Here is a 57,671-nt window from a genome sequence, read left to right as displayed (position 1 = left end):
ATCTTCGGCCGGCGAGTCCAGAAGACGGTCTACTCGAAGGCCGACGGCCAGCCCGGCGCGGCGGCGTGGGCGCTCGAGAACCTCCGCGGCAAGTGGAAGGTGACGCCGACCGTCGCCGCGACGACCCAGCTCGACGCCGTGCACCGGGTGCTCGGCGGCCCGGGTGTGGTGCTCGTCGCCGAGGGCGCGCAGCACCGCGTGAAGACGCTGCTCGCTCAGGAGAAGAAGCGCGTCTCCCGGCTGATCGGCGACACCCCGATCTACGACGTCACGATCGGCCACGAAGAGGGCCAGATCCCGCTCAAGAAGCTCCAGGGCTTCCTGATGAAGCTGCCCCGCAACCTCAAGCCGGCCCAGGTCGACGCCCTCGAGGCGAAGCTGGCCGCACTCGGCAACCGCGGCGCGGCGATGCCCAAGGGCCCGATGCCCGCCGGCGCGAAGATGCGCAACGTCCAGCGCACGATCCGCCGCCGCTGACCCGAGCCCGCGCAGACGACGAAGGCCCCGTCCGGTGGACGGGGCCTTTCTCGTACGGGGGTGCCGGGGCAGCAGGTTTCGGCGGCGGGTTTCGGATGGGACACCCCTGGGGCCGCCGATGGTGCAGTGCCGACGCCGACCGATACCGGGGGACGCCCTCCGGGAGCGCCGCTCGGGCCAAGCGGGCCGATGCCGGACGCAGCCGAGACCACCCAGTCGGCCGATGTCGGGCCGACCGGGCCGGGGCCGCCGGCAGGGCCGGTCGACCAGCCGGCGTCCGCTGCGGCTGTCGGGCGGCTGTGTGGTCGGCGCAGCTGGATCCAGTAGGCCGTCCGATGCGACTGTCCGGCGGCCGCGTGGTCAGCGCAGCTGCCGCTGCGGCTTTCCGGCGCGCGGTCAGCGCAGCCGGATGACGACGGTGCCCGTCAGCCGGTCCAGCCAGCTGCGGCCGTCGGCGTTGCGGACGGCCGCCGGGATGATCACGAACGTGAGGACCGCGCGGACCAGCGCCCGCAGCGGGCCGACCAGGGCGGCGCCGTCGAGACGGGCCACCCGGATGCCCACCACGCCCATCCCGGGGGTGAACCCGAAGAAGCCGGCGGACACGACGGAGATGACCGCCCAGACGCCGCCGGACCACAGGTTGAAGTTCTGCATGGCGACCGGGTCCTGCAGGTCGGGGTGCACGAAGATGGCCGTGACCAGGGCCGCGACCACGAGGTCGGCGAGCAGCCCGAGCAGCCGGGTCCCGCCGCTCGCCGCCGAGCCGACGCCGGATTCGGGCAGACCGAACTTCTCGCCCGGCCAGCGCGCGCCGTCCTGATCAGTACTCTGGCCACCGTCACCCGTGCCGGGCAGCCATTCTCCGGTCCATCTCGCCACCCGTCCAGGGTATGCCGGTGGCGCGGACCACATCCGACCTGGTCGGATACCCGGTATCCACCCACCCGTTAACACCGGCGAAACATACGGGTGACGGTCGGGCAACACCGCGCTTTTAGCGTGAGCCGAAGAGAGCACTGCCGCACGAGCTCGAACGAGAAGGAGTCACCGAGGGTGCCCACTACTCCAGACGACATTCAGCGCCTCATCACGGACGAGGACGTCGAAGTCATCGACGTCCGGTTCTGTGACCTGCCCGGCGTGATGCAGCACTTCACGGTCCCGGCGAAGGCCTTCACCGAAGAGGCTTACGAAGAGGGACTCGCGTTCGACGGCTCCTCGGTGCGCGGTTTCCAGTCGATCCACGAATCGGACATGCTGCTGCTGCCGGACCCCGAGACGGCGCGCATCGACCCGTTCCGCAAGGCGAAGACGCTCTCGCTGAACTTCTTCGTGCACGACCCGTTCACCCGTGAGGCGTACAGCCGCGACCCGCGCAACATCGCGCGCAAGGCCGAGCAGTACATCGCGGAGTACGGCGTCGCCGACAACGTGTACTTCGGCCCCGAAGCCGAGTTCTACATCTTCGACTCGGTCCGCTTCGACTCCGCCGAGCACGCCTCGTTCCACGAGATCGACTCCGTCGAGGGCTGGTGGAACACCGGTACCGAAGAGGTCGGTGGCAACCAGGGCTACAAGACGAAGTTCAAGGGCGGCTACTTCCCCGTCCCGCCGGTCGACCACTTCGCCGACCTGCGCGACGACATCGTCCGCGCGCTGCAGGGCTCCGGTTTCGAGATCGAGCGCGCGCACCACGAGGTGGGCACCGCCGGCCAGACCGAGATCAACTACAAGTACAACACGCTGCTGCACGCGGCGGACGACTTGCAGCTGTTCAAGTACATCGTGAAGAACACCGTGTTCGCCGCGGGCAAGACCGCGACGTTCATGCCGAAGCCGCTCGCCGGCGACAACGGCTCGGGCATGCACTGCCACCAGTCGCTGTGGAAGGACGGCACGCCGCTGTTCCACGACGAGTCCGGTTACGCGGGCCTGTCCGACACGGCGCGCCACTACATCGGCGGCCTGCTCAAGCACGCCCCGAGCCTGCTGGCCTTCACGAACCCGACGGTGAACTCCTACCACCGCCTGGTCCCGGGCTTCGAGGCCCCGGTTTCGCTGGTCTACTCGCAGCGCAACCGCTCGGCCTGCGTCCGCATCCCGATCACGGGCAACAACCCGAAGGCCAAGCGCGCCGAGTTCCGCTGCCCGGACTCCTCGGGCAACCCGTACCTGGCGTTCTCGGCGATGATGATGGCCGGGCTCGACGGCATCAAGAACAAGATCGAGCCGGCGGACCCGATCGACAAGGACCTCTACGAGCTCCCGCCGGAAGAGGCCAAGAACGTCAAGCTGGTCCCGGGCGACCTGGGCACGGTCCTCGACACGCTGGAAGCCGACCACGACTACCTGCTCGAGGGCGGCGTGTTCACGCCGGACGTGATCGAGACGTGGGTCTCGTACAAGCGCGAAAACGAGATCGACCCGCTGCGCCTGCGCCCGCACCCGTACGAGTTCGCCCTGTACTACGACGTGTGATCCGCTGACGCGTCCCTTGGGCACGCCGGCGGCGAGGAGCGGAAACGCCCTCGCCGCCGGCGTTTCTCGTCTACGGGGTCAGTCGCCTTCGGCCGTCGACAGCAGCTTCAGGTCCGCGCCCGCCTCGGCGAAACGGCCTCGGGGGTCCGTCGCCAGCTTGCGGCGCTCCAGGTCCATCAGGCCCAGCGTGCACGTGATCTCCGCGGCCAGCGTGCCGTCGGCCTTGTAGATGGTCGAGTCCATCGAGAACGTCTTGCCGCTGCCGAACTTCGCGTCGCACGTCACGTCGACCACGTCGCCCGCGCGGATCTCCCTGCGGAACACGATGTGGGACTCCAGGAGCACCGCCGCGAAGCCCTCGACGCCGTTGAGTGCGCCCGCCTGCTCCAGCAGCTCGAGCCGTGAAACCTCGCCGTACGAGTGGTAGACGGCGTGGTTGAGGTGGCCCAGGGTGTCCAGCTCGTAGTGGCGGACCTTGATCCGGGTCCGGAACGGCTCTCGATCGGTCACGCGCCCCACCTTAATCAGCCTCGTAGAACAGGTGCTCCACCACCGTGTGCGCGCGGCGCGTGATCCGGCGGTACGTGTCGAGGAACTCACCGGGGTCGTCCGCCGCGGTCTGGCCGAGCACCCGCGCCACCGCGACCAGGTCGCGGCCCGAGCTGGGGACCTCGTCGACGGCCTTGCCGCGCACCAGCATCCCGGCGTTGCGCACCCGCGTCGCCAGCAGCCACGCCTCGGTCAGCTCGGCCGCTTCGGACTGCTCGGCCAGGCCCGCGCCGGGGAGCAGCGCCAGTGCGTCCAGCGTCGACGTCGTCCGCAGCTCGGGAACGGCGTGGGCGTGCTGCAGCTGCAGGAGCTGCACCGTCCACTCGACGTCGGCGAGGCCGCCGCGGCCGAGCTTCGTGTGCCGCGTCGGGTCCGCGCCCTTCGGCATCCGCTCGGTCTCGACGCGCGCCTTGATCCGGCGGATCTCGCGGGCCTTCGTCGCGTCCAGGCCGCCCTCGGGGTAGCGGATCGGGTCGATCATCGCGATGAACCGCTGCCCGAGGTCGTCGTCGCCGGCGATGAAACGGGCCCGCAGCAACGCTTGCGCCTCCCACACCTCGCCCCAGCGCGCGTAGTAGGCGCGGTAGGACTCCAGCGTCCGCACCAGCGGGCCGCTGCGCCCCTCCGGCCGCAGGTCGGCGTCGACGACCAGCGCCGGGTCCGGGCTCGGCGCGCCCAGCATCTTCCGGACCGTCTCCGCGACCGACGACGCGAACTTCACGGCGTCGGAGTCCGAGACGCCTTCATTCGCTTCGCACACGAAGAGCACGTCGGCGTCGGAGCCGTAGCCGAGTTCGGCGCCGCCGAGCCGGCCCATGCCGATGACGGCGATCCGCGCCGGCGTCCGGCCCAGCTCGGCCTGGCGCTGCCGGAACGCGGCGGCCAGCGCGCCCTGCAGCACCGCGACCCAGACACTGGACAGCGCCGCGCACACGGCCCGGACGTCGAGCAGGCCCAGCAGATCCGCGCACGCCACGCGCAGCAGTTCGTGCCGCCGCAGCGAACGCGCCGCCGTGACCGCGGGGTTCAACCCGGGCTGACGCCGGACGGCCGCCCGCAGCGACGTCGCCACGTCGGCCGGCGTGCGGCCCAGCAGCCGCGCCGGGTCGCCGAGCAGCTGCAGCACCTCGGGCGCGCGGACCAGCAGGTCGGGCACCAGCCTCGACGTGCCGAGCAGGATGGCCAGCCGTTCGACGACCGTGCCTTCGTCGCGCAGCACCCGCAGGTACCAGGGCGTGTCTTCCAGCGCCTCGGAAACCTTGCGGTACGACAGCAGCCCGCCGTCCGGGTCGGGGGTGTCGGCGAGCAGGTCGAGCAGCACGGGCAGTAGCGCCTGCTGGATCGCGGCGCGCCGGGAAACGCCCGAAGTGAGCGCCTTGATGTGCTGGAGCGCGCCGTCGGGCGCGGTGTAGCCGAGCGCGGCCAGGCGGCTGGCGGCCTGCTTGGTCGTCAGCCGCAGCGCCTCGGTCGGCACGTTCGCGACCGACTGCAGCAGCGGCCGGTAGAAGATCTTTTCGTGCAGCCGCCGGATGCCCTTGCCGTGCTTGCGGAACTCCGCCAGCAGCGCTTCGCCCTCGCTCTTGCCACCGGTCGGTTTCACGCCGCTCGCGCGAGCGAGGATCCGCAGCTCGTCGGTGTCGGACGTCGCGGGGAACAGGTGCGTCCGGCGCATCCGCCGCAGCTGCAGCCGGTGCTCCAGCATCCGCAGGAACTCATACGACGCGCCCAGCTCGGCCGCGTCCTTCCGGCCCACGTAACCGCCTTCGCCGAGCGCCGCGAGCGCGTCCATCGTGGACGGCGACCGCAGCTCGTCGTCGACCCGGCCGTGCACGAGCTGCAGCAGCTGCACCGCGAACTCGACGTCACGCAGGCCGCCGCGGCCCAGCTTGAGCTCGCGCTCGGCGTGCTCGGACGGCACGTGCCCCTCGACCCGGCGGCGCATCTGCTGCACCTCGGCGACGAAGTTGTCCCGGTCGGCCGCCGACCACACCAGCGGCGCCACCATCTCGGCGTACTGCCGCCCGAGCTCGGCGTCGCCGGCGACCGGGCGGGCCTTGAGCAGCGCCTGGAACTCCCAGGTCTTGGCCCACTTGAGGTAGTAGCTCTGGTGGCCTTCGAGGGTGCGGACGAGCGCGCCGGCCTTGCCTTCCGGGCGCAGCGCCGCGTCGACCTCGAAGCACGCGTTCCCGGTGACGCGCATCGTCGTGCTCGCCAGCCGCGTCGCGACGCCGAGGTCGCCCGCGCCGACGAAGATGACGTCGACATCGCTGACGTAGTTGAGTTCCCGGCCGCCGCACTTGCCCATCGCGATGATCGCGAACGTGTCGTCGGCTGAGGCGCCGACCTCGGCCTCGGCGACCACGAGCCCGGCGGCGAGCGCGGCCTCGGCCAGCTCGGTCAGCTGCGCGGCGACCTCGGCGTAGCGTGGCTGCTCGAGCCCGCTCTCGACGAGGTGCCCCAGGTCCGCGGCGGCGATGCCGAGCAGCAGGCTGCGGTAGGCGACCTTGAGCGTCTGCTCCGCCTCGAGCTTGGTGATCACGGTGCCGTCTTCACGCACGAGCGCCGTGCGCAGGGCTTCGCGGTAGCCGGCGGGGTTCGTGCTCTTCTTGCCGGTGAGCGAGTGCCACTGCGCGGGGTTCGCGCACAGGAAGTCGGCCAGTGCGGTCGACGTCCCCAGCACACCGAGGAGCCGGCCGCGGAACGTCCGGTTCTCACGGAGCTGCTCTTCGAGCTGTGCCCACTCTTCGCCGTCGGCCTCGCGGATGCGGTCAAGTCCCCGCAGCGCGAGATCGGGATCGGCGGCGCGGGACAACGCCGAGAGGACGTCGGACGCCGCGGCGACCGGGCCGGCGTCGTCCCACCAGCCGGCCGCGCGCAACTGACCCTCGGCACGGGCGTCGGTGAAGCCGTACCTCGCCGCCGAAGCGGTCGTTCGCGCGCGGTCTGCCATCACGAACCACCGTAGCCGCAACGGCCTCGTGATTCCGGCTCAGGCGGCCAGGCGTCCCGGCTCGGTGTCGGCCGGCGTCGGCTCGGGGACCTGGAAGCTGTGCGCGGTGACGGGGTGGCGGCGCGAGAGCAGCCAGATCCCGGCACCCACACTGATTCCGACCACGCCGACGGCGATGGTGCCCGCGCTGCCGAGCGAAGCGATCTTGCCCGAGACCGCGCCGACGATCGCGGCCGCGGGCAGGGTGAACAGCCAGGCGACGACCATCCGGCCCGCCATCCGCCAGCGGACCGGCGCCTCGCGGCGGCCGACGCCGGAGCCGACGATGCCGCCGGAGCACACGTGCGTCGTCGACAGCGGGAAACCCAGCCGCGACGAGACCAGGATGACGAGCGCGGAGCTCGTCTGGGCGGCGAAGCCCTGCGGGCCCTCGATGTCGGTCAGGCCCTTGCCGAGGGTGTGCGTGATGCGCCAGCCGCCGAGGTAGGTGCCCGCGGCCAGCGCGCAGGCGGCGCTGATGATCACCCACACGGGCGGAGCGGCACCGGGCGGGAGGCTACCGGCGGTGACCAGCGTGAGCGTGATCACGCCCATCGTCTTCTGCGCGTCGTTCGTACCGTGGGCCAGCGAAACCAGCGACGCCGAGACGATCTGGCCGACCTTGAACCCGCGCGTGGCCGGCCGGTTCCGGACCAGGAAGCGGTAGACCAGGTACGTCCCGACCAGGGCCACGAGGCCGGCGATGACCGGCGACGCGGCCGCCGGCAGCAGGACCTTCTCGACGATCTTTCCGAAGTGGACCGAGTCCGCGCCCGCCGAAACCCAGGTGGCGCCGACCAAGCCGCCGAACAGCGCGTGCGACGAGCTCGACGGGAGCCCGACGAACCACGTCACGAGGTTCCAGACGATCGCGCCGATCAGCCCGCCGAACACGATCGACGGGCCGATCTTCGTGTCGTCCACCAGGCCGCTGGAGATCGTCTTGGCGACCTCGACCGACAGGAACGCGCCGACCAGGTTCAGCACCGCGGAGATCGCGACGGCCACCCGGGGCTTGAGGGCCCCGGTGGCGATCGACGTCGCCATCGAGTTCGCGGTGTCGTGGAACCCGTTCGTGAAGTCGAAGACCAATGCGGTGACGACCACGATGACGACCAGCAACGAGGGGTCCACCCCGACCTCCGAACCCTTGTGGGGACTTAACCGCAAGGTACCTGACGAGGGACGCGGGTTGTTAACAGCCCGTTGCCGATTGTGACGCTGTCCGTTAAGCCAGCGGTAACGAGCGTTGACTGTCGGCGGCGGGCTGGAGCTCCCCGGACGCCAATCGGACGAACCGCTGCGCGAACGGCCGCCACGTCTCGGCGATGTCGTTGTGCACGGTGATCAACTTGTCGTGGTCGAGCGCTCCCGGGCGGGCCAGCTCCGCCATTTCGGGCTCATCCACGGCCCAGCTCTCGACGACCTCGGGCGTCGTCTCGATGTGGAACTGGACACCGTAGACACACCGGTTGAACCGGAAAGCCTGGAACTGGTAGCGCGGAGCGGATGCGAGCAGTTCGGCGCCGGGCGGGAGCCGGGTGATCGAGTCGTTGTGGAACTGCAGGACGTCCTGCATGAGCGGCAGCTCGGCGAAGAGCGGGTCGGTCCACGCCGCGTCCTTCTTCGAGACGAGGTGCGGGCCGATCTCCGGCCCGTCGCGCCCGACCTCGACGCGGCCCCCGGTCGCGACGGTCAGCAGCTGGGCGCCGAGGCAGATCCCCAGCGTCGGGAGCTGCCTCGACGCCGCCTTCGCCAGCAGGCGTCGCACGTCGGCGAGCCACGGGTGCTTCGCGTCGTCCTCCGCACCCATGTTGCCGCCGAGGCAGACGACGCCGGCGTAGCCGTCGAGATCGGCAGGCAGGTCCTGCCCGGGCGGGAGCCGGACGTCGAGGTCCGCGCCGGCCTCGGTCAGCCAGTCACCGAGGGGACCGAGCGGGTCCGAGACGTCCGGCTGGATGATCAGCAGTCGTGTCACGCCTTCCAGGGTAGGTGCGTCAGCAGGCGCAGCGAATCCCGGCCGCTGCCTGTGCTGCTTCGCCGGGCTGGTGGTCCGTCTTATCGACCGGGTAGCCGGCGGCGATCCAGCTGGTGATGCCGCCGGAGAGCCGTTTCACCTGGAAGCCGAGCTCGGCGAGCTTGAGCGCTCCCTTGGTGGCGGCGTTGCAGTTGATGCTTTCGCAGTAGCAGACGTAGACGAGGTCGCGATCGAGGTGCGCGGTGTTCTCGGGCGTCATGTCGCGGTAGGGCAGGTTGATCGCGCCGGGGATGTGCGCCTGAGCGAAGGCTTCGGGAGCACGGGTCTCGACGACGACGTAACCCTCGACGCGGCCGGCGTCGAGATCCCGGGCGAGGTCGTCCGGATCGACTTCGAAGCCGAGCTCGGCACTGAAGTAGGCAACGGCCTCGGCGGGCGCGGCGGCGGGGAAGGCAAGTGTGCGTGTCATGGGGACAATCCTGCTGATCACGGCGTCGCGGACACAGGGCAGAATCGGGGTGAAGGCCGTCGCCGGCCTGGGATTTCCCTGTTTCCGCCCCTGCTGACTTGGGAGATGTGCGGTGGACCTCGACGACGTCGACTGGCACCTGATCGAGCTCCTCCAGGACGACGGCAGGCTGAGCTTCACGGAGCTGGGCCGCCGGGTGTCGCTGTCGGGGTCCGCGGTGACGGAACGGGTCCGCCGTCTCGAGGAGCGCGGAGTGATCACGGGCTACGCGGCGACCGTGGACACGACGAAGCTGGGACTGCCGATCGAGGCGTTGGTCCGGGCTAGGGTCCGCAGCCTGGACACACCCCGCTTCCGGACGGCGGTGCTGCCACTGCCGGAGGTCATCGCCGCGGACCACATCACGGGTGACGAGTGCTGGATCCTGCGGGTGCTGTGCCGGAACACGGCGGAGCTGGAGGAGTTGGTGGAGAAGGTGCAGCGCTACGGCGAGACGACGACGTCACTGGTGCTGTCATCACCATTGCGCCGCCGCCCCCTGGCCCGGCGGGGCCGGCCGGATTGAAGCATCTCGCGTGACGGGGGAGGCATCGCGCGTGATCCGCGGGGCATCTCGCGTGACCGGGCGGGCATCACCGGTGATCCGGCGGGCATCACCCGGATCGCGAGGTCGGAGCAGGGGTGGTCGGAGCCGCAACTCGCGTGATCTCGTACGGATCCCGCGTGATTGTGGCCGGATCTCGCGTGATCCCGGGCGGGACTCGTGTGATCCGGCCGGGATCCACGTGTTTCCAGGCAGATCTCGCGTGATTGAGGCCGGAACTCGCGCACCGCGCGAGGGCAGCTCGCGCGCCCGAAGAGTCGGCTCGTGTCCCCAGCCAGTCGACTCACGCACTCAGCCGGTCGGTTCGCGTTCCCAGACAGTCGGCTTACATACCCGACCGGTCGGTTCGCGTACCCAGACAGTCGGCTCGCGTACCTCGACGGTCGGCTCCCGCGACCGAAGCGCCGGCCACCTGCGATCCAGAGGTTGGCACCCGTGATCAGGCAGTCGACACCCGTGATTCACGGGTCACCACGCGACCAGACCGCCGACCCGCGTGTGTGAAGGGTCAACTCGCGTGACTGGAGAGCCGACTCGCGTGATCAGCGGGTCAACACGTGATTGGAAGGTCAACTCGTGTGATGGGAGGGTTGACACGGGGCGGTCGTGGTGCCGGCGGCACCTGGTTTTGGGCATGAGAAAAGGGCCTGGCTCGGGAGAACTAGTGTTCTCGACCGGGCCAGGCCCTTCTCAACGAAATGTTCGGCGGTGTCCTACTCTCCCACAACCCTTCGGTTGCAGTACCATCGGCGCTGTCAAGCTTAGCTTCCGGGTTCGGAATGGGACCGGGCGTTTCCCTGACGCTAAAACCACCGAAACACTATCAAACACCCACACCCCCCAAAAACAGAGGGCCGTGTGGTGTTTCAGAACCGTAGAGTGGATGCGTAACACCTTCGTAGACAAGTCCTCGGCCTATTAGTACCAGTCAACTCGACAACACATTACTGTGCTTCCATATCTGGCCTATCAACCCAATGGTCTATTGGGGGCCTTAACCCACAAAGGGTGGGATACCTCATCTTGGAACAGGCTTCCCGCTTAGATGCCTTCAGCGGTTATCCCTTCCGAACGTGGCCAACCAGCCATGCCCCTGGCGGGACAACTGGCACACCAGAGGTTCGTCCGTCCCGGTCCTCTCGTACTAGGGACAGCCTTCCTCAAGTATCCTACGCGCGCGGCGGATAGGGACCGAACTGTCTCACGACGTTCTAAACCCAGCTCGCGTGCCGCTTTAATGGGCGAACAGCCCAACCCTTGGGACCTACTCCGGCCCCAGGATGCGACGAGCCGACATCGAGGTGCCAAACCATGCCGTCGATATGGACTCTTGGGCAAGATCAGCCTGTTATCCCCGGGGTACCTTTTATCCGTTGAGCGACACCCCTTCCACCAGGTGGTGCCGGATCACTAGTCCCGACTTTCGTCCCTGCTCGACATGTCTGTCTCACAGTCAAGCTCCCTTGTGCACTTGCACTCAACACCTGATTGCCAACCAGGCTGAGGGAACCTTTGGGCGCCTCCGTTACTCTTTAGGAGGCAACCGCCCCAGTTAAACTACCCATCAGGCACTGTCCCTGAACCAGATCATGGCCCGAGGTTCAGATTCCCAATTCGACCAGAGTGGTATTTCAACAATGACTCCACAGTAACTAGCGTCACCGCTTCACAGTCTCCCACCTATCCTACACAAGCCGAACCGAAAACCAATACCAAACTATAGTAAAGGTCCCGGGGTCTTTCCGTCCTGCCGCGCGTAACGAGCATCTTTACTCGTAGTGCAATTTCGCCGGGCCTGTGGTTGAGACAGCCGGAAAGTCGTTACGCCATTCGTGCAGGTCGGAACTTACCCGACAAGGAATTTCGCTACCTTAGGATGGTTATAGTTACCACCGCCGTTTACTGGCGCTTAAATTCTCAGCTTCACCCCCGAAGGGATTAACCGGTCCTCTTAACGTTCCAGCACCGGGCAGGCGTCAGTCCATATACATCGTCTTGCGACTTCGCATGGACCTGTGTTTTTAGTAAACAGTCGCTTTCCGCTGGTCTCTGCGGCCACCCACCCCTAGTCCGTAAAGGACTTCAGGATGTTTGGCCCCCCTTCTCCCGAAGTTACGGGGGCATTTTGCCGAGTTCCTTAACCACAGTTCACCCGATCGCCTTAGTATTCTCTACCTGACCACCTGTGTTGGTTTGGGGTACGGGCCGTGCATGCACTCACTAGAGGCTTTTCTCGGCAGCATAGGATCACTCTACTTCACCTCAAACGGCTACGCATCACGTCTCAGAGTATATAAAGCACGGATTTGCCTATGCTTTCTCCTACACGCTTACACCAGGACAACCATCGCCTGGCGGAGCTACCTTCCTGCGTCACCCCATCGCTTGACTACTACGAAATCAGGTCCCACGCTCCACACACACCCCTCCATCCGAAGACTTTGGGACATGGCTTTGGGTGGTTAGTATCAAACGCCTCGTCATGGGCGCACATGCTCGGGTACGGGAATATCAACCCGTTGTCCATCGACTACGCCTGTCGGCCTCGCCTTAGGTCCCGACTTACCCTGGGCGGATTAGCCTGGCCCAGGAACCCTTGGTCATCCGGCGGCAGAGTTTCTCACTCTGCATTCGCTACTCATGCCTGCATTCTCACTCCCACACCCTCCACCGCTAGCTTCCGCCACGGCTTCCCTGGGTGCAGGACGCTCCCCTACCCATCAACACGACTACACAAGGACTTCAAGAGCCCAAGTGGATCTATTGTGTCAATGACACAGCTTCGGCGGTGTGCTTAAGCCCCGCTACATTGTCGGCGCAGGACCACTTGACCAGTGAGCTATTACGCACTCTTTCAAGGGTGGCTGCTTCTAAGCCAACCTCCTGGTTGTCTGGGCAATCCCACATCCTTTCCCACTGAGCACACACTTAGGGGCCTTAGCTGGTGTTCTGGGCTGTTTCCCTCTCGACGACGAAGCTTATCCCCCGCCGTCTCACTGCCGCACTCTCACACCACGGTATTCGGAGTTTGGTTGATTTCGGTAACCCGGTAAGGCCCCTAGACCATCCAGTAGCTCTACCCCCGTGGTGAAACATGCGACGCTGCACCTAAATGCATTTCGGGGAGAACCAGCTATCACGGAGTTTGATTGGCCTTTCACCCCTACCCACAGCTCATCCCCTCAGTTTTCAACCTAAGTGGGTTCGGGCCTCCACGACGTCTTACCGTCGCTTCACCCTGGCCATGGGTAGATCACTCCGCTTCGGGTCTAGACCACGCGACTCATTCGCCCTATTCAGACTCGCTTTCGCTACGGCTACCCCACACGGGTTAACCTCGCCACGCAGCACTAACTCGCAGGCTCATTCTTCAAAAGGCACGCCATCACCATTACAGCTCTGACGGCTTGTAGGCACACGGTTTCAGGTACTCTTTCACTCCCCTCCCGGGGTACTTTTCATCTTTCCCTCACGGTACTAGTCCGCTATCGGTCTTCAGGAAGTATTTAGGCTTACCGGGTGGTCCCGGCAGATTCACAGCAAATTCCACGAGCTCGCTGCTACTCGGGAACACCACCAAGAACAACAACACAAGTTTTCGCGTACGGGGCTCTCACCCACTCCGGCCGCCCATCCCAAGGCGTTCCACTAACCCATGCGTCAATTCCGAAGAAATGTCAGTTCCTTCAAGGCGGGTCCCACAACACCGACTACACAACCCCTGACAGGTATCACATGCAATCGGTTTAGCCTCTTCCGCTTTCGCTCGCCACTACTCACGGAATCACGGTTGTTTTCTCTTCCTACGGGTACTGAGATGTTTCACTTCCCCGCGTTCCCTCCACACACCCTATATATTCAGGTGCGGGTAACACCACATCACTGGTGCTGGGTTTCCCCATTCGGAAATCCTCGGATCACAGCTCGGTTGACAGCTCCCCGAGGCTTATCGCAGCCTCCTACGTCCTTCATCGGCTCCTGAAGCCAAGACATCCACCATGTGCCCTTAACAACTTGACCACAAAGATGCTCGCATCCACTCTACAGTTCTCAAACACCACACCAGAAACAAACCACATTCCCAGGCTGTGTAAGCCCTAAGGCGTGTTGCCTCAGGACCCAACAGTGTGCATAGCAAACAATCACCCTCCGAGGCGCCGGCTACCCGTTCCACGATCCTTGCGGACCAGTACTAGAGGAGGCATTGCCAACCAAGAGTGACCATAACCAGTAGTTCCACAATTCCTTGAGCAAGCCCGGCAACACTGCATTCGAGTGTTAAACCGTGCCCACCCCACGCTCTTGGTCCGGGTATCCCGGGAACGTGGATGTGTTGTGCTCCTTAGAAAGGAGGTGATCCAGCCGCACCTTCCGGTACGGCTACCTTGTTACGACTTCGTCCCAATCGCCAGTCCCACCTTCGACCACTCCCTCCCCGAGGGGTTGGGCCATGGGCTTCGGGTGTTACCGACTTTCATGACGTGACGGGCGGTGTGTACAAGGCCCGGGAACGTATTCACCGCAGCGTTGCTGATCTGCGATTACTAGCGACTCCGACTTCACGCAGTCGAGTTGCAGACTGCGATCCGAACTGAGACCGGCTTTAAGGGATTCGCTCCACCTCGCGGTATCGCAGCCCTCTGTACCAGCCATTGTAGCATGTGTGAAGCCCTGGACATAAGGGGCATGATGACTTGACGTCATCCCCACCTTCCTCCGAGTTGACCCCGGCAGTCTCCCACGAGTCCCCGCCATAACGCGCTGGCAACGTAGGATAAGGGTTGCGCTCGTTGCGGGACTTAACCCAACATCTCACGACACGAGCTGACGACAGCCATGCACCACCTGTACACCAACCACAAGGGAAGCCCCATCTCTGGGGATGTCTGGCGCATGTCAAGCCCAGGTAAGGTTCTTCGCGTTGCATCGAATTAATCCACATGCTCCGCCGCTTGTGCGGGCCCCCGTCAATTCCTTTGAGTTTTAGCCTTGCGGCCGTACTCCCCAGGCGGGGTGCTTAATGCGTTAGCTACGGCACGGACAACGTGGAATGTCGCCCACACCTAGCACCCACCGTTTACAGCGTGGACTACCAGGGTATCTAATCCTGTTCGCTCCCCACGCTTTCGCTCCTCAGCGTCAGTATCGGCCCAGAGACCCGCCTTCGCCACCGGTGTTCCTCCTGATATCTGCGCATTTCACCGCTACACCAGGAATTCCAGTCTCCCCTACCGAACTCAAGTCTGCCCGTATCGACTGCACGCTGAAGGTTAAGCCTCCAGATTTCACAGCCGACGCGACAAACCGCCTACGAGCTCTTTACGCCCAATAAATCCGGACAACGCTTGCACCCTACGTATTACCGCGGCTGCTGGCACGTAGTTAGCCGGTGCTTCTTATCCAGGTACCGTCACTTGCGCTTCGTCCCTGGCGAAAGAGGTTTACAACCCGAAGGCCGTCATCCCTCACGCGGCGTCGCTGCATCAGGCTTTCGCCCATTGTGCAATATTCCCCACTGCTGCCTCCCGTAGGAGTCTGGGCCGTGTCTCAGTCCCAGTGTGGCCGGTCACCCTCTCAGGCCGGCTACCCGTCGTCGCCTTGGTAGGCCACTACCCCACCAACAAGCTGATAGGCCGCGGGTTCATCCTGCACCGCCAGAACTTTCAACAACACTCCATGCGAAGCGTTGTGATATCCGGTATTAGACCTCGTTTCCAAGGCTTATCCCAGAGTGCAGGGCAGATTACCCACGTGTTACTCACCCGTTCGCCACTAATCCACCCGAAGGCTTCATCGTTCGACTTGCATGTGTTAAGCACGCCGCCAGCGTTCGTCCTGAGCCAGGATCAAACTCTCCAACAATGAATAGTTTGATCGAGACTATGTACTCAATCATTCTCAAAGGAACCTCATACGAGGTTATATATAAGCTCTACTGGCTTAGTTCACTAGCACACTGTTGAGTTCTCAAGCAACACACTCCGGAATCCGCCACCTTATCAGTGGCTTCACCCTCGGCGATTGTTCCAAGCGATATTCACAAACTTTTGGTCGAGCATGCCTCAGTCTACGAGGTTAGTCGTAGTGATTCGGCGGCCGCTCGTGGGCCGACGCTGAACATTACCCGGTCCGATTCGCGGTGTCAACCCGCTCGTCCCGTCCTGATCTCCGGGGCTTGCGGCCCCGGTGTGACCCGGTGTTCCTGGCGACTTGGAGAACTTTACATGCCCCGAAACCGGTCCCGACAGGGGGGTCACTTAACGGTGTCATCGCAGGTCAGAACGTGTACGCAGGGCTACTGCGGCAACGTCGGCAGATACCGCGGCGGGACACGGGTCGGCGCGACCCGCTCGAAGTCCGCCGCGAGGGCCAGCATCCGGCCGTCGGACCACCGCGCACCCATGAACGAGATACCCACGGGCAGGGGTCCGGCAAACCCGGCCGGCACGGTGACGTCCGGATAGCCCGCGACCGCCGCCGGTGTCGAGGACGGGATCACGTCGTCGTCGCCCGTCGCGCAGTCGGTCTTCCACGCCGGCGGGTTGGTCGGCGACGCGATCGCGTCGAGGTGGTACTTCGCCAGCGTCTCGTCGAGCGACCGGCGAGCGAGGTCCGAGAGTTCGGCGCGCCCCGCCAGGTAGCCGGGGTCGGTCGGCGGCGGCGCGGCCAGTGCCTGCTCGAACAGCTCCTGGCCGGCGAAGCAGGTCTGCTCCAGCGGGTCGGCGCGGTTGTAGGCGATCAGCTCGGCCAGGTTCCGCGGCCCCCGCGGGCGGGTCGCCAGGTAGGCGTCGATGTCGCGGTGGAACTCCGTGAGCAGCGCCGGGAACTCCAGCTCGCCGAGCCGGTCCTGGTACGGCGGGGTCACTTCGACGACCGTCGCACCGGCCTTGACCAGGGAGTTCCGGGCGGACGTCATGACCGCGTCGGTCTGCGGACCGAGCACCGGCAACCGCCAGAGGCCGATCCGGGCGCCGCGCAGGACCCCCGGCCGGAGCAGCTTCGCGTAGTCCGCCGGCTGGGTGCGCGGGTACTGCGCGGTGGCCGGGTCCGCCGGGTCGCGCCCCTGGAGGGCGGACAGCGTGAGCGCGACGTCGACGACGTTGCGGGCGATCGGGCCGGCGGTGTCCTGCTCGGCGGAGATCGGCACCACGCCGGTGCGGCTGACCAGGCCGAGGCTCGGTTTGTGGCCGACCGTCGCCGTCATCCCCGCCGGGCAGACGATCGAGCCGTCGGTCTCGCTGCCGATCGCGACCTGGGCCAGCGACGCGGCGACGCCGGCCGCGGAGCCGGCGGACGACCCGCACGGGTTGTGGTCCAGCACGTACGGGTTGCTGGTCTGGCCCCCGACGCCCGACCAGCCCGACGTCGGCTTCGCGGCGCGGAAGTTCGCCCACTCGGACAGGTTCGCCTTGCCGAGGATCACCGCGCCCGCGTTGCGCAGCCGGGTGATCAGCGTGGCGTCCTTCGCCGGGTAGCTGCGCAGGGCCCGCGAGCCGGCGGTCGTCCACTGGTCGCGGGTGCCGACGTTGTCCTTGACCAGCACCGGGATGCCGTCGAGCGGCCCGCGCAGGCGGTGCGCGCGACGGCGGGCGTCGCTTTCACGAGCCTGCCCCAGCGCCGCCGGGTTGACCGCGAGCACGGCGTTGACCTTGCCGTCTACCTGGTGGATCCGGTCGAGGTAGAGCCCGGTGAGCCCCACCGCGCTGAGCCGGCCGGCCGCCATCCGCGCCTGCAGCGCCGGGATGTCGGCCGAGTCGAGGTCGAAGCGCGAAGAGGACGCCGACGCGGCGGGCGCGGCGGGGACGAGCACGAGTGCGGCGGCCAGGATCGCGAGGAACACCGGCCGCCGCCCCATCAGAGCACCGGCAACAGCGTGCGGAGCTCGTACGGGGTGACCGCGCTCCGGTAGTTGTCCCATTCGGCGCGCTTGTTCCGGAGGAAGAAGTCGTAGACGTGCTCGCCGAGTGCTTCCGGCAGGAGCTCGGACTTCTCCATCTCCGACAGGGCTTCCCCCAGGTTCTGGGGCAACTGCGCGTAACCGGCGGCGCGCCGCTCGGAGTCGCTCAGCTGCCAGATGTTGTCCTCGGCAGGAGGCGGCAGCTCGTACCCCTTCTCGATCCCCTTGAGCCCGGCGGCCAGGATGACCGAGTACGCGAGGTACGGGTTGCACGCGGAGTCCAGGGTACGGACTTCCACCCGACGGGATGACGCCTTTCCGGGTGAATACATCGGCACCCGGACGAGCGCGGAGCGGTTCGCCCGGCCCCACGAAACGGTCGTCGGCGCCTCGCTTCCGCTGATCAGGCGCTTGTAGGAGTTCACCCACTGGTTCGTGACCGCGGAGATCTCCTTGGCGTGGTGCAGCAGGCCGGCGACGAACGCCTTGCCGGTCTCCGACAGCTCGTGCGGGTCCTCGGCGTCGTAGAAGGCGTTGCGATCACCCTCGAAGAGGCTGACGTGGGTGTGCATCCCGGAGCCGGGCTGGTCGGTGAACGGCTTCGGCATGAACGTCGCGCGCACGCCCTGGGTCAGCGCGACCTCCTTGACGACGTAACGGAACGTCATCACGTTGTCGGCCATGGTCAGGGCGTCGGCGTAGCGGAGGTCGATCTCCTGCTGGCCCGGCGCGCCCTCGTGGTGGCTGAACTCGACCGAGATGCCCATCGCCTCGAGGGTCTCGATGGCGTGGCGCCGGAAGTGCGTCGCCGTGGCGTGGCTGGCCTGGTCGAAGTACCCGCCGTTGTCCGCCGGCTCCGGCTCGCTGCCGTCGTCGGGCAGGTTGGCCAGGAGGAAGAACTCGATCTCGGGGTGCACGTAGCAGGTGAAGCCCGCTTCGGCCGCCTTCGAGAGCTGACGCCGCAGGACGTGCCTCGGGTCGGCCCACGACGGTGAGCCGTCCGGCATCGCGATGTCGCAGAACATCCGGGCCGAGTAGGGGCTGCCGTCCGGGGTCTCCCAGGGCAGCACCTGGAAGGTGGCCGGGTCCGGCTTGGCGACCATGTCGGATTCGTAGACGCGCGCGAACCCTTCGATGGCCGAGCCGTCGAAGCCGATCCCCTCGGTGAAAGCGCCCTCGAGCTCGGCCGGCGCGACCGCGACGGACTTGAGGAACCCCAGCACATCGGTGAACCAGAGACGGACGAAACGGATGTCGCGCTCCTCGAGCGTGCGGAGCACGAATTCCTGCTGGCGATCCATGGCCGCACCCTAACGACAGCGTGTTAACGGGATGTTTCACGACGCGCCGAGGGTGACGAAGGTCAGTTCGCCGGCACCGGAACGGGCTTCTTCGCGCGCTTGACGGCCAGCGACGCGACGGACGCGATGATCGCCAGGACAGCGGCCGAATACCAGGCCAGCGTGTAGTTCCCGAGCTGGTCGCGGACCAGGCCCGCGGCCGAGGCGGCGAACGCGGCGCCCAGCTGGTGGCAGGCGAAGACCCAGCCGAACACGATCGGGCCGGCCTCGCCGAAGGCGCGGACGCAGAGCGCGACCGTCGGCGGGACCGTGGCCACCCAGTCGAGGCCGTAGAACAGGATGAACGCCCACATGCTCGGCTGCACGGAGTCGGTGAACAGCTGCGGCAGCATGGCCAGCGAGAGCCCGCGCAGGGCGTAGTAGATCCCGAGCAGGATCCGCGGGTCGACGCGGTCGGTGAGCCAGCCGGAGAAGATCGTGCCGACGACGTCGAAGACGCCGACCAGGGCCAGCAGGCCCGCCGCGGTCGTCTGGGGCATGCCGTGGTCGTGGGCGGCCGGGACGAAGTGGGTGCCGACCAGGCCGTTCGTCGTCGCGCCGCAGATCGCGAAGCCGACCGCGAGCAGCCAGAACGTCCGGGTGCGGGCCGCCGTCTTCAGGACGGACAGGGCGCGGCGGGCGGAGCCGCTCTTCGGGGCGGGGCGGGCGACCTCGGCGTCGGCGGGCGCGCCGTAGGCCGTGGTGCCGACGTCGGCGGGGTGGTCGCGGATGAGCAGCAGGACCACCGGGACGACGGCGAGCGCGGCGATGGCGATCACCAGCGACGCGGTGCGCCAGCCGGAGCCGACGGCGAGGTTGGCGATGAGCGGCAGGAAGATCAGCTGGCCGGTGGCGCCCGCCGCGGTCAGCACGCCGGTGACGACGCCGCGGCTGCGGACGAACCACCGGGCCGCGACGGTCGCCGCGAAGCTCATCGCCATCGAGCCGGTGCCCGCGCCGATCAGCACGCCCCAGCAGAGGATCAGCTGCCAGCTCGCGGTCATGAACACCGTGCCGGCCGCGCCGATGGCGATGACGAACAACGCCGTCGCCGAGACGCGGCGGATGCCGAACCGCTCCATCAGCGCGGCCGCGAAGGGCGCGAAGAGGCCGTAGAGCACGAGGTTGACCGAGACGGCCGAGCTGATCGTGGCCGTCGACCAGCCGAACTCCTGGTGCAGCGGGTCGATGAGGACGCCGGGGGCGGACCGGAAGCCGGCGGAGGCGAGCAGCGCGACGAACGCGGCACCGGCGATCAGCCAGGCGCGGTGCAGCTTCGGGGCAGGGCGGGTCTCGACAGTCACTCGTGAAGTGTCATCGCGCGCGCCTCCCGGTGGAAGTGGCCTGAAGGACATCCTCCGCAAGGATCCGGCCACGGCTAGTCTTGACGGATGTCCCGCATCGCCCTGCTGCTCGTGGTCCTGTTGACGGCCGGGTGCACCGGCTCGCCGGACACGCGTGGGCCGTTCCCCGCGGGTGCCGAGCTGGTCCGCGACGCGGCGACGTCGTTCGCGTCGGTGCGGAGCGTGCACTTCGCGGCCGGGGTCAACGGCGTCCTGCCCGGCTTCCCGCTGCGGCAGATCGACGGCGACGCGACCCTCGACGCCGGCGGCGGCGCGACCGGCACGGCCGACGTCCAGGACGGCGAGGGCCACGTCAAGTTCCGCTTCACCGTGCGCGACGGAGAGGTGAGCACCGATCCCGACGTCGCTCGCGGCCGGATCCCCGAGACGGACGCCGTGGGCCGCTTCCTCGGGCCGTCCGCCGGGCTGAAACGGCTGCTCGACGGCGTGACCGACGCGAAGACCGAGGGCAAGGAGAACGTCGACGGCGCCGCGGCCCTGCGGGTCGGCGGCCGGGTGCCCGCGGCCGTGGCGCACAGCGTGTTGGCGCAGGTGAACGCCGACATCATCGTCAAAGTGTGGGTCTCGGCCGACGGGCCGCGGCGGTTCGTCCGGCTGTGGGTGCAGGTGCCGCCGGCCGGTGACCACCTCAGCCCGGTGATGTTCGAGCTGTCGCTGACCGGGCAGAACGAGCCCGTCGACCTCGGTTAGCAGCGAGCTTCGGCGGCGGTCCCGTCGATCAGGTACGCGACGCCGGCGCGGTCGACGCACGTGTTGCCGTCGAGGAAGACCGTGTGCTGCACGCCTTCGTAGGTGAGCAGGACGCCGCCGAGGTCCTTTGCGAGGTCGACGCCCTGCTGGTACGGCGTCGCCGGGTCGTGCGTGGTCGAGACGACCAGGGGTTTCGGCAGGCCGTCGGCGTGCGGGGCGTGCTCGGCCGACGTCGGCGGGACCGGCCAGGTCGAGCAGATGTCCAGCTCGCTGGTGTCCGGGCTGCCGCCGGCCAGGAACGGCGCGCCGGCCAGCATCCGCTGGTGCGCGCGGTCGATCGCGGCCCGGTCGGTCAGCCGGGCACGGTCGACGCAGCGGACGGCGAAGTAGGCGTCGATCCCGCCGCCGTAGTGGCCGTCGCGGTCGCGGCCGTAGTAGCCGTCGGCGAAGGCCAGCAGGGCCCGGCCGGTGCCGCCGGCCAGCTCGGTGAGCGCGCCGTCGAGCGCGGGCCAGTCGCCGCGGGCGTAGAGCGCGGCGAACGTGCCGGTGACGGCGTCCTCGAAGGAGAGCTTCCGGGAGCCGGCCGGGACGGCCTTCGCGACCAGCGGCCGGACGAGCCGCTGGAAGGCCTCGGTCGTGCGGGCGGGGTCGCGGCCGAGAGCGCAGTCGCGGCGGGCCGCGCACCACTTGCCGAACTCGGTGAAGGCGTCCTGGAAGCCCGCCATCTGCGTGACCAGGGATTCCGCGATGTCCTGCGCCGGATCGACGGCGCCGTCGAGCAGCAGCGCGCGGACATTGCGCGGGAACGCCTCCGCGTAGGCCGCGCCGATCTGCGTGCCGTACGAGTAGCCGAGGTAGGTCAGCTTCTCGTCGCCGAGAGCCGCGCGAAGGACGTCGAGGTCGCGGACGACGTCCCGCGTGCCGGCGTTCGCGAGGAACGCTTTGCCGTACTTCGTCGCTTCGGCGCACTTCGCGCCGTACGCCGTGGTCTCGGCGAGCTGCTTCTTCACCCCTTCGGGCGACATGTCGCTTTCGACGTCGGACGCGCGGTCGGCGTCCTGCTCGGCGTCGGTCCTGCAGGTGATCCGCGGCTCGCTCGCGCCGACGCCGCGCGGGTCGAAGCCGACCAGGTCGAACCGGTCCAGCAGCGGCGCGGCCGCGGGCGACTTCGCCAGGGACGCCGCCATCGACGTCCCCGCGCCGCCGGGTCCGCCCGGGTTGACGACCAGCGAGCCGATCCGCTGCTTCCCGGCCTTGTGCCGCAGCAGCCCGACGGTCACCGTCTCCCCCGCCGGCTCCGCGTAGTCCAGCGGCACGGTCAGGTGCGCGCAGTCCAGCGACGCGTCCGCCGAACACGACGTCCAGGCGAGCTGCTGCCCGGTGAACTTCCGCAGGTCAGGGGCCTGAGACGACGACGGCCCGGGCGCCGGAACGCTCGTGCACGCCGTCAGCACCAGGGCCGCGCCCAGCAGCGCGGCCGCCCTCACTGGCCCTTGCAGCGCGTGCCTTCCGCCGGGAGCGTGCCGTCGACCAGGTAGTCGTTGCCCGCCTGGTCCACGCACGAGATGCCCTGCAGGAACACCGTGTGCTGGGTGCCCTCGAAGGTGAGCAGCGCGCCCTTCAGGCCCTTCGCGAGGTTGACGCCGGCCTGGTAGGGCGTCGCCGGGTCGTTCGTCGTCGAGATGACCAGCGTCTTCGCCAGGCCTTCGACGTTCGGCACGTGCGGCTCCGAGGTGTTCGGGACCGGCCAGAACGCGCACGCGTCGCGGGCCGCGCTCGCCGGGCGGCCGTCGTCGAGGAACGGCGCGACCTGCACGTACTCCTCCTGCGCCTTGAGGATGACGGCCGGGTCGGTGACGCGCGGGTCGTCGACGCAGCGGATCGCGGTGAAGGCGTCCTGCGTGGTGCCGTACTTGCCGCTGGTGTCGCGCTCGTTGTAGATGTCCGCGAGCTTCTCCAGCGTCGCGCCGCGCTGCTGCTTCAGCTCGTTGAGGCCGGTGTTCAGCGCGTCCCAGAGGCTCTCCTGGTAGAGCGCCTGGATGACGCCGGTGGTCGCGTCCTCGTAGGAGAGCTTGCGGCCGTCGCCGACCGGCACCGGGAAGTCGATCAGCGGCCGGACGAGGTCCTGGAACACCTGCACCGCGGCGGCGGGGTCCTGCCCGAGCGCGCAGTCCTGCTGAGCGGTACACGACTTCGCGAACTGCGTGAACGCGCCGCCGAAGCCCTGGCCCTGCGCGACCAGCGACTCGACGGCGTCCTGGTCCGGGTCGACCGCGCCGTCGAGGATCATCGCGCGGACGTTCTTCGGGAACGCCTCGGCGTAGGTCGACCCGATCCGGGTGCCGTAGGAGTAGCCGAGGTAGGTCAGCTTCTCGTCGCCAAGGACCGAGCGCAGGACGTCGAGGTCCTTGACGACGTCGCGGGTGCCGACGTTGGCGAGCAGCCCGGTGCCGTCGTCGGTGCGCTGGGCGCACTTGGCGGCGAAGTCCTTTTCCTGCGCTTCCTGCTTGAGCACGCCCTGCGGCGAGCCGTCGGTTTCGCTGTCGTCGGCGCGGTCGGCGTCCCGCTCCTGGTCGGTCAGGCAGCGGATGATCGGCTGGCTCGCGCCGATCCCCCGCGGGTCGAAGCCGACCAGGTCGAAGCGCTTGGCGAGGTCCGTGTTCGACGCCGGCTTGATCAGCCCGGCGGCGGCGACCATGCCCGAGGCGCCCGGTCCGCCCGGGTTGACCACCAGCGACCCGATCCGCGATCCCTCGTCGGTCGCCTTGTGCCGGAGCAGGCCGAGCGTGATGGTCGTTCCGTCCGGTTTCGCGTAGTCCAGCGGAACGGTCAGCCGCGCGCACTGGATGTCTTTCGCCTGGAACGCCGACCTCGCGTCCTCCGACGTCGCGTAAGGTGCGCAGTCGGCCCAGGTCAGGCTCTGACCGTAGAACCGCTCCAGCCCCGCGGGCACCGGCCCGGACGGCGGGTGCGACTCGGTCGTCGGCGACGGCGGCGTGGTCTTGCCGGTGGACGTGCAGGCGGTCAGCGAGGCCGCGAGCAGCGCGGACACCGCGATCGCGGTGATCGTGCGACTACGGGACCTGGCGCTGGGATGAGGGAACACGGTTGGATCGTCCCATCCGGCCGCGGAACTCGAACGCACCACCGCCACGTTGGGTGGGGCAGGCCGGTCGAGCGAGAGAGAACGGGAGACCAGGGGTGGCAGCACTGATCAGCCGGGTGGGCAAACGGCTCCGCCGGATCATCCAGCGTCCGGGCAGCGTCGAGCTGACCCGCTACGAAGCACTGCTGCCCGCAGTCGAGAAGCTCGAACCCGAGCTCGAGAAGCTCTCCGACGAGGAGCTGACCGAGCGGGCCGGGAAGCTTCGCGCGACGCTGAAGGACACCGCGTTCGGCGACAATCACCTGATCGAGGTGTGCGCGCTCGGTCGTGAGGCCGCTCGGCGAGCGCTCGGCGAGCGCGCGTTCGACGTCCAGATCCTCGGCACGATGGGCCTGCTCAGCAAGCACGTCGTGCAGATGGAGACCGGTGAGGGCAAGACGCTCGCCGGGGCGCTGGCCGCGGCCGGGTACGCACTGCGCGGCAAGCGCGCCCACGTCGTCACGGTCAACGACTACCTGGCGCGCCGCGACGCCGAGTGGATGGGCCCGGTCTACGCGCTGCTCGGCGTGTCGGTCGGCTGGGTCGAACCGGCGCACTCCCAGGAGGAGCGCAAGGAGGCCTACGCCAAGGACGTCACGTACGGCGCGGTCGCCGAGATCGGCTTCGACGTCCTGCGCGACCGCCTGGTCTCGAAGGTCGACGACCTGGTCCAGCCGGACCCCGAGGTCGCGATCGTCGACGAGGCAGACTCCGTGCTGGTCGACGAGGCCCGCGTCCCGCTGGTGATGGCCGGCTCGATCGACCACACCGACGCCGACGACGAGGTCGCCAAGGTCGTCCGGCGGCTGCGGCTCAACCTGCACTACGAGACCGACAGCGAAGGCCGCAACGCCTGGCTGACCGACGCCGGTGCCTCGGTGGTCGCGAAGTCGCTCGGCCTGGAGGTCGACGACCTCTACGGCGACGCGGCCTCGGACCGGCTCCCCGCGGTGAACGTCGCGCTGCACGCGCACGCGCTGCTCACCCGCGACGTCGACTACCTCGTCCGCGACGGCAAGGTCCAGCTCATCAACGCCGCCCGCGGCCGCGTCGCCGAGCTGCAGCGCTGGCCGGACGGCCTCCAGGCCGCCGTCGAGGCGAAGGAACAGGTCACCGCGACCGACCGCGGCGAGATCCTGGACTCGATCACCGTCCAGGCGCTGCTGGCGCGCTACCCCGAGGTCGCAGGCATGACCGGTACCGCGGTCGCCGTCGCCGAGCAGCTGCGCGAGTTCTACGAGCTCGAGGTCGCGGTCATCCCGCCGAACACCCCGAACGTCCGCGAAGACCAGGAGGACCGGGTCTTCGCGTCGCCGTCGCAGAAGCTGCGGGCGATCGAGGAGGAGATCCGCACGGTCCACGAGACCGGGCGGCCGATCCTCGTCGGCACGCAGGACGTCGCCGAGTCGGAGGAGCTGGCCGAGAAGCTGGCGAAGGTCGACCTCGAGTGCGTCGTGCTCAACGCGCGCAACGACGCCGAAGAGGCGTCGATCATCGCCGAGGCCGGCAAGAAGGGCGCGGTCACCGTCTCGACCCAGATGGCCGGGCGCGGTACCGACATCCGGCTGGGCGGCACCGACGGCGCGACCCGCGAAGAGGTCGTCGAGCTGGGCGGGCTGCACGTCATCGGCACCGCGCGGTACCCGTCGAGCCGGCTCGACGGGCAGCTGCGCGGCCGCTCCGGCCGTCAAGGTGACCCGGGCAGCGCGATCTTCTTCGCCAGCCTCAACGACGAGCTCGTGCTGTCGAACGCGCCGGACGTGCCCGAGGGCATCACCGACGACGAGGAGACCGGCGAGATCACCGACAACGCGGCGCTGCGGCAGCTCAACCACGCCCAGCGCGTCGCCGAGGGCGTCGACCTGGAGATCCACCGCAACACCTGGCGCTACACGCGGCTGATCGAACGGCAGCGGCGTGACCTGCTGACCCACCGCGACAAGGTGCTTCGCACCGGGTACGCGGCGGAGCAGCTGGAGAAGGCGCACGCCGAGAAGTTCGGTGAGCTGAAGGAGAAGCTGGGCGACGACCAGGAGAAGGTGGAGCAGCTCAGCCGCGAGGTGCTGCTGTTCCACGTCGACCAGCTCTGGTCGGACCACCTGGCGTACCTGACCGACGTCCGCGAGAGCATCCACCTGCGGGCGCTGGCCCGGGAGACGCCGCTCGACGAGTTCCACCGCGCGGCGATCCCGGAGTTCCACAAGATCATCAACGAGGCGAACTCGCGCGCGGCGAAGACCCTCGAAGAGGCCGAGCTGACCGACGACGGCATCGACCTCGGCGACGCCGGCGTCCGGCGGGCGAACACGACGTGGACCTACCTGGTGCACGACAACCCGTTCGACTCCGACTTCGAGCAGACCATCAAGAAGGTCCGGAGCATGATCAAGCGCAAGTAGTCCTTTTCCCGGAAAAACCCTCGCTCGGTTCGGCCGAGCGGGGGTTTTCTCGTTTGCCCGGGCCGGGAGAATCGGGGCATGCGCAAGATCCCGACGCTGTTCCGTCGCGACCCCGAAGACCTCCGGCGGGTGACCCGCGAAGTGCACCCCGCGTGCCAGTGGGTGCTCGACGGCCAAGGCGTGCCCACCCGCAAGTACGACGGCACCTGCGTCCGGCTCGACGAGTCCGGCGAGTGGTGGGCACGGCGCGAGGTGAAGCCGGGCAAGAGCGCGCCCGCCGGGTTCGAGGCCGTCCAGACCGACCCGGAGACGGGGAAGACCGTCGGCTGGGAGCCGGTCGCGCAGTCGGCGTTCGCGAAGTTCTTCGACGAGGCCCGCGACGGCCTCGTCGGCGAGGTGCCGGGCACCTACGAGCTGTGCGGCCCGAAGGTCAACGGCGATCCGGAGCAGCTCGGCGTCCACCGGCTGGTGCGGCACGCGACCGCGGAGGAGTTCGGCGATGTGCCGCGCGACTTCGACGGGCTGATGACGTGGCTGCTGGCGCACCCGGAGTTCGAGGGCGTCGTCTGGCACCACCGTGACGGGCGGATGGCGAAGCTCAAGCACCGCGACGCCGCGGCGGTCACGACGGCGTCGTGACCCCGGAAATGCAGTAGTGCTCCTGGATGCGCGTCACCTGCAGTTCGCCGTGCACCGACCGGCTGCCGATGGTGCCGTCGAGCGGGACGCGGATCTCGTCCGCGCCGCTCTGGACGGGTGAGCCGGCGGTGAGATGCGCGTTGCGGCTGCCGAGCGTCCGCACCGCGGCGGCGACGACGCCTTCGGCGGACGCGCAGGCGGCTTGGCGACCGATGACCGCGTCGTCGCCCAGGACGGCGAGGATGAACTTGCCCGCGGCGACGCTGCCCGAGTTCAGGTCGAGCGGCGGGCCGTCGGCGGCGGTCGTGCGGCTGTCCCGGCCGTCGGAGACCAGGAAGCCGGGCGCGACGAACCCGGTGATCAGGAAGATCACGACCAGCAGGCCACCACCGCCGGCGAGCAGGCCGATGAGCAGGCCGTTGCCCTTCTTCGGCGGCGGATAGCCCGGGTAGCCCTGCTGGGGATAGCCCTGGCCCGGGTAGCCCTGCTGCGGGTAACCCTGTTGTGGGTAGCCCTGGCCGGGCTGCTGCGGTGGGTAGCCCTGCTGCGGGTACTGGCCGGGCGGTGGCTGCGGCGGATACGTCAAGGTGGTCCCTCCCCTACGGCGAACCCGGCTGCCCGGTTCGTCCGATCAGCGGCAACCTACCCGGGTGGGCGAAGGAGCCGCAGGGGATCGGTGCGCCGGGGTGGCATTTCGCCCACATTCGCTCGGCTGGGCGGGTGGCGGTGCGTCAGAATGGCGGCATGCCGCAACTGCGCATCGCGCTCGCCCAGGTCAACCCCACCGTCGGTGACCTCGACGGCAACGCCGACCTGCACGTCGAATGGACCCGCCGCGCCGCCGAAGCCGGCGCGCACGTGGTCGTCTTCCCGGAGATGTCGCTGACCGGCTACCCGGTCGAGGACCTCTCGCTGCGCCGCACCTTCGCCGAGGCGTCCCGCCTGGGCGTCGAGGCGCTGGCGCGCCGGCTGGACGACGCCGGCTGCGGCGAAGTGCTGACCTACATCGGTTATCTCGACCTCGACGAGGCCGGCCCGCGCGACGCCGCGGCCGCCCTCTACCGCGGCGAGGTCGTCGCGCGGCAGTTCAAGCACCACCTCCCGAACTACGGCGTCTTCGACGAGCACCGCTGGTTCAAGCCGGGCACCACGCTCGACGTCGTCCGGTTCCGCGGGCTCGACATCGGCATGGTCATCTGCGAGGACATCTGGCAGGACGGCGGGCCGATCTCGGCGCTGGGCCGGGCGGGCGTCGACCTCGTCGTGGCGCCGAACGCGTCGCCGTACGAGCGGTCCAAGGACGAGCAGCGGCTGCCGCTCATCGCCCGGCGCGCCGCCGAGGCCGGGGCGCCGCTGGTCTACACCAACCAGGTCGGCGGCCAGGACGACCTCGTGTTCGACGGCGACTCGCTCGTCGTCGGCGCGGACGGCACGGTGCTGGCGCGCGCGCCGCAGTTCGTCGAGCACCTGCTCGTGCTGGACACCGACCTCGCCGCGGGCGGGCACGCCGGGGACGGCGAGCTCGACGGCCTGCACGTCCGGCGCCGGGTGCTGAGCGAAGAGCCGCTGCCCGCGTACGAGCCGACGGCGTCACCGGTGATCAGCGAACCGCTCGCCGACGAGGCCGAGGTGTGGGCGGCGCTCGTCGTCGGGCTGCGGGACTACGTGCACAAGAACGGCTTCTCGTCGGTGACGTTCGGGTTCTCCGGCGGCATCGACTCGGCCGTCTGCGCGTCACTCGCGGCGGACGCCTTGGGCGGCGGCAACGTCTACGGCGTCTCGATGCCGTCGAAGTACTCGTCGGGGCACTCGAAGGACGACGCGGAAGACCTCGCGCGGCGGATCGGCGCGCACTACCGGGTCGAGCCGGTCGAGGACATGGTGCGCGTCTACGTCGAGCAGCTTTCGCTGACCGGGCTCGCCGAGGAGAACATCCAGGCGCGCACCCGCGGCATGCTCCTGATGGCACTGTCCAACCTGGACGGTCACCTCGTCCTCGCCACCGGCAACAAGACCGAGCTGGCCGTCGGGTACTCCACGATCTACGGCGACGCGGTCGGCGCGTTCGCCCCGATCAAGGACGTCTTCAAGACGCACGTGTGGCAGCTGGCGCGGTGGCGCAACGCAGAGGCGTTGAAGCGGGGCGAAACCCCGCCGATCCCGGAGAACTCGATCTCCAAGCCGCCGTCGGCCGAGCTGCGGCCGGGCCAGATGGACTCCGACTCGCTGCCGGACTACGCGCTGCTCGACGACATCCTCGACGACTACGTCGAGGGCGACCGCGGGTACGCCGACCTCGTCGAGGCCGGGTTCGCGCCGGAGATCATCGACCGAGTGGTGCGGATGGTCGACAAGGCCGAGTACAAGCGGCGCCAGTACCCGCCGGGCACGAAGATCACGCTCAAGGCGTTCGGCCGCGACCGCCGGCTCCCGATGACCAACGCGTGGCGCGAGGGCAAGGCCTGACGCTCCTCCCGCTCTTCCCGCGGCAAAAGCCGTGAAGGCCTCCTTACCGGCTCTTATGGCCGGGAAGGGGGCCTTCACGGCTTTCAGCTCAGCGCGACCTGGCGGCCTTCCGGGGTGCGGACGGCGGCGTTCAGGGCCGCGCGGTCGGCGCGCCGGACGAGCAGCTCCAGGCCCAGCGCGTCCGTCACCGCGAGGACCGAGTCCGGGTCGGGGTGCGCGCCCGTCACCATGAGCAGCGGGAGGGACGGCAGGCCGCGCGTCGTCGGGTGCGGCGTGGTGCCCCAGTCGATGAGGAACGGCGTGAGCGTGCCCGGACGGCTCGGCGGGGTCAGCCGCCAGCGCAGCAGTTCGCCGTCGGCTGTCTCGCGGGACATCTCGATCGCGTCGCCCGGGTCGAAGCCGTGGGCGCGGGCGTGCGCGATCGTGGCGTCGAGGTCCGTGGTGCGCACCGCCCAGGCGACCAGGGCCGGCTCGGTGAGGTCGTCGATGCCGAACGGCCGGGGTTGCGCGGGCGGCGGCTGCGCCGGATCCGGGCCGATCACCTCCAGGTAGGCCCCCGCGCCGAGGTCGGCGAGGTGGTTGGCCGTGCCCAGGCCGACGTGACTGCCGCCGGGCGCGGGCGTGACGCCGGTGAGTTCCTTGACGCGCGCGACGGCCTCGGCGAGGTCCGGTCCGGCGTAGACGAGGTGGTCCAGCACCGGCACATCATCCCGTGGCCGGGCCGCGGCCGACAGCCTCCCTTCGGTCGTAGGCTGAGCGCATGACTGTGGGGTTCACGGTGTTCGACACAACCATCGGGCCGTGTGGGCTCGCGTGGCGCGACGACGTCGTGATCGGGACGACGTTGCCGGACGGCAACGCTCCCGGGACGCGCGCCAAGCTGGCCCGGTGGTTCCCGGACGCCGTCGAAGGTCCGCCGCCGCCGGCCGTGCGGGCGGCGGTCGACGGGATCGTCGCGCTGCTGGCCGGCGACCGCCGCGACCTGGCCGAGATCGAGCTGGACCTGGCCGCGGTGCCCGAGTTCAACCGGCGCGCGTACGAGATCGCGCGCACGATCCCGCCGGGCAAGACCCTCACCTACGGCGACATCGCGCACCGGCTCGGGATGCCCGGGTCCGCCCAGGCGGTCGGACAGGCCATGGGGCACAACCCGTTCCCGATCGTGGTGCCGTGCCACCGGGTCCTCGCGGCCGGCGGCCGTGACGGCGGGTTCTCGGCCCGCGGCGGAGTCGCGACGAAACGCCGGATGCTCGTGATCGAAGGCGCGCTGGCGGACGAACCGACGCTGTTCTGACCCGCCCGACGCCGTTTCGCGAGTGCCGAGCCGTGATCAGAACGCCGGCACGCGTGATTGCCGGGTCGACACGCGTGATTGAAGGGTCGACACGCGTGATTGAAGGGTCGACACGGCTCGGTCGTCCGGGGACACGGACGGACGACTCGCGTGCCTGGACAGTCGGGTCGCGTGCCTGGGCGGTCGGGTCAGGCTGGTTGGGGGGTGGGCTTCCAGGGCTTCATCCAGGGGGACTCCGGCCAGTTCTCGGCCGCCGCCATCAGGGGGAAGGCCGTGGCGCCGTCGACGTGCTCGCGGATGATGTCCGCGTGGCCCGCGTGGCGGGCCGTCTCCTCGATCAGGTGCAGCAGGACCCAGCGGACCGACCACGCCGGGACGTCGTCCGGGTACCAGGGGACGCCCTTCGGCACCGGGACCGGGCGGCCGAGGTCGTCGATCCGGCCGATGACCTCCGCCGTGCGGGCCGCGACCTCGTCGTAGCGCTCCAGGACGCTCTGCAGCGTCTCCTCCGGGCCCAGCCGGTACGCCTCTTCGTAATCCTGCACGCCCTCGCCGAACGGCTTCTGGGGCAGCTGCAGCGCGATGTCGATCCAGCCGTCCTCGGTACTGGCGACGTGCTTGATCAGCCCGCCCACCGACAGCGCGCTCTTCGTCGGCGTGAGCCTCGCCTGCTCGTCCGTGAGGCCGTGCGCGGCCAGCTTCAGGACGTACCGCTGCTGTTCGAGGTACCGCAGCAGCCCGTCACGCTCGTCGGCCACCGGGGGCACGTTTCCCGCCATGTCGATCTCCTCCTCCGGGAATCGGGAACCCGATGGTCGCATCCGGCACCGACAAAATCCGGAAGAAGCTAGGCCCGGGGAGTGTGCCGCGGCGCGGGCTTGATGAAGGCGTACGCCCCGCCCGTGCCGAACAGCACCGCGCGCACCAGCAGCTGGAAACGGCTGAACACGCCTTCGAACTCGCCGAGCTGCGCGGCGAGCACCACGGCCACCCAGGTCGCCAGCACCAGCACCAGGCCCGCGACGGCGAACCGGCGCCAGCCCGGCGGCCACCACAGCACCAGGCTGATCACCCCGACCAGCAGGATGACGCTCAGCAGCGACGAGATGACCCCGCTGCTCTCCGGGTAGGCGGCCTGGACCAGCACGACGGCGCCGAACACGCTCACCGAGATCGAGCTCAGCCGCGCCGGCCACTGGACCGGGCCGAGCCGGTGCAACGGCGGCCCGGCGAGCAGGAACGCGACGCCCGAAACCGCGAGCAGGACCCGGAACACCGGCGGCCCGGCGAGCAGGGCGTCGGCCGGGTCGCGCACCGGGGACACGCCCGTCGGGACGGCGAACTCCAGCAGCCATCCCGAATAGGCGAGCACGGCCAGTCCCATGAGGAGGGCCGAGGCGATCCGAGCCGTGCGCACGTGGCACACATTAAGCGACCGCTTGCCATTACGCGGCCCCGGCATGATCACGGCGACCCAGTCGTTATGCCTGCGGACGGACGAACGGGAACAGGACCGTCTGGCGGATCGACGCTCCCGTCAACATCATGAGCAGGCGGTCTACGCCCAGGCCGAGGCCACCGGTCGGCGGCATTCCGTGCTCCAGCGCCAGCAAAAAGTCCTCGTCGAGTTCCATCGCTTCGACGTCACCACTGGCCGCGCGCAAGGATTGCGCCTCCAGCCGGCGCCGCTGCTCGATCGGGTCCGTCAGTTCGGTGTAGGCCGTGCCGACCTCCGAACCGAACGCGATCAGGTCCCAGCGCTCGGCCAGCAGCGGGTCGGTCCGGTGCTGGCGGGTCAGCGGCGAGACGTCGGTCGGGTAGTCCGTGTAGAACGTCGGCAGCACGGTCGTACCCTCGACGAGGTGCTCGTGCGCCTTCAGCACGAGGTCGCCGTGGCTCGGGTCCTCCCCGACCGGCACCCCAGCGGCGAGGCAGAACCGGCGCAGGTCCGCCACCGACGTCCCCGAGCCGACGTGCTCCCCCAGCGCCGTCGAGACGGCTTCGTGCACCGGGACGACCGGCCAGTCACCGGAGATGTCGTACTCGACGACCTTGCCGCCGGCGTCGGGCCGGCGCACGACCTGGGCGCCGTACGCCGCTTCGGCCGCGTGCTGGACGAGCTCGCGCGTCAGCTTCCGCATGGTGTCGTAGTCCGCGTACGCCTGGTACGCCTCGAGCATCGTGAACTCGGGGTTGTGGGTGGCGTCGACGCCCTCGTTGCGGAAGTTGCGGTTGAGCTCGAAGACGCGCTCGACGCCGGCCACGCACAGCCGCTTGAGGTACAGCTCGGGCGCGATCCGCAGGTACATCCGCATGTCGTAGGCGTTGATGTGGGTGACGAACGGCCGGGCGTTGGCGCCGCCGTGCACCGTCTGCAGCATCGGCGTCTCGACCTCGAGGTAGTCGGCGTGGTGCAGCCGTTCGCGCACCGCGCGGACCACTGTGGACCGCAGCCGCAGCATGTTCGTCGAGTCCGGGTTGACCGCCAGGTCGAGGTAGCGCTGCCGCACCCGCGTCTCCGGGTCGGTGAGGCCCTTCCGCTTGTCCGGCAGCGGGTGCAGGCACTTCGCGGTGACCGTCCACTCGTCGACGAGCACCGAGAGCTCGCCGCGCTTCGACGTGACGACCTGGCCGCTGACGCCGACGTGGTCGCCGAGGTCGACGCCGGTCCGCCAGCCCGTGAGGTCCAGCTCCGCCGCGTCCAGCATCAGCTGGATCTCGCCGCTGAAGTCCTTGACGCGCGCGAAGCACAGGCCGCCGAGGATGCGCATCGCCAGCACGCGCCCGGCGATCCGGACCCGGTGCCCGGTCGTGGTGTCCGGCTGCAGGTCGCCGAACTTCTTGACGACGTCGCCGATGTGGTCGTCGCGGCGGAACCCGACCGGGTACGGGTCGATCCCGGCCTCGCGCAGCTTGTCGAGCTTCGCGACGCGCACGCGCACCTGCTCGGGCCGCCGCACGGCCTTGGTCGCCGGCACGGCGGCCGACTCCTCGATCTCCCGGACGCGGGCGACGAAGCCGTCGGTGACCGTCTCCAGCCGCAGCGACCGCGACCGGCCGGTCGGGACGAACCCTTCGAGCGCGCCCGCGACGATGCCGACCCGCGGGAGCCGCCGGGCCGAGGAGTAGCAGAGGAACCGCGGTTCCCAGTCCGGCCCGTACTTGGCGTTGGAGCGGTACAGCGACTCCAGCTGGAAGAACCGCGAAGCGACGCTCAGGATCCCGCGCCAGGCGCGCAGCACCGGGCCCGCGCCGATCCGCTCCCCCTCCGAGAAGACCGCGCGGAACATGGCGAAGTTGAGCGAGATCCGCTGCGCGCCCAGTACCGGCCCGGCCGCGACGACCACGGCGATCATGTACTCGTTGAGGCCGTTTTCGGCGTCGCGGTCGCGGCGCATGAGGTCCAGCGAGAGCCCGCGCCGGCCCCACGGCACGAACGACAGCAGCCCGCGCAGCTCGCCGCGGGCGTCGTAGGCCTCGACCATCACGCTGCGGCCGTCGCTCGGGTCGCCGAGCCGGCCCAGCGCCATCGAGAACCCGCGCTCGGTCTCGGCGCCGCGCCAGGCCTGCGCCCGGGCCAGCAGCTCGGCCATTTCGTCGTCGGGGATCTCGCCGTGGCGGCGGACCCGCGAGGTGTAGCCGGCGCGCTCGATGCGCTTGACGGCCTGGCGCACCGAACGCCGTTCCGGCCCGGCGAGGCTGAACTCGCGGACGTCGAGCACGGCCTCGTCGCCGATCTCCAGCGCCCGCAGGCCGGCGTCGGTGTAGGCCTTCGCGCCGCGTTCGCTGGCCCCGAGCACGCCGGGCGTCCAGCCGTAGGTGCGCGTCTCGTCGAGCCACGCGCGCACCGCGTCCGGCCAGGCCTCGGCGTCGCCGATCGGGTCCGCGCTGGCGACGCTGGTGCCACCGAGCACGCGGTAGGTCACCGCGGCGCGGCCGTTCGGCGCGAAGACGACGCTCTTGTCGCGGCGGGTGGCGAAGTAGCCGAGGGAGTCGTCCTCGCCGTGCTCGGCGAGCAGCTCCCGCAGGCGCAGCTCCTCCTGGTCGGTCCGCAGGCGACGGCTGCGCACCCCGCGGAAGAGCATGTACAGCGCGGCCGTGGCGACGACGGTCGCGCTCAGGTCGAGGAAGACGTCCAGCCAGGCCGGCCCCTCGCCGACGCCGATCCGCCGCAGCTGCAGGTTCTCACCGGTGGCGTGGTTGACAACCCACGCGAAGCGCTCCCACGTGTCGCCGAGGTGGCCCGGGAAGGCCTCGCTGAGGCCCCAGCCGACCAGGATGACCACGGCGAAGCCGCCGAACAACATGGTCAGGCCGTCACGCCAGGCACTCGGCGCGAGCCGGGCCGGGAAGGCCGGGCGCAGCGTGAGCAGGAACACGATCAGCCCGATCGAGAGCAGGTCGGCCGCGGTCAGGGCCCACAGCTGCGCCGGGATGTGCCGGACCTGCTTCGGCCCGAGCGTCAGCAGATCGGGTGACCACAGCAGGGTCGCCTGCAGGGCCAGGGTGAGCAGCAGCCCGCCGACCTGGAACAGCACGAGCGTGTAGAGCGCCGCCTTCTTGCGGCGGCGCAGCGCTCCGCCCAGCACCACCAGCAGCAGCACCATGACCAGGCTCGCGCTGGTCGGCACGCTGAGGGCGGAGAAGCCCATGTCGATGCCGTTCATCAGGCGCCCGCGCGGGCCGCCGGTGAGCAGCAGGAGCACCGAAAAGACCGCGGCGAGCTGCACCACGGTGGCGACGATGCCGCCGCTCTTCGCCTGCCAGGCGGGGATGCGCGTGCGCGCGTGCGCGGTGGTACCCATCGTCGCCGTTGTCGCCTTTCGCGGCCGTTCGGTCGCCATGCTCTTCATGACCTCTTCTTGACGTCAGTGAACACAGGTTGGTTGTCCCCCGACATCAACCTGAAGGCTGACGCCGGCTCGTCCCGCCGCACGACGGTGTGAAGCTGGTCGCACGGGGTCGAGGTCGGTGCGGGTGCGTGTCACGCTTTGAGACGCCTCTGCTCCACGACCCGGGGACCTCACCCAGGCCCCGAGGGAAGGACGGTCGACGACGATGTCAGCCACCGAGAAGACCCCCTCCGACGAAGTAGCCGCCCCGTACGGCACCGGATCCGCCGCCCCCGCGGCGCCCAGTCCGGGCCGGAAGGTCCGCGTGCACCACCTGCGTGAGCTCAAGGAACGCGGCGAGCCGTGGCCCATGCTCACCGCGTACGACATGTACACCGCCGCGTTGTTCGACGAGGCCGGGATCCCCGTGCTGCTCGTCGGCGACTCCGCGGCCAACAACGTCTTCGGCTACGACACCTCGCTGCCGGTGACCGTCGACGAGCTGCTGCCGCTGGTGCGGGCGGTGACGCGGTCGGTCAAGCGCGCCCTCGTGGTCGCCGACCTGCCGTTCGGCTCCTACCAGCTCTCGCCGCAGCAGGCGCTGGAGACGTCCGTGCGGTTCATGAAGGAGGGCCGCGCGCACGCCGTCAAGCTGGAGGGCGGCCGCCGGTTCGCCGCGCACGTCGAGGCGCTGACCGCGGCGGGCGTGCCGGTGATGGGTCACATCGGGTTCACCCCGCAGAGTGAACACAACCTCGGCGGCTACCGGGTGCAGGGGCGCGGTGAAGCGGCGGACGTGCTGCTCGCCGACGCGCTGGCGCTGCAGGAGGCCGGGGCGTTCGCGGTGGTGATGGAGATGGTGCCCGCCGAAGCCGCGAAGCGCGTCACCGCGGAGCTGGCGATCCCGACCGTCGGCATCGGCGCCGGGCCGGACTGCGACGCGCAGGTGCTCGTCTGGCAGGACATGGCCGGGCTGCGGCGCGGCAAGGCCCCGCGGTTCGTCAAGCGCTACGCCGACGTCGCGACGGTGCTGCAGGGCGCGGCGACGGCGTTCGCCGAGGACGTCCGCCGCGGTGAGTTCCCGGCACCCGAACACGCTTTCCACGACTAGCCCCGGCCCTTGAACCGCTCGGCCAGTGCCGGGTCGTTCTCCCACCAGAGCCCCGACGTCGATGCGGCGCCCGCGGCGGCTTCTTCGTCCAGCTGGACGTCGATCTGCTTCGCGCGCCGCTCGTCGTCGCGGGCCCAGCGGACGAACAACGCGATGACGAACGGCAGGCCGGCGACGTCGCCACCGATCCACAGCACGCCCGCGCCGATGATCTGGTCGGTGCGCGGGTCCGGGCCCCGGCCCGGGTGCGCCGCCGCGTAGTGCGCCGGTGCGAGCAGCGGGCCGAGCCACAGCACCAGGCCGAGCGCGCCGTCGAAGACGACTTCGGTGAAGGCGATCCACACCGACACCAGGTGCGGGTCCGTGCGCGGCGTCGGGTCGAGCCCGAGGCGCGTCCAGAAGTAGAGGAAGCCGGACAGGACGAGCATCGCCCGGGCCAGTCCGTCGACCACCGGTTCCCGGAGCGTGAGGTCGTAGAGCGGGGTCAGGTAGAGCGCCAGGACCGGGGCGACCAGGGCGAGCGTGATCACCGGGGGGAAGGTCAGCGCGCGGGCCACCGGGCCGCGGCCGTGCCGTCGCAGCCAGCGGCCCGGGGTGACGTCGAGCAGCAGCCGGATCGGTGCGCCCAGGGCCAGCAGCAGCGGTGTGATCATCAGCAGCGTGACGGTCTGGACCGCGCGCACCCAGAAGAACGTCCGGTCGTAGAAGGCCAACGGCGAGCAGGTGACGACGAGGATGGTCGCGAGCCCGGTGAGGAACGCCGTCGTGCGGCCCGGTGGCCACCGGCGGTGGCGGGTCGCCCGGAGGTAGAGCCCGCCCAGGGCGAGCACCAGGAGCACCGCGGGGACGTCGAAGGTCAAGGGCATGTCAGACCGCAAAGAAGATCAGGCTGGCGATTCCGGCGATCACGCAGTAAATCGCGAACGGCGTCAGCGTGCGCGTTTCGAAGTAGCCCGTGAGGAAACGGACGGAAATGTAGGAAGCGACTCCCGCCACCACGCTGCCGACGAGCGCCGGGCCGAGCGAAGCGTGGTTCTCCGGGGCGAACAGCGTCGGCATCTTGAGCACACCGGCGGCCAGGATCACCGGCGTGGCAAGGAGGAACGCGAACCGCGCGGCGTCTTCGTGACCCAATCCGCGACGCAGCCCGGCGACCATCGTGACGCCGGATCGGCTGATGCCCGGCAGCAGCGCGAAGATCTGCGCGGCCCCGATCATGACGGCCTCGCCGACGCCCAGTTTCGCCAGCCGGACGTCGGTCGCCTCCTCGACGGAAACCGCGCGCATGACCAGCGTTTCCTCGGCCGAGAAGTCCACTGTGTCGTCATTCTCTTCGGGACGCCGTCGCGAGAACTTCTCGGCGGCGTAGAGGACTCCGCCGTTGAGCGTGAGGAAGATCGCGGCCGGCACGGGCTTGCCGAGGTAGTCGCGCAGCAGGCCTTCGAAGAGCAGGCCGGCCAGCCCGACCGGGATGGTGGCGAGCACGAGCAGCCACGCGAGCCGCTGATCCGGCGTGCGGACCTCGCGGTCGCGGACCGACGTCCAGAGGCCGGCGATGATCCGGACCCAGTCCTTCCGGAAGAACAGGACCAGCGCGAGCGCGGTCGCCACGTGCATCGCCACGAGCACCGCGAGGTACGGCGAATCCTTGCCGATGCTCAGGTCCTGCTGCCACTGGCCGCCGAGCCAGGCCGGCAACAGGATGCTGTGGCCGAGACTGGACACCGGAAACAATTCCGACACCCCTTGCAAGGCGCCGACGACAATCGCCTCGACATAGGTCACCGCGGACATTCCGTGCCTTTCCGTACAGCGTTTCCTCGACCCCGATACCGGAACGTACCGGCGCATTCGTTAACGGCGGGCAAGGGGGACCTCAACGCTCAGCGTGCGCTCAGCGCGTGTTCACATCCATGAACATCAATCATGTCCTTGACTGGTGTTCGACTTGTGGCTTAGCGTCTAGCCCGTCGCCGCCACGACAAAAGTTCGAACCCTCGACGAGGAGGACGGGAATGCGTGAGCGGGAACTGACCTTCACGGCCGCACCGACGGCCCTCGTGCGCCGCCCTCCGAGATTCGCGCCGGCCCTGCGCTGACGCGTCACGGACTGGGGGCCCGCTCAGCCCGGCGGCGGGGGCGGGCCCCCACTTTTCTCGGTCGCCGTCCCGAGTCCCGGCGGCGGGGCACCTCGAGGCGGCGACCGAGCACCACCTTCTCCCCCGCGGCACCGGTTCCGGCAGAGTGTCGGGCATGGACGAGCTCTACCCGCCGATCGCCGCGCGCGCCGAAGGGTTCCTCGACACCGGCGACGGGCACCGCATCCGGTGCCAGGAGGCCGGCAACCCCGGCGGGAAGCCGGTCGTCGTCCTCCACGGCGGGCCGGGCAGCGGGATCGCGCCGATGGCACGCCGGCACTTCGACCCCGACGCCTACCGGATCATCCTGTTCGACCAGCGCGGCGCCGGGCAGTCCACGCCGGGCGCCGCCGACCTCACGGCCAACACCCTGTGGCACTTGGTCGCCGACATGGAACTCCTGCGCGTACGGCTCGGCATCGAGCAGTGGCAGCTCTTCGGCGGTTCGTGGGGCGCGACCCTCGCACTGGCCTACGCGGAGACGCACCCTTCGCGCGTCAGCGAGATCATCCTGCGCGGCGTGTTCACCGTCCGGCAGAGCGAGCTGGACTGGATCTACCGCGGCGGCGCGGCCAACCTGTTCCCGCGGGAGTGGGAGGCCTTCCTGGCCCCCATCCCCGAAGACCGCCGCGGCGATCCTTTGGCCGCGTACGCCGACCTGCTCGCCGACGCCCGGGTCCGCGACGCCGCGGCGATCGCGTGGAGCAAGTGGGAAGGCGCGACGGTCTCCCTGTACCCGCAGGAGTCTTTCGTGCAGCAGTACGCCGAACCGGCGTTCGCCCTGACCTTCGCCCGGCTCGCGGTGCACTACTTCAGCCACGGGGCCTGGCTGTCGGACGGACAGTTGATCCGCGACGCGGGCAAGCTGGCCGGCATCCCGGGCGTGATCGTCCAGGGCCGGTACGACGCGGTCTGCCCACCGACCACGGCGTACGAGCTGCACCGGGCGTGGCCGGGATCGGAGCTGAAGCTGATCGAGGGAGCCGGCCACGCGGTGACCGACCCGGGCGTCCTGGCGGCTCTGCGAGCCGCGACGGACGGGTTCCGACCGTAGCCCGGCGAACGCTCGGCGCAAGTTGTCGTGAGTGTTTAGGGCGGTTCTAACCGCCCTAAACACTCACGACAAGCCGCGGCAGACCCGGGTACTAGAGCCGGCCGCCGGAAGCGGTGTCGCCCGACAGCCTCTGTGCCAGGTACACCGGGACTGTCGAGGCCACGATCAGGACCGCCGCCACCACGTTCACGATCGGCGCCTGGTTCGGGCGGAACAGGTTGTTGTAGATCCAGATCGGCAGCGTTTCCATGCCCGTGCCCAGGGTGAACGTCGTCACGATGATCTCGTCGAACGACAGCGCGAACGCCAGCAGGCCGCCCGCCAGCAACGCCGACCGCAGCATCGGGAACGTCACCAGCCGGAACGTCGTGAAGCCCGTCGCGCCCAGGTCCATCGACGCTTCCTCCAGGCTGCTGCCCATCCGCCGCAACCGGGCGACGACGTTGTTGAACACCACCACGATGCAGAACGTCGCGTGCGCGATGACCGCCGTCAGCAGGCCCAGGTTGATGCCCAGGATGGTCCGGAACGCGTTGTTCAGCGCGATGCCCGTGACGATGCCCGGCAACGCGATCGGCAAAATAATGAGCAGCGACACCGGGTTCCGGCCGAAGAACCGGTAGCGCTGCAACGCGAACGCGGCCATCGTGCCGAGCACCAGCGCGATCGCCGTCGCCGCCAGGCCCGCCTCGACGCTCGTCCACAGCGCGTTCAGCGCACCTTCGTTCGAGGACGCGCGGCTCCACCATTCGAGGGTGAAGCTCGACGGCGGCCAGCCGAACGTCGTGTCCGCGTTGAACGAGTTCAGCAGCACCACCAGCAGCGGGAAGTAGATCACCGCCAGGCCCAGGCCCAGCGCCGTCCACAACAACACCCGAGACGTCCGCACCGAAGACTCCTAGAGGTTGTCCAGCGCGCCGGTGCGACGCACCGCGGCCAGGTACACGAGCATGATCACCACGGGCACGGTCGCGACCGTCGCCGCGAACGGCAGGTTGTTGGCTGCGCCGATGTTGTCGTAGACGACGTTGCCGAGCATCTGCGACGTGCCGCCGACGATCTTCACCGCGATGTAGTCGCCCAGCGACAGCGAGAACGTGAAGATCGAGCCCGCCACGATCGCCGGGAACGTCAGCGGCAGGATCACCGAGCGGAACGTCCTGAACGAGCGAGCGCCCAGGTCGCCCGACGCGTCCACCAGCGAATCCGGCAGCCGTTCGAGGCCCGCGTAGATCGGCAGGATCATGTACGGCAGCCACAGGTACGACAGCGTGATGATCGTCGCCGTGACGCCGTAACCGGGCGACAGCCAGCTCAGGGCACCGTTGCCCGACAGCATCGACCGCCACGCGTACGCCTTCACCAGGTAGCTCGCCCACAGTGGCGTCATCACGGCGATCACCAGGATCCGCCGCGCCCGCGGCGACGCCAGCTTGGCCATCGCGAACGCCATCGGGAACGCGATGACGGCGTCGATCACCGTGACCAGCGCCGCGATCCCGACCGTGCGGAAGGTGATCGTGCGGTACACCGCGTCGCTGAACAACGTCTTGAAGTTGTCCAGCGACCACTCGATGACGACCTGGCCGGTGAACGCGTCGGTGTGCCAGAACGCCGTGACGAACAACGCGGCCAGCGCGCCCAGGTAGGCCAGGCCGAGCCAGAGCAGCGGGGCCGAGAGCAGGAAACCCAGGCGCAGCTTCGGTTTCCGGTAGAAGAAGGCCGAGAGCGCGGTCATGTCAGCCCTTGATCTCGGTCCACGCCTTGGTCCACTCGCCGTAGTCCTTGCACTTGACGTCCGTGCGGCCGTCGAGGCACTGCGGGATCGGCGTGGTCCAGTACGCGATCTTCGACGCATACGCCGAATCGCTGGCGTGGTAGGTGTCGCAGAGCGTCTTGTCCGTCATCTCCGCGCACGCCTTGGTGTTCGCCGGCGCCTCACCGAAGTACTCGGCGACCTGGGCGTTCACCTTCGGGCTGACGATGTAGTCGAGCCACTTGTACGCGCACGTCTTGTGCGCCGACTTCGCCGCGACCATCCAGGTGTCCGACCAGCCCGTCGCGCCTTCGCTCGGCACGGCCGACTCCAGCGGCGCGCCCTCGCCCTTGGTCAGGTTGACCGTGACCTGCCAGGCGGTGCCGACGACGGCGTCGCCGTTCTTCAGCGCCTGCGACTCCTTGAGGTAGTCCGACCAGTACTCGCTCACCAGCGGCCGCTGCTGCTTGAGCAGGTCGACGGCGGCGGCGAACTGCTTGTCGTCGAGGGCGTACGGGTTCTTGATGCCCAGGTCCGGCTGGTGCGCCATCAGGTACAGCGCGGCGTCGGCGATGTAGATCGGCGAGTCGTACGCGATCACCTTGCCCTTGTACGGCGAGTTCGCGTCGAACATCACCGACCACGAGCTCGGCGCCGGCGTCACCTTGTCGGTGCGCCAGGTCAGCAGGTTCGCGCCCCAGCCGTGCGGGATGCCGTAGGCGACACCGGCGACGCTGTTCCACGACTTGTCCTTGAGGAACGGCTGGACGTCGGCGTAGTTCGGCACGAGCGCGGTGTTCACCGGCTCGACGTCACCCGAGGCGACCAGCCGCAGCGACGCGTCCCCGGACGCCGAGACGACGTCGTACTGGCCCGTCTTCATCAGCGTGACGGCCTCGTCGGACGTCCCGAACGGCTTGACGTTGACCTTGCACCCGGTCTGCTGCTCGAACGGCGTGACCCAGTTGATCTTCGGGTCGTTCGAGCCGTTCTCCGCGTACCCGGGCCAGGCCAGCACGTTGAGCTGGCCCTCCGGCTGCCCGAGCGCCTTCAGCGCCTCCAGCTTCGGCGGGGTGAACCCCTGCGCGCCGGGCGGCGCGGACGCACTCGTGCCCGACGTGCCACATGCAGCGACCAGCAGGCCGGCGCCGACGATTCCGGCAAGCCGCGTCTTCCTGTTCTTCATGGCGAACCCTCCACTCGGAAGCTGTGTTCGTGGCGCCAGCTCAGCCGGACGCGGCCGGCCGCCAACGCGCCGTCGGTGTTCTGCCGGACGACCGAAAGCCGGCCGCCGGCGTCGAGCGCGACGGCGTACCGCACGGTCGCGCCCGCGTAGACGACGTCGGTGACCGTGCCGGTCGCGCTGGTCTCCCCCGCCACCGCGGGCTCGGACAGCTCGTCGTCGATGCGGATCTTCTCCGGCCGGATGCTGTACAGGCCCGGCCGGCCGATCACCGACTCGGCGCCGCGCCCGCCCAGCAGGTTCGACGTCCCGACGAAGCCCGCGACGAACGCGCTCGCGGGCCGTTCGTAGACCTCCTCGGGTGGCCCGACCTGCTCGATCCTGCCGTCGTTGAAGACCGCGATCCGGTCGCTCATGGTGAGCGCCTCGTCCTGGTCGTGGGTGACGAAGACGAACGTGATGCCGACGTCGCGCTGGATCTGCTTGAGCTCCAGTTGCATCGCCTGCCGCAGCTTGAGGTCGAGGGCGCCGAGCGGCTCGTCGAGCAGCAGCACCTTCGGCCGGTTCACCAGCGCGCGGGCGAGCGCGACGCGTTGGCGCTGCCCGCCGGAGAGCTGCGACGGCTTGCGGGAGCCGTAGTCCTCCAGCCGCACGGTCTTGAGGGCCTCGAGCGCCCGCTCGCGGCGTTGCTGCTTCGGGACGCGCTTCACGCGCAGGCCGTACTCGACGTTCTGCTGCACGGTCATGTGCGGGAACAGCGCGTAGTCCTGGAACACCGTGTTGACGTCGCGCTCGAACGGCGCCAGCCGGCTGACGTCCCGGCCGGCCAGCTCGATCGTGCCCTCGGTGGGCAGCTCGAACCCGGCGATCATGCGCAGCACCGTCGTCTTGCCGGAGCCGGACGGGCCGAGCATCGAGAAGAACTCGCCGGGCGGGATGTCGAGGTCGACGCCGTCGACGGCGTGGACGTCACCGAAGTGCTTGCGCAGCCCGGAAAGCCGGACGGCGGGCTGGTCGTCGTCACTGGCCGACGCGGGTTCGGCCCGGGTCTCGGAAGGTGCTTGGTTCGGCATCGCCAGCCTCACAGGGCACTCATGACGTGCTTGATCCGGGTGTAGTCCTCGAGGCCGTACAGCGAGAGGTCCTTGCCGTAGCCGGACTTCTTGAAGCCGCCGTGCGGCATCTCGGCGACCAGCGGGATGTGCGTGTTGATCCAGACGCAGCCGAAGTCGAGCTTCGCCGCGAAACGCATCGCGCGCTGGTGGTCGCGGGTCCAGACCGAGGACGCGAGGCCGTACTGGACGGCGTTCGCGTCGGCCAGGGCTTCGGCCTCGTCGGAGAACCGCTGGACGGTGATGACCGGCCCGAAGATCTCGTTCTGGCTGATCTCGTCGTCCTGCTTCACGCCGGATACGACGGTGGCCTCGTAGAAGTAGCCTTCGTCACCGACCCTTCTCCCGCCACAATGGACGGTCGCGTGCTTCGGCAGCCGGTCGATGAACCCGGCCACCTTGTCCAGCTGGGCCGCGTTGTTGAGCGGGCCGTACGCGACGTCTTCGGCGTCCGGCTTGCCGGTCTTCGTGCCCTCGGCCTGGCGGGCCAGCGCGCCGACGAACTCGTCGTGCACCTCGTCGGCGACCAGCACCCGGGTCGCGGCCGTGCAGTCCTGGCCCGCGTTGAAGTAGCCCGCGACGGCGATGGCCTCGGCGGCGGCTTCGAGGTCGGCGTCGCCGAAGACGATGACCGGCGCCTTGCCGCCCAGCTCCAGGTGCACACGCTTGACGTCGTTCGCGGCGGACTTGGCCACCTCGATGCCCGCCCGGACCGAGCCGGTGATCGACACCATGGCCGGGATCTCGTGCTCGACCAGGGCGCGGCCGGTGTCGCGGTCGCCGCAGACGACGTTGAACACGCCCGGCGGCAGGAACTCCCCGGCGATCTCGGCGAGCAGCAGCGTCGACGCCGGGGTCGTGTCGGACGGCTTGAGCACGATCGTGTTGCCCGCGGCCAGCGCCGGCGCGATCTTCCAGATGGCCATCAGCAGCGGGTAGTTCCACGGCGTGACCTGGGCGCAGACGCCGATCGGCTCACGGCGGACGAAGGACGTGTGGCCTTCCATGTACTCGCCCGCCGAGCGCCCTTCGAGCACGCGAGCGGCCCCGGCGAAGAAGCGAACCTGGTCCAGGACCATCGGGATCTCTTCGGCCAGGGTCAGCGCGACCGGCTTGCCGGTGTTCGCGGATTCGACGCGCACGACCTCGTCGGCGCGGGCTTCGAGCGCGTCGGCGATCTTCAGCAGGGCGAGCTGGCGCTGGGCGGGCGTCGTCGCGCGCCAGGTCTCGAACGCGGCGGCCGCGACCCGCAGCGCGTGGTCGACGTCGTCGGGCCCGGCGATCGGCGCGGTGCAGTAGGGGCGCCCGGTGACCGGGTCGGTGATCTCCGCCGTCCGGCCCGACTTCGACTCGACGTACGCGCCGCCGATGTAGTGCTTCAGCTCCTGCACGGTGCCTCCATCGGGGGTTCACGGGAGCTAAAACATATAAGTTCATATGTAATAGGACAAGCGGATCAGGCAAGATTGGTGCGAACGGGTTCTCGGACGGCCGAAGGGGCACGATGCGCCAGGGGATGTCGCACAGCGCGCGCTCCGCCATGTTCGCCCCGCTCGGGCAGGTCGGGCGGGCGGAGGCGGTGGCGGCGCGGCTCGTCGACGCCATCACCCTCGGCCTGCTCGCCGACGAGGAACAGCTGCCCAGCGAGGCCGACCTGGCCGCGCAGTTCGGCGTCTCGACCGTGACGGTCCGGGAGGCGCTCGTGGCGCTGCGGCAGCAGGGCCTGGTCGAGACGCGGCGGGGGCGCAGCGGCGGCAGCTTCGTCCGCACGCCCGCCAACCCGCCCGCGGACGTCTGGCGCGAGCGGCTGCAGGAGGTGTCGCTGTCCGACCTGCGCGACGTCGGCGACCACTACCTCGCGATCGCCGGGGCCGCCGCGAAGCTCGCCGCCGAGCGCAGCTCCCCCGAAGACGTCGAGCGCCTGCGCCTGGCCACCGACGACCTCCGCACGGCCCGTGGCATCGACTTCACGCGGGCGGAGCGCCAGTTCCACCTGGAGATCGCGGCGGCCGCGCAGTCGCCGCGGCTGACGCACGAAGAGGTCCAGCTGCAACGGGAGCTGGGCGGCCTGCTGTGGCTGCCGCTCGGGGCTCATCCGCACGAGGAGCACGCGGCGATCACCGCGGCGATCGCGTCGGCCGACGGCGACCTGGCCCGCAAGCTCACCGAGGAGCACCTCCTCGGCGCCCTCGACCGGCTCGCGGACGTGCACCTCGACCTGCTCACCCCCTAAACTCGGCATACTCCGCGCATCGAGGTGAGCCCCGTGACCGACACCCGCACGCTGGCCGGCGACGAGGTCGTCGAGCACGTTTCCGCTTTGGTGGAAGGGGTTTTCGACCGGCTGAAGCCGCTTCTGGCGGCCGCCGAGTCGGTGCTGGCCGACACTCCGGCCGCCTCGGCGTTGCACCGGATCCGCCCGGCCGTCACCGAGGCCCTCGGCGGGCTGATCGTCGGCGCGGGGTTCGTCAGCGCGCCGCGGGTGCTCGCGGACTCGGAGTTCGGCTTCGAGTGGTGGACCGGCTCTGCCGGCGAGCCGCCGTCCCAGTTGTTCATCAGCCTCGACCCGGGCAGCGAGAACTTCCTGGACTACACGCGCCAGTCATGGTTCACGGTCCCGCGCGACTCCGGGCGCCGGCACATCAACGGCCCGTACGTCGACTACCTGTGCACCGACGAGTACACGCTGACGTTCACGATCCCGGTGGTGTCGGCCGGCGCCTTCGCGGGCGTGGTGGGCGCGGACGTGTACGTGCGCGAGTTCGAGCGCGCGGTCCGCCCACGGCTGCGGTCACTCGGCCGCGGCGCGGCGTTGCTGAACGCGCAGGGCCGGGTGATCGTGTCCAACAGCGTCCGCCAGGCGACGGGATCGCTGGTGCGCGAGGTAGACGTCCCGGCGTGGTGGTCGTCGGGCGCGCAGCCTGGGCCAGCGCTGCGCCGGTGCGGGGACTCGCCGATCGTGCTCGTGAGTGGTAATTCGGGTTAGAACCCTAATTACCACTCACGACAGCCTGCAGCGCCACCCAGAGTTCCGCGCGCACGCCTGGTGAGTCGAGGTCGCGGCCGAGCAGTTCTTCGGCCTTCCGGATGCGGTTGCGCAGCGTGTGGCGGTGGACGCCGAGGCGCGCGGCCGCGATGTCCCAGTGGCCGTGGTGCTCCAGCCAGCAACGCAGTGAGCCGACGAGGTCGCCGCGGCCGGTTTCGTCGTGTTCGCGCAGCGGGGCCAGCAGGCCGTGGGCAAACGCTTGCGCCACCACCGGATCGATGAGGGACAGCAGGCCGCGGCCGGTGTGCTCCGCCGCCGACAGCAGGATCTTGTCCTCGGCTTCCGCCGCGCGGGCCGCCAGTTCCGCCTGCTCCAGGCCGGTCGCGAAGTCCGCCGCGGACACCGGCCCGGCGACGCCGCCGTGGAGGCCGCCGATCCGCAGCGCCGCCTCGGCCACCACGTCGACCACCGTGCCCGAGCCGAAGGCGACCACCAACGCGTCCCAGCGCGCCGCGAACAACGCCTCGCCCTCCAGCGCTTCCAGCAGTTTTCGCCGTGAGGCGGCCGCCCCGGCGAACACCAGCACCGACCACGGCGCTTCCGGCGGCTCGGCCCCCGTCGTGGTCAACACCCGCAGCGCCAGCTCGTCCTGCCCGCCGACGAGCAGCTCCAGCAGTCCCGACCGCAGCGCCTGGCGCGCCGCGGCCTGCGCACGATCCTGTTCCAGCGCAAGGGAAAGCAACGACACCGCGGTGTTCACGATGTGCCGCCCCGCCGTGTCGAGCGGCACCGCGGTACCGACCGCCAGCACCCGGCGCGCGCTGGTGTCGAGCGTCTGCAGCACCACCTCGTCCTCCACTGCCGACACCACGCGCGTGCCCGTGCGAAGGCGCTCCAGCTCTTCGCGCAGCGAAGCGCCGTACGCTCGCGCGCTCGCCGGAGTGGCTTCGGTGACGGTGGTGCGATCGAAGAGCAGGACCCAGCCGTCGATCAGCTTGGCCAGTTTGCGCAGCACCCCCGCCGGGCCGCCCTTGCCGACCGCCGTGCGGGTCAGTTCCTGCTGGGCCTTGCCGATGCGGACCGTCGTGGCGTACTCGTCGGCCGCCACCGCTCGTGAGACCGCGCGGGTGATCGCGATGAACGGCGTCTCGCGCGGCACCTCCAGCACCGGCAGCCCCACCTCGGCGGCGGTGGCGACCAGCGCGTGCGGCACCTCGTCGTGGCTCAGGCCGACGCCGAAGCCGAGCCCCGCGACCCCGGCGTCCACCAAGCGGCGCACATACGACGCCGATGTCCGCTCGTCCAGGGCCAGGCCGGTCGTCAGCAGCAGCTCGCCGCCCTCCAGGAAGGCCTGCGGGTCGGTCAGCTCCGTCGGGTGCACCCAGCCGATCGGCCGGTCCAGGAGATCGTCGCCGGTCAGCACGCGCAGGCCGAGCGGGCGGTCGGCGGCCAGTCCGCGCAGCGTCAGTGCCATAACGGCTAATTCTACGCCCCGAAATGGCCAGAACGGCCAGCTGACGGCAGCCGCGTCGCAGCTCATCCTGAGGACGTCCACCCCCGTCCGGAGGAGCACGCCGTGACCGCAAGCACCACCGCCGAGCCGCAGGCCCCGGCACCCCGGCAGCGCCGGCTGCGCACCGAGATCCCCGGTCCCGTCTCGCGCGAACTGCAGCAGCGGCGTGCCAACGCGGTCGCCGCCGGGGTCAGCTCGGTGCTGCCCGTCTACGTCACCTCCGCCGCCGGCGGCCTGCTGACCGACGCCGACGGCAACGTCCTGATCGACCTCGGCTCCGGCATCGCGGTGACCAGCGTCGGGCACTCCGTCCCGGCCGTCGTCGACCGGGTCCGCGAGCAGGCCGGGCTGTTCACCCACACCTGTTTCATGGTCACGCCGTACGAGGGTTACGTCGAAGTGTGCGAAGCGCTGGCCAAGCTGACCCCGGGCGACCACGCGAAGAAGTCGGTGCTGTTCAACTCCGGCGCGGAAGCCGTCGAGAACGCCGTGAAGATCGCGCGGGTCGCGACCGGGCGCCAGGCCGTCGTCGTGTTCGACCACGCCTACCACGGCCGCACCAACCTGACCATGGGTATGACCGCGAAGTCGGTGCCCTACAAGCACGGCTTCGGCCCGTTCGCGCCCGAGGTCTACCGCGTGCCGGGGTCGTACCCGTTCCGCGACGGCCTGTCCGGCGCCGACGCCGCCGCGCTGGCCATCGACCGGATCGAGAAGCAGATCGGCGGCGACCAGGTGGCCGCCGTTGTCCTGGAGCCGATCCAGGGCGAGGGCGGATTCATCGAGCCGGCGCGCGGATTCCTGCCCGCGTTGTCGCGCTGGTGCTCGGAAAACGGCGTCGTGTTCGTCGCCGACGAAGTGCAGACCGGCTTCTGCCGCACCGGTTCCTGGTTCGCGTCGAACGACGAGGACGTCGTCCCGGACCTGGTCGCGACGGCCAAGGGCATCGCGGGCGGGCTCCCCCTCGCGGCGGTCACCGGCCGCGCCGAGCTGCTCGACGCCGTCCCGCCGGGCGGCCTCGGCGGCACGTACGGCGGCAACCCGATCGCCTGCGCCGCCGCGCTCGGCTCGATCGAGACGATGAAGGCCGGCGACCTGGCCGCGTCGGCGAAGCGCATCGAAGGGGTTGTCCTGCCGCGGCTGCACGCGCTGGCGTCGGAGACCGGCGTGATCGGCGACGTCCGCGGCCGCGGCGCGATGCTGGCCGCGGAGTTCGTGCGGCCCGGCACGACCGAGCCCGACGCCGACCTCACCAAGCGCGTCGCGGCGGCCTGTCACCGGGCCGGCGTCGTCGTGCTGACCTGCGGCACCTACGGCAACGTCGTCCGCCTGCTGCCGCCGCTGTCCCTGTCCACCGACCTGCTCGACGAGGGCCTCGCGGTCCTCGAGCACGCTGTCCGCACGGAGGCTCGCTCGTGACTTTCCCCTTCTGGGTCGCCGGAAAGCCGGTGACCGGCGGCTCGACCGCTCTTGTCCGGCACTCCTACGACGGTTCCGAGGCGGGCTCGCACTTCGTACCGTCCACTTCGGACGTCGAGGCCGCGGTCCAGGCCGCGCACGACGTCCGCGACGAGTTCGCGACGCTGCCCGCGCACGTCCGCGCCGGCGCGCTGGACCACGTGTCCCGGGCGCTGGGCGAGCGGTCCGAGGAGATCGCGCAGCTGATCACGGCGGAGTCCGGCAAGCCGCTTAAGTGGGCGCGCGGCGAGGTCGGCCGCGCGGTGTCGACGTTCCGCTGGGCCGCCGAGGAGGCCCGCCGCTTCTCCGGCGAGCTGCAGCGCCTCGACACCGACCCGGGCGGCACCGGCCGTCTCGCGCTGGTCCGGCGCGTGCCCCGCGGGCCGGTGCTGGGCATCACGCCGTTCAACTTCCCGCTGAACCTGGTGGCGCACAAGGTGGCCCCGGCGATCGCGGTCGGCGCGCCGATCGTGCTCAAGCCCGCGCCCGCGACGCCGCTGACGGCGTTGCTGCTCGGCGAAATCCTGGCCGAGACGGACCTTCCGGCGGGCTCGTGGTCGATCCTGCCGGTCGACAACGAGACGTCGTCACGGCTGGTCCAGGACCCGCGGCTGCCGGTGGTGTCGTTCACCGGCTCGGTCCCGGTCGGCTGGAGCATCCGCGACAGCGTGCCGCGCAAGCACGTCGCGCTGGAACTGGGCGGCAACGGCGCGGTCCTCGTCTGTCCCGATTGGACGGACCTCGACTTCGCGGCGCAGCGCATCGCGACGTTCGCGATGTACCAGGCCGGCCAGTCGTGCATCTCGGTGCAGCGGGTGTACGCGCACACCTCGGTTTACGACGCTTTGATCGAAAAGGTCCTTTCGCAGGTGCAGGCATTGCGGACGGGCGACCCGCGCGCGAAGGGCGTGGACGTCGGCCCGATGATCAACGACGACGCGGCCGCGCGGGTTTCCTCGTGGGTGTCCGCTGCTGTTGCCGCGGGCGGACGCTTGCTGACCGGCGGCGGGCGTTCGGGCGCAACCTTCGAGCCGACGGTGCTCACGGACGTTCCGGAGGACACGTCAGTGATGGCGGACGAGGTCTTCGGCCCGGTGGTTTCGCTGGTGCGCGTCGCCTCGGTGGAGGAGGGAGTGGCGCGGATCAACGCGTCACGCTTCGGCCTGCAGGCGGGCGTGTTCACACGCGACCTCCCGACGGCGTTCTCGGTGTCTTCTTCGCTCCAGGTCGGCGGCGTCCTGGTGGGCGACGTGCCCAGCTTCCGCGCGGACCAGATGCCGTACGGCGGAGTGAAGGACTCAGGCGTCGGCCGCGAAGGCCCGGCATCGGCGATGGCGGACTTCACGGAGGAGCGAGTAACGGTCCTGACCGGCCTGACGCTGTAAGTGGTGTGCGCCCCCTGATCCTGCTCGACGTGGACGGCCCGCTGAGCCCGTGGGCGGCCCCGCGCCACGCGAAGCCCGCCGGCTACGTCGAGCACCAGCTGAAGGTGTCCCGCTGGGGCCGCCGCAAGCTGCGGATGTGGCTCGACCCGGGCCACAGCCCCAAGCTGCTCGCCCTCGCCGGTGCCGCGGACGCGGAGCTGGCGTGGGCGACCACGTGGGAGCACCAGGCGAACACCCTGATGGGCCCGGCGATCGGCTTGCCGCGCCTGCGAGTGGTGGAGTTCCCGGGCGAGCCGACGGAGTGGAAGTTCCCCGCAGTGGCTCGCTTCGGCGCTGGCCGCCCACTGGCCTGGCTGGACGACGACTTCGACACGTTCCCCCAGGCCCGTCGGGAGTTCCTCGACCGCCGCGGGGAGCTGCCGACCGAGTTGATCGCCGTCAACCCGCGCACGGGCCTCACCACCGAGCACTTCGACGCGCTCGAGACCTGGCTCCGCGAGCTGAAAACCGGCAGCTCCTCCGGGTCGTGAGTGTTTAGTCGGGTTAGAACCCTACTTACCACTCACGACAAGCCGCGGCAGACCACCGAGCCGGCCCTTCACAGCTCCGACAGCGCGGCCGTCAACGCCGCGTGCGCGTCCACCAAAGACGGGCCGTACCACGTGAGGTGCCGCCCCGAGACCAGGACGTACCGCACGTCCGGGAAGTGGTCCGGGCCGTCGTCCTCGGTGAACAAGTACGGCTCGTCCGGCAGCACCAGCAGGTCCGCGTCCGCCGCGAAGTGCGCGCGCAGCTCCTCGATGTCCGGCCTCGGGTAGCGCTCCTCGGACGCCGCGTAGACGTTCGTCACGCCGACCCGGCGCAGGACGTCGCCCGCGAACGTCTCGCGGCCCAACACTATCCACGGCTTGCGCCACACCGGGACCACCGCGTGGAACCGGACCGGCCGCACGTCGCGCCAGATCTCCTCGGCCTCGACCAGCCAGGCCGGCTCCGCCAGGTCGTACGCCTGGGTCAGGATCCGCCGCAACGAGCCCAGCGCGGCCGGGACCGAGGCCGACGCCTCCATCACCCACACCGGGATCCCGTTGGCGCGCAACCTTTCGACGTCCTCCGGGCGGTTCTCCTCCGAGTTGGCCAGCACGAGGTCGGGCGCCAGGTCCAGCACCCGGTCCAGCTTCGGGTACTTCGACCCGCCGACCCGCGGGACGTCCAAAGTGGACGGATGGGTGCAGTAGTCCGTGGCCCCGGCGAGCCGTCCGGGCGCGCTGACCTCGACGGCCTCGGTCAGCGACGGCACCAGCGACACGACCCTCGAAGCCGGTCCTGCCAGCGAAACCGGTTCGCCCAAGTCGTCGGTCAAAGTCATGCGCGTTCGAACGACACCTTCCGCTTCTCGACGTCCACCGCGGTCAGCCGCACGCCGATGCGCGCGCCCGCGGTCAGCTTCTCCCCCGCGCACTTGGCCATCACCGTCGGGTCCTCGACGAGGATCTCGGCCTTGTTCTCGTCCGCCCGCAGCACGACGGCGCTGAACTCGCCGCCGACGTGCTCGGCCAGCACCCACGCCTCGACCTGGTCGATGCACGCCCGCTCGACCTTCGCGGCGAGGGTGTCCGACGCCGTCATCCGGTCCGGGACGTCCGTGAGCGCCGCGTGGACCCACTCCGGCACCTCGCGATCGGCCGAAACCGCCAGGCAGATCTCCGTCGCGAACCGGTCGACCAGCCGCCGGATCGGCGCCGTCACGTGCGCGTACGCGCCGCCGATGCCCGCGTGCGTCGTCAGCGCGGGCAGCTCGCCGTCGAAGGCCGTGTAGCCCGCGCCGCGCAGCAACCGCGTCGTGTCCGCGTAGATCGCCATCGACGCGGGCTGCCGGGGATCCAGCCGGGACAGGAACTCCGAGACGGTGTCGGCCGCCGGCCAGGCGATGCCGACCGCTTCGGCGGAGCGGCGCAGCCAGTCGACGGCCTCGGGTTCCGGGTCGGGCAGCGTGCGCAGGACGCCGATCTTCGCGTCGATCATGATCCGCGCCGCGGCCATCCCGGTGAGCAGCGAGATCTCGGCGTTCCAGGCGTCGACGACGGTACGCGGGCGGCGGGCGAGCACCCAGCCGCCGTCCGGGTCGCCGCTGATCTCCTGCTCGGGCAGCTGCAGCTCGACGGCGCCGCGCCGGACGGCCAGCTCGCGCCGCCGACGTCCCAGCTCCGGCAGCGCGGCCACCGACGGGTGCGGATTTCCGGCGTCGAGGGCGGCCTGGACGGTCTCGTAGTCGAACTGCTCGGTGGACCGGACCAGCGCGCGGCGCACCCGGGTCGCCGTCGGCTCGCCCGCTTCGTCGGTCTCGATGGTCCAGAGCACCGCGGGCCGGATCTCGCCGGGCAGCAGGCTCGCCGCGCCCTCGGACAGCACCGGCGGGTGCAGCGGGACGTTGCCGTCGGGCAGGTAGAGCGTCTGCCCGCGCCGGCGCGACTCCCGGTCCAGCGCGCCGCCGGGCGGCACGAACGCGGCCAGGTCGGCGATCGCGTAGTGCACGCGGAAGCCGTGCGCGGTGCGTTCGACGACCATCGCCTGGTCGAGGTCCTTGGAGCCGGGCGGGTCGATGGTGACGAACGGCAGGTCCGTGGCGTCCTCCCGGGGCCCGGCCGCGGCCAGGGGATCCAGGACCGCGGCTTCGGCCTCGGCCAGCACCTCGGGCCCGAAGGACTCCGGCAGCGAAAACTCGGCACGAAGGGGGCCGAAGTCCCCGCCCGCCGAGTGTGTCCTGATCACGAGGGGAGGCACCCCCCAACCCTAACCCGCGAAAGGCCGATGATCGCCCGATCGGGCGCGGGCCGGTCGGGTGTACGTTGATCGCGTTAGTAATGAAAACCGTCTTCATTCCCAGGAAGGGTCTCGACCGTGAAGATCGCGTTCGTCGGCAAGGGCGGGAGCGGCAAGACCACGCTGTCGTCGTTGTTCGTCGCGTACCTCGCCGCCGCCGGCAAGCCGGTGCTGGCCATCGACGCCGACATCAACCAGCACCTCGCGGTGGCGCTCGGCGCGACCGAGGAGGAAGCGCTCGCCTGGCCGACGCTCGGCGACAACATGACCCTGATCAAGGACTACCTGCGCGGCGACAACCCGCGCATCCCGGACGCCGCGTCGATGATCAAGACGACGCCGCCGGGGCGCGGATCGCGGCTGGTCAGGCCGTTCGAGGACAACCCGGTGTTCGACACGTGCTTCCGGCAGCTGGGCGGCGTGCGCCTCGGCGTCACCGGGCAGTTCGACGAGGACGACCTCGGCGTCAAGTGCTACCACTCGAAGGTCGGCGCGGCGGAGCTGCTGCTGAACCACCTGGTCGACGTCGACGGCGAGTACGTCGTGATGGACATGACCGCGGGGGCCGACGCCTTCGCGTCGGGGCTGTTCACGCGGTTCGACGTGACGTTCCTGGTGTGCGAGCCGACGGTGCGCAGCGTGGGCGTCTACCGGCAGTACGCCGACCACGCACGCGACTTCGGCGTGCGGCTCGTGGTGGTCGGGAACAAGGTGACCGACGACGAGGACGTCGAGTTCCTGCAGGAGCAGGTCGGCGGGGCACTGCTGGGCTGGATGTCGGCGTCGGGCCACGTGCGCGCGGCCGAGCGCGGCGCGACCCGCCCGATCGGCGAACTGGAGCCGCGCAACCTGTCGACACTGTGCGCGATGCAGGCGGCGGTCGACGCCGAGCAGCGCGACTGGACGCGCTACCAGCGTCAAGCCGTCGAATTCCACCTGCGCAACGCCAAGGCGTGGGCGGGCGCCGGCCTCGTCTCCCAAGTGGACCCGGAGTTCGTGCTGGGCCCGCAGGTGACGGTCTAGTCGGCGTCTTCGGCGTCGGCCTGCCGGGTCCGCTCCCGCGCGATGTCGAGCGCGCGGCGGGCGGTGGCCTCATCGGGGTACGGGCCGAGCAGGTCGACGCCACGGGAGCGTTCGAGGTGCTCGACCTGGTTGGTGCGGGTGTTGTAGTACCAGCCAGGATCCGGGTTCGCGTCTTTCGCCATGTCCCCAAGCCTGGCATCCCGGGGCGAGTCTGTCAGCGCTTGTACCGGTAGGGGATCTCGGTCGGCAGCCCGGTGGGCCCGAACTCCTGAGGTTCCTCGGGATCGGCGGGCTGCTCACCGATCTCGTCGAACCAGCCACGGGAGGGCATGGCGGTCCCGCGGGGAGGAGTGTCGGCGTCCTGCGCGCTCGGCTGTGGAAGGGGCTGGGGTTCCCGCCCGGGGAAGACAGGCGGAGCCTGCTGACTCGGCGGCGGCGTGGAGTTCGGCCCCGGGAAGACGGGCCGTACTGGGGCAGCGTGGCGGGTGGGGAAGGACTGGGGGGTCGATTCGGGGCCGGGGAAGACGGGCTTGGCGGGTTGGCCGCGAGTGGGGCCGGTGGACGGGCCCGGACCCCACGACTGGGGCGGCTGGGGCTGGCCTGCCGGAGGCTGAGGCTGAACCGCTGGCGGCTGAGGTTGGACTGCTGGCAGCTGGGACTGGCCCGTTGGCGGCTGGGACTGACCGAGTGGCGGTTGAGGCTGGCCGACTGGCAGCTGAGACTGGCTCGCTGGCGGCTGAGCCGGGCCGGGTGGCGGCTGGGGTTGGCCTGCTCGGGAGGCAGCCTGGTTTGGCTGAGGCTGCGGTTGAGCGGGCTGCGGCGCAGCCTGCGTCGACTGCGGCTGACCGAGCGGCGGCACGGCCTGGATCGACTGCTGCTGAGGCTGGCCGGGCTGCGAAGCGGCCTGGTCGGGCTGCGATTGAGCGGTTGGGGACGCGGCCGGACTTGACTGCGGCTGAGCAGTTGGGAACGCAGCCGAGCCCGACTGCTGAGCGGGCGAACTTGCCTGCTGCTGAGGCTGGCCGGACTGCGGTGGCGTGGCTGAGCCGGGCTGCGGACCAGGAGGCGGCGCGACAGGCTGACCACCCTGCGCCGCCGCAGGCTGAACCGGCTGCAGCAAAGATGCCGCGGCCGGCGGTACAGCGGACTGACCGTGCTGCGGCGGAGGTCCCCCAGGCGGCGGACCGGCCTGAGGCACCGGGTGCGGCACCACGAGGCCGCCGGGCTGCGGCGAGCCGGGGCTGGTGGGTGTGCCGGGCTGCCAAGCCGGCGGAACAACGGGCTGACCAGGTCGCCGACCAGCCGGTGCGACCTGCTGCGATGTCGCGGGCTGATCGGGCGAGGCAGGCGGCACCGCAGCCTCCTCGGGAAGCCGCCGAGCGGACTCACCGGCGAGCGAGGTCGGCAAATCGACCCCCGGAGCAGCATGTGACTCTTCGGATTGCGGCAGCTGCGAGTCAGACGGCTCTGGTCGCTGCGGAGGAGTCTCCGCAATGGCCGCGTCCGAGTACGACGCCGGATCGGCATCAGGGACCGTCGCCGGCCTGGCAGTCTCACCGGACTCAACAACGGGTGTCTCAGATCGCGAGGCCGACGCGCCTTCCCCGACCGTCGTCGACTCGACTGGCCGACTAGCTTCCGGCACGGACTGGCCAGGCTCCGCGACGGGCACACCGGAATACGAATCGGCCTGCGTGACCGTCGGTGGCTCGGCGGGCTGATCGGGTTCGGTCACCTGCTCGGCAGGCAGCGACCGAGACTCGCCACCCTTCTGAGCGGACGGCCCCGCCGGCACCACGGGCTCGGACGCCACTGACTGAGCCGTCGCCTCGGGCGCGGGGGCCTGTTCTGCCCGCGCCTCTTCAGCGGCCGCTTCTGGCTGCGACGCAGGTTCCGTCCGGAACTCCGCAGCAGGTTCAGGTTGCTGCGCTGGTGCCGCCTCGAACTCCGCAGCGGAAGCTTCGGGTTGCGTTGCTGCCTCTGTCTGGAACTCCGCAGGGGGCGCCTCAGATTCCGGCGCCGGAACCGCCTGGAACTCCGCGACCGGAACGTAGGACTGCGGCGCCGATTCGGTCCGGAACTCCGCAGGGAGAGCTTCACGTTCCGGCGCGCGCTCCGTCTCGACCTCCGCAACAGGTACGTCAGACTGCGGTGCCGGTCCCGCCTCGAACTCCGCAGCAGGGGCCTCGCGCTCCGGCGCCGGTTCCGCCCGGAACTCCGTGGCGGCAGCTTCGGGTTGCGATGCCGCCGCTGCCTGGAACTCCCCCGTGGGAGCTTCAGGCTCCGGCGTCGGTTCGGCCTGGAACTCGGTGACCGGCGCTTCGGGCTCCGGCTCCCTGGTGAGAGGCGCCGGTTCGACCGGTGGCTCTGAGTGCGGATCGGCCTCGGGTCGCGCGGTCTCGCTCGTCGCTGGGGCAGCCGACGGCTGCGGGTCGAACTCGTCGGACAGTGCGGAGCCGGTCGGCTCCGGGCCGGGACGGTCGGCCGGTGCCGGCTCGCTCGGGGCCAACTCGGCG

General features: G+C 69.8%; 43 protein-coding genes and 3 rRNA genes (1 of these 46 only partly in view). 16 read left to right on the top strand and 30 right to left on the bottom strand.

Annotated elements, in window-relative coordinates; translation table 11 throughout:
• Positions 1–477: the 3' portion of a DUF4191 domain-containing protein gene (locus OHS58_RS43670; protein WP_328646179.1), read on the top strand. 252 nt of this gene lie to the left of the window's left edge; only the last 477 of its 729 coding nucleotides appear in the window; its start codon lies off the left edge, out of view; the stop codon is at positions 475–477.
• A gap of 396 nt (positions 478–873) precedes the next feature.
• Here OHS58_RS43670 and OHS58_RS43665 read toward each other — a convergent pair whose 3' ends face one another.
• Entirely contained in the window at positions 874–1,263 is a 390-nt protein-coding gene (locus OHS58_RS43665) for an RDD family protein (protein ID WP_326951781.1), read from the bottom strand.
• A gap of 270 nt (positions 1,264–1,533) precedes the next feature.
• Between OHS58_RS43665 and glnA (OHS58_RS43660) the strand changes: the two genes are divergently transcribed.
• Positions 1,534–2,958, top strand: coding sequence for a type I glutamate--ammonia ligase (gene glnA, locus OHS58_RS43660; RefSeq protein WP_247061245.1), 1,425 nt, complete (start codon positions 1,534–1,536; stop codon positions 2,956–2,958).
• Positions 2,959–3,036: 78 nt separating this feature from the next.
• Here glnA (OHS58_RS43660) and OHS58_RS43655 read toward each other — a convergent pair whose 3' ends face one another.
• From OHS58_RS43655 to OHS58_RS43635, 5 genes are all read right to left on the bottom strand, one after another.
• Complete coding sequence (locus OHS58_RS43655) at positions 3,037–3,468, bottom strand: acyl-CoA thioesterase (protein ID WP_328646178.1); 432 nt, start codon at positions 3,466–3,468, stop codon at positions 3,037–3,039.
• A gap of 10 nt (positions 3,469–3,478) precedes the next feature.
• Positions 3,479–6,457, bottom strand: coding sequence for a bifunctional [glutamine synthetase] adenylyltransferase/[glutamine synthetase]-adenylyl-L-tyrosine phosphorylase (locus OHS58_RS43650; protein ID WP_326955757.1), 2,979 nt, complete (start codon positions 6,455–6,457; stop codon positions 3,479–3,481).
• A gap of 39 nt (positions 6,458–6,496) precedes the next feature.
• Positions 6,497–7,630: an inorganic phosphate transporter gene (locus OHS58_RS43645; protein ID WP_328646177.1), complete on the bottom strand. Its 1,134-nt coding sequence runs from the start codon at positions 7,628–7,630 to the stop codon at positions 6,497–6,499.
• Positions 7,631–7,724: 94 nt separating this feature from the next.
• Positions 7,725–8,474 carry a type 1 glutamine amidotransferase gene (locus OHS58_RS43640; protein ID WP_328646176.1) on the bottom strand — a complete coding sequence of 250 codons (750 nt, stop codon included), beginning with the start codon at positions 8,472–8,474 and terminating at the stop codon, positions 7,725–7,727.
• Positions 8,475–8,493: 19 nt separating this feature from the next.
• Positions 8,494–8,943 carry a rhodanese-like domain-containing protein gene (locus OHS58_RS43635; protein ID WP_328646175.1) on the bottom strand — a complete coding sequence of 150 codons (450 nt, stop codon included), beginning with the start codon at positions 8,941–8,943 and terminating at the stop codon, positions 8,494–8,496.
• A gap of 112 nt (positions 8,944–9,055) precedes the next feature.
• On the opposite strand from OHS58_RS43635, the gene OHS58_RS43630 reads away from it, so the two are divergent.
• Complete coding sequence (locus OHS58_RS43630) at positions 9,056–9,508, top strand: Lrp/AsnC family transcriptional regulator (protein WP_328646174.1); 453 nt, start codon at positions 9,056–9,058, stop codon at positions 9,506–9,508.
• 739 nt (positions 9,509–10,247) lie between these two features.
• Here OHS58_RS43630 and rrf read toward each other — a convergent pair.
• The 6 genes from rrf to OHS58_RS43600 form a co-directional block, all read right to left on the bottom strand.
• Positions 10,248–10,364, bottom strand: a 5S ribosomal RNA gene (gene rrf, locus OHS58_RS43625).
• A gap of 81 nt (positions 10,365–10,445) precedes the next feature.
• Positions 10,446–13,567 (bottom strand): 23S ribosomal RNA (locus OHS58_RS43620).
• A gap of 326 nt (positions 13,568–13,893) precedes the next feature.
• Positions 13,894–15,409 (bottom strand): 16S ribosomal RNA (locus OHS58_RS43615).
• The 16S, 23S and 5S rRNA genes sit together here, the layout of an rRNA operon.
• Before the next feature lie 433 nt (positions 15,410–15,842).
• The gene (locus OHS58_RS43610) at positions 15,843–17,402 is read right to left on the bottom strand and encodes an amidase (protein WP_328646173.1); all 1,560 of its coding nucleotides are present in this window, start codon (positions 17,400–17,402) and stop codon (positions 15,843–15,845) included.
• Positions 17,402–18,745 carry a type I glutamate--ammonia ligase gene (gene glnA, locus OHS58_RS43605; protein WP_247061234.1) on the bottom strand — a complete coding sequence of 448 codons (1,344 nt, stop codon included), beginning with the start codon at positions 18,743–18,745 and terminating at the stop codon, positions 17,402–17,404. Before glnA (OHS58_RS43605) ends, OHS58_RS43610 begins: the two co-directional genes overlap by 1 nt.
• Before the next feature lie 62 nt (positions 18,746–18,807).
• Positions 18,808–20,088 carry an MFS transporter gene (locus OHS58_RS43600; protein WP_328646172.1) on the bottom strand — a complete coding sequence of 427 codons (1,281 nt, stop codon included), beginning with the start codon at positions 20,086–20,088 and terminating at the stop codon, positions 18,808–18,810.
• Between the two features lie 87 nt (positions 20,089–20,175).
• Between OHS58_RS43600 and OHS58_RS43595 the strand changes: the two genes are divergently transcribed.
• Positions 20,176–20,838, top strand: coding sequence for an LppX_LprAFG lipoprotein (locus tag OHS58_RS43595; RefSeq protein ID WP_328646171.1), 663 nt, complete (start codon positions 20,176–20,178; stop codon positions 20,836–20,838).
• Here the strand turns inward: OHS58_RS43595 and OHS58_RS43590 are convergent.
• Positions 20,835–22,325 (bottom strand): alpha/beta hydrolase, encoded by a 1,491-nt coding sequence (locus OHS58_RS43590; protein ID WP_328646170.1) that lies wholly within the window; start codon positions 22,323–22,325, stop codon positions 20,835–20,837. The genes OHS58_RS43595 and OHS58_RS43590 overlap by 4 nt on opposite strands.
• A complete protein-coding gene (locus OHS58_RS43585) occupies positions 22,322–23,890 on the bottom strand; it encodes an alpha/beta hydrolase (protein WP_328649950.1) in 1,569 nt (522 codons plus the stop codon). The genes OHS58_RS43590 and OHS58_RS43585 overlap by 4 nt, the downstream gene beginning before the upstream one ends.
• A 149-nt stretch (positions 23,891–24,039) precedes the next feature.
• Here OHS58_RS43585 and secA2 point away from each other — a divergent pair, with 149 nt between their 5' ends.
• On the top strand, positions 24,040–26,382 hold the full coding sequence (secA2, locus tag OHS58_RS43580; protein WP_328646169.1) for an accessory Sec system translocase SecA2: 2,343 nt from the start codon (positions 24,040–24,042) through the stop codon (positions 26,380–26,382).
• Positions 26,383–26,460: 78 nt separating this feature from the next.
• Positions 26,461–27,021, top strand: a complete 561-nt coding sequence (locus OHS58_RS43575) for an RNA ligase 1 family protein (protein ID WP_328646168.1) — start codon at positions 26,461–26,463, stop codon at positions 27,019–27,021.
• Here the strand turns inward: OHS58_RS43575 and OHS58_RS43570 are convergent.
• Positions 27,005–27,607, bottom strand: coding sequence for a hypothetical protein (locus tag OHS58_RS43570; RefSeq protein ID WP_328646167.1), 603 nt, complete (start codon positions 27,605–27,607; stop codon positions 27,005–27,007). The genes OHS58_RS43575 and OHS58_RS43570 overlap by 17 nt on opposite strands.
• A gap of 158 nt (positions 27,608–27,765) precedes the next feature.
• On the opposite strand from OHS58_RS43570, the gene OHS58_RS43565 reads away from it, so the two are divergent.
• Entirely contained in the window at positions 27,766–29,487 is a 1,722-nt protein-coding gene (locus tag OHS58_RS43565; RefSeq protein WP_328646166.1) for an NAD+ synthase, read from the top strand.
• An 83-nt stretch (positions 29,488–29,570) separates the two neighbouring features.
• Here the strand turns inward: OHS58_RS43565 and OHS58_RS43560 are convergent, their stop codons facing one another.
• Positions 29,571–30,185, bottom strand: a complete 615-nt coding sequence (locus OHS58_RS43560; RefSeq protein WP_328646165.1) for a VOC family protein — start codon at positions 30,183–30,185, stop codon at positions 29,571–29,573.
• Positions 30,186–30,247: 62 nt separating this feature from the next.
• Here OHS58_RS43560 and OHS58_RS43555 point away from each other — a divergent pair, with 62 nt between their 5' ends.
• A complete protein-coding gene (locus OHS58_RS43555; protein WP_328646164.1) occupies positions 30,248–30,781 on the top strand; it encodes a methylated-DNA--[protein]-cysteine S-methyltransferase in 534 nt (177 codons plus the stop codon).
• 188 nt (positions 30,782–30,969) lie between these two features.
• Here OHS58_RS43555 and OHS58_RS43550 read toward each other — a convergent pair whose 3' ends face one another.
• From OHS58_RS43550 to lysX, 3 genes are all read right to left on the bottom strand, one after another.
• Positions 30,970–31,560: a DinB family protein gene (locus OHS58_RS43550; protein ID WP_326955768.1), complete on the bottom strand. Its 591-nt coding sequence runs from the start codon at positions 31,558–31,560 to the stop codon at positions 30,970–30,972.
• A gap of 68 nt (positions 31,561–31,628) precedes the next feature.
• Positions 31,629–32,198 carry a hypothetical protein gene (locus OHS58_RS43545; protein WP_328646163.1) on the bottom strand — a complete coding sequence of 190 codons (570 nt, stop codon included), beginning with the start codon at positions 32,196–32,198 and terminating at the stop codon, positions 31,629–31,631.
• A 64-nt stretch (positions 32,199–32,262) separates the two neighbouring features.
• Positions 32,263–35,586 carry a bifunctional lysylphosphatidylglycerol synthetase/lysine--tRNA ligase LysX gene (lysX, locus tag OHS58_RS43540; protein WP_328649949.1) on the bottom strand — a complete coding sequence of 1,108 codons (3,324 nt, stop codon included), beginning with the start codon at positions 35,584–35,586 and terminating at the stop codon, positions 32,263–32,265.
• A gap of 253 nt (positions 35,587–35,839) precedes the next feature.
• Here lysX and panB point away from each other — a divergent pair, with 253 nt between their 5' ends.
• Positions 35,840–36,724: a 3-methyl-2-oxobutanoate hydroxymethyltransferase gene (gene panB, locus OHS58_RS43535; protein ID WP_247061218.1), complete on the top strand. Its 885-nt coding sequence runs from the start codon at positions 35,840–35,842 to the stop codon at positions 36,722–36,724.
• Here the strand turns inward: panB and OHS58_RS43530 are convergent.
• Together OHS58_RS43530 and OHS58_RS43525 are read right to left on the bottom strand one after the other, a co-directional pair.
• A complete protein-coding gene (locus OHS58_RS43530; protein WP_328646162.1) occupies positions 36,721–37,590 on the bottom strand; it encodes a cytochrome c oxidase assembly protein in 870 nt (289 codons plus the stop codon). The two genes, panB and OHS58_RS43530, sit on opposite strands and share 4 nt — an antisense overlap.
• A 1-nt stretch (position 37,591) precedes the next feature.
• A complete protein-coding gene (locus tag OHS58_RS43525; RefSeq protein WP_328646161.1) occupies positions 37,592–38,518 on the bottom strand; it encodes an undecaprenyl-diphosphate phosphatase in 927 nt (308 codons plus the stop codon).
• 459 nt (positions 38,519–38,977) lie between these two features.
• Here OHS58_RS43525 and pip point away from each other — a divergent pair, with 459 nt between their 5' ends.
• Positions 38,978–39,916 (top strand): prolyl aminopeptidase, encoded by a 939-nt coding sequence (gene pip, locus OHS58_RS43520; RefSeq protein WP_328646160.1) that lies wholly within the window; start codon positions 38,978–38,980, stop codon positions 39,914–39,916.
• 91 nt (positions 39,917–40,007) lie between these two features.
• Here pip and OHS58_RS43515 read toward each other — a convergent pair whose 3' ends face one another.
• The 5 genes from OHS58_RS43515 to OHS58_RS43495 are packed head-to-tail and all read right to left on the bottom strand — an operon-like array spanning position 40,008 to position 45,358.
• Positions 40,008–40,805: an ABC transporter permease gene (locus tag OHS58_RS43515; RefSeq protein ID WP_328646159.1), complete on the bottom strand. Its 798-nt coding sequence runs from the start codon at positions 40,803–40,805 to the stop codon at positions 40,008–40,010.
• Between the two features lie 9 nt (positions 40,806–40,814).
• Positions 40,815–41,654: an ABC transporter permease gene (locus tag OHS58_RS43510; protein ID WP_328646158.1), complete on the bottom strand. Its 840-nt coding sequence runs from the start codon at positions 41,652–41,654 to the stop codon at positions 40,815–40,817.
• A gap of 1 nt (position 41,655) precedes the next feature.
• Positions 41,656–42,858 carry an ABC transporter substrate-binding protein gene (locus OHS58_RS43505; protein ID WP_328646157.1) on the bottom strand — a complete coding sequence of 401 codons (1,203 nt, stop codon included), beginning with the start codon at positions 42,856–42,858 and terminating at the stop codon, positions 41,656–41,658.
• Positions 42,855–43,928 carry an ABC transporter ATP-binding protein gene (locus OHS58_RS43500; RefSeq protein ID WP_328646156.1) on the bottom strand — a complete coding sequence of 358 codons (1,074 nt, stop codon included), beginning with the start codon at positions 43,926–43,928 and terminating at the stop codon, positions 42,855–42,857. The genes OHS58_RS43505 and OHS58_RS43500 overlap by 4 nt, the downstream gene beginning before the upstream one ends.
• A gap of 8 nt (positions 43,929–43,936) precedes the next feature.
• Entirely contained in the window at positions 43,937–45,358 is a 1,422-nt protein-coding gene (locus OHS58_RS43495) for a gamma-aminobutyraldehyde dehydrogenase (protein ID WP_328646155.1), read from the bottom strand.
• Positions 45,359–45,471: 113 nt separating this feature from the next.
• On the opposite strand from OHS58_RS43495, the gene OHS58_RS43490 reads away from it, so the two are divergent.
• Positions 45,472–46,200, top strand: a complete 729-nt coding sequence (locus OHS58_RS43490; protein ID WP_326946412.1) for a FadR/GntR family transcriptional regulator — start codon at positions 45,472–45,474, stop codon at positions 46,198–46,200.
• A gap of 33 nt (positions 46,201–46,233) precedes the next feature.
• A complete protein-coding gene (locus OHS58_RS43485) occupies positions 46,234–46,953 on the top strand; it encodes a cache domain-containing protein (RefSeq protein ID WP_328646154.1) in 720 nt (239 codons plus the stop codon).
• A gap of 4 nt (positions 46,954–46,957) precedes the next feature.
• Here OHS58_RS43485 and OHS58_RS43480 read toward each other — a convergent pair whose 3' ends face one another.
• Positions 46,958–48,427, bottom strand: coding sequence for a PucR family transcriptional regulator (locus tag OHS58_RS43480; RefSeq protein WP_328646153.1), 1,470 nt, complete (start codon positions 48,425–48,427; stop codon positions 46,958–46,960).
• Between the two features lie 102 nt (positions 48,428–48,529).
• On the opposite strand from OHS58_RS43480, the gene gabT reads away from it, so the two are divergent.
• The 3 genes from gabT to OHS58_RS43465 are packed head-to-tail and all read left to right on the top strand — an operon-like array spanning position 48,530 to position 51,839.
• Positions 48,530–49,885 (top strand): 4-aminobutyrate--2-oxoglutarate transaminase, encoded by a 1,356-nt coding sequence (gene gabT / locus OHS58_RS43475; RefSeq protein ID WP_328646152.1) that lies wholly within the window; start codon positions 48,530–48,532, stop codon positions 49,883–49,885.
• Positions 49,882–51,309 carry an aldehyde dehydrogenase family protein gene (locus OHS58_RS43470; protein WP_328646151.1) on the top strand — a complete coding sequence of 476 codons (1,428 nt, stop codon included), beginning with the start codon at positions 49,882–49,884 and terminating at the stop codon, positions 51,307–51,309. Before gabT ends, OHS58_RS43470 begins: the two co-directional genes overlap by 4 nt.
• 5 nt (positions 51,310–51,314) lie before the next feature.
• Positions 51,315–51,839, top strand: coding sequence for an HAD domain-containing protein (locus tag OHS58_RS43465; RefSeq protein WP_328646150.1), 525 nt, complete (start codon positions 51,315–51,317; stop codon positions 51,837–51,839).
• A 68-nt stretch (positions 51,840–51,907) separates the two neighbouring features.
• On the opposite strand, the gene OHS58_RS43460 is transcribed toward OHS58_RS43465, so the two are convergent.
• Together OHS58_RS43460 and OHS58_RS43455 are read right to left on the bottom strand one after the other, a co-directional pair.
• Positions 51,908–52,678 carry a helical backbone metal receptor gene (locus OHS58_RS43460; protein ID WP_328646149.1) on the bottom strand — a complete coding sequence of 257 codons (771 nt, stop codon included), beginning with the start codon at positions 52,676–52,678 and terminating at the stop codon, positions 51,908–51,910.
• Positions 52,675–54,081: an RNB domain-containing ribonuclease gene (locus OHS58_RS43455; protein WP_326959878.1), complete on the bottom strand. Its 1,407-nt coding sequence runs from the start codon at positions 54,079–54,081 to the stop codon at positions 52,675–52,677. Before OHS58_RS43455 ends, OHS58_RS43460 begins: the two co-directional genes overlap by 4 nt.
• Before the next feature lie 129 nt (positions 54,082–54,210).
• Here OHS58_RS43455 and OHS58_RS43450 point away from each other — a divergent pair, with 129 nt between their 5' ends.
• A complete protein-coding gene (locus OHS58_RS43450) occupies positions 54,211–55,155 on the top strand; it encodes an ATP-binding protein (RefSeq protein WP_328646148.1) in 945 nt (314 codons plus the stop codon).
• Here OHS58_RS43450 and OHS58_RS43445 read toward each other — a convergent pair.
• Positions 55,152–55,337, bottom strand: a complete 186-nt coding sequence (locus OHS58_RS43445) for a hypothetical protein (RefSeq protein ID WP_247061188.1) — start codon at positions 55,335–55,337, stop codon at positions 55,152–55,154. The genes OHS58_RS43450 and OHS58_RS43445 overlap by 4 nt on opposite strands.
• Positions 55,338–57,671: the final 2,334 nt, after the last annotated feature.

Origin of the sequence: Amycolatopsis sp. NBC_00348 (genome assembly GCF_036114655.1) — a bacterium.
In the GTDB taxonomy this organism is placed as follows: Bacteria; Actinomycetota; Actinomycetes; order Mycobacteriales; family Pseudonocardiaceae; genus Amycolatopsis.
This window is presented reverse-complemented; position numbering and strand designations above follow the sequence as displayed.

What these genes read in the sequence shown, in the direction of transcription:
- OHS58_RS43650 (WP_326955757.1), bottom strand. Translation starts at nt 6,457, where the DNA reads ATGGCAGACCGCGCGCGAACGACCGCTTCGGCGGCGAGGTACGGCTTC.
- OHS58_RS43635 (WP_328646175.1), bottom strand. Translation starts at nt 8,943, where the DNA reads ATGACACGCACACTTGCCTTCCCCGCCGCCGCGCCCGCCGAGGCCGTT.
- OHS58_RS43610 (WP_328646173.1), bottom strand. Translation starts at nt 17,402, where the DNA reads ATGGGGCGGCGGCCGGTGTTCCTCGCGATCCTGGCCGCCGCACTCGTG.
- glnA (WP_247061234.1), bottom strand. Translation starts at nt 18,745, where the DNA reads ATGGATCGCCAGCAGGAATTCGTGCTCCGCACGCTCGAGGAGCGCGAC.
- OHS58_RS43595 (WP_328646171.1), top strand. Translation starts at nt 20,176, where the DNA reads ATGTCCCGCATCGCCCTGCTGCTCGTGGTCCTGTTGACGGCCGGGTGC.
- OHS58_RS43575 (WP_328646168.1), top strand. Translation starts at nt 26,461, where the DNA reads ATGCGCAAGATCCCGACGCTGTTCCGTCGCGACCCCGAAGACCTCCGG.
- OHS58_RS43565 (WP_328646166.1), top strand. Translation starts at nt 27,766, where the DNA reads ATGCCGCAACTGCGCATCGCGCTCGCCCAGGTCAACCCCACCGTCGGT.
- OHS58_RS43555 (WP_328646164.1), top strand. Translation starts at nt 30,248, where the DNA reads ATGACTGTGGGGTTCACGGTGTTCGACACAACCATCGGGCCGTGTGGG.
- OHS58_RS43550 (WP_326955768.1), bottom strand. Translation starts at nt 31,560, where the DNA reads ATGGCGGGAAACGTGCCCCCGGTGGCCGACGAGCGTGACGGGCTGCTG.
- lysX (WP_328649949.1), bottom strand. Translation starts at nt 35,586, where the DNA reads ATGGGTACCACCGCGCACGCGCGCACGCGCATCCCCGCCTGGCAGGCG.
- panB (WP_247061218.1), top strand. Translation starts at nt 35,840, where the DNA reads ATGTCAGCCACCGAGAAGACCCCCTCCGACGAAGTAGCCGCCCCGTAC.
- OHS58_RS43530 (WP_328646162.1), bottom strand. Translation starts at nt 37,590, where the DNA reads ATGCCCTTGACCTTCGACGTCCCCGCGGTGCTCCTGGTGCTCGCCCTG.
- OHS58_RS43525 (WP_328646161.1), bottom strand. Translation starts at nt 38,518, where the DNA reads ATGTCCGCGGTGACCTATGTCGAGGCGATTGTCGTCGGCGCCTTGCAA.
- pip (WP_328646160.1), top strand. Translation starts at nt 38,978, where the DNA reads ATGGACGAGCTCTACCCGCCGATCGCCGCGCGCGCCGAAGGGTTCCTC.
- OHS58_RS43510 (WP_328646158.1), bottom strand. Translation starts at nt 41,654, where the DNA reads ATGACCGCGCTCTCGGCCTTCTTCTACCGGAAACCGAAGCTGCGCCTG.
- OHS58_RS43505 (WP_328646157.1), bottom strand. Translation starts at nt 42,858, where the DNA reads ATGAAGAACAGGAAGACGCGGCTTGCCGGAATCGTCGGCGCCGGCCTG.
- OHS58_RS43500 (WP_328646156.1), bottom strand. Translation starts at nt 43,928, where the DNA reads ATGCCGAACCAAGCACCTTCCGAGACCCGGGCCGAACCCGCGTCGGCC.
- OHS58_RS43490 (WP_326946412.1), top strand. Translation starts at nt 45,472, where the DNA reads ATGCGCCAGGGGATGTCGCACAGCGCGCGCTCCGCCATGTTCGCCCCG.
- OHS58_RS43480 (WP_328646153.1), bottom strand. Translation starts at nt 48,427, where the DNA reads ATGGCACTGACGCTGCGCGGACTGGCCGCCGACCGCCCGCTCGGCCTG.
- OHS58_RS43460 (WP_328646149.1), bottom strand. Translation starts at nt 52,678, where the DNA reads ATGACTTTGACCGACGACTTGGGCGAACCGGTTTCGCTGGCAGGACCG.
- OHS58_RS43445 (WP_247061188.1), bottom strand. Translation starts at nt 55,337, where the DNA reads ATGGCGAAAGACGCGAACCCGGATCCTGGCTGGTACTACAACACCCGC.